This is a genomic window from Micromonospora marincola (assembly GCF_056150385.1).
The window spans coordinates 172,853-227,713 of the sequence record NZ_JAXCFT010000008.1 but is presented as its reverse complement, the minus strand read 5'-3'; the positions used below and the strand labels follow the sequence as shown (position 1 = coordinate 227,713).

At 71.5% G+C, this 54,861-nt stretch carries 51 protein-coding genes and 3 pseudogenes (1 of these 54 running past the window's edge); 11 read left to right on the top strand and 43 right to left on the bottom strand.

What is annotated here, in order from left to right; all coding sequences use genetic code 11:
- Positions 1-175: 175 nt before the first annotated feature.
- The 4 genes from SM450_RS19435 to SM450_RS19420 all read right to left on the bottom strand — a co-directional run bounded on the left by SM450_RS19435 (position 176) and on the right by SM450_RS19420 (position 5,563).
- The gene (locus tag SM450_RS19435; RefSeq protein ID WP_474621154.1) at positions 176-595 is read right to left on the bottom strand and encodes a hypothetical protein; all 420 of its coding nucleotides are present in this window, start codon (positions 593-595) and stop codon (positions 176-178) included.
- A gap of 190 nt (positions 596-785) precedes the next feature.
- Complete coding sequence (locus SM450_RS19430; RefSeq protein WP_474621153.1) at positions 786-1,094, bottom strand: hypothetical protein; 309 nt, start codon at positions 1,092-1,094, stop codon at positions 786-788.
- 45 nt (positions 1,095-1,139) lie between these two features.
- Positions 1,140-2,849 (bottom strand): Ig-like domain-containing protein, encoded by a 1,710-nt coding sequence (locus tag SM450_RS19425; protein ID WP_474621152.1) that lies wholly within the window; start codon positions 2,847-2,849, stop codon positions 1,140-1,142.
- A gap of 101 nt (positions 2,850-2,950) precedes the next feature.
- Positions 2,951-5,563: a CHAT domain-containing protein gene (locus SM450_RS19420; protein ID WP_474621151.1), complete on the bottom strand. Its 2,613-nt coding sequence runs from the start codon at positions 5,561-5,563 to the stop codon at positions 2,951-2,953.
- A gap of 178 nt (positions 5,564-5,741) precedes the next feature.
- On the opposite strand from SM450_RS19420, the gene SM450_RS19415 reads away from it, so the two are divergent.
- From SM450_RS19415 to SM450_RS19405, 3 genes are read left to right on the top strand one after another with little or no spacing between them, the layout of a single operon-like run.
- The gene (locus tag SM450_RS19415) at positions 5,742-7,052 is read left to right on the top strand and encodes a S8 family peptidase (RefSeq protein ID WP_474621150.1); all 1,311 of its coding nucleotides are present in this window, start codon (positions 5,742-5,744) and stop codon (positions 7,050-7,052) included.
- Positions 7,049-7,684, top strand: a complete 636-nt coding sequence (locus SM450_RS19410) for an RNA polymerase sigma factor (RefSeq protein WP_474621149.1) — start codon at positions 7,049-7,051, stop codon at positions 7,682-7,684. The genes SM450_RS19415 and SM450_RS19410 overlap by 4 nt, the downstream gene beginning before the upstream one ends.
- Positions 7,659-8,120 (top strand): hypothetical protein, encoded by a 462-nt coding sequence (locus tag SM450_RS19405; RefSeq protein ID WP_474621148.1) that lies wholly within the window; start codon positions 7,659-7,661, stop codon positions 8,118-8,120. The genes SM450_RS19410 and SM450_RS19405 overlap by 26 nt, the downstream gene beginning before the upstream one ends.
- A 111-nt stretch (positions 8,121-8,231) precedes the next feature.
- Here SM450_RS19405 and SM450_RS19400 read toward each other — a convergent pair whose 3' ends face one another.
- The 8 genes from SM450_RS19400 to SM450_RS19365 all read right to left on the bottom strand — a co-directional run bounded on the left by SM450_RS19400 (position 8,232) and on the right by SM450_RS19365 (position 16,319).
- Positions 8,232-9,260: a hypothetical protein gene (locus SM450_RS19400; RefSeq protein WP_474621147.1), complete on the bottom strand. Its 1,029-nt coding sequence runs from the start codon at positions 9,258-9,260 to the stop codon at positions 8,232-8,234.
- 197 nt (positions 9,261-9,457) lie between these two features.
- Complete coding sequence (locus SM450_RS19395; RefSeq protein ID WP_474621146.1) at positions 9,458-9,988, bottom strand: hypothetical protein; 531 nt, start codon at positions 9,986-9,988, stop codon at positions 9,458-9,460.
- 63 nt (positions 9,989-10,051) lie between these two features.
- On the bottom strand, positions 10,052-10,744 hold the full coding sequence (gene urtE, locus SM450_RS19390) for an urea ABC transporter ATP-binding subunit UrtE (protein ID WP_091427612.1): 693 nt from the start codon (positions 10,742-10,744) through the stop codon (positions 10,052-10,054).
- Complete coding sequence (gene urtD, locus SM450_RS19385) at positions 10,744-11,520, bottom strand: urea ABC transporter ATP-binding protein UrtD (RefSeq protein ID WP_474621145.1); 777 nt, start codon at positions 11,518-11,520, stop codon at positions 10,744-10,746. The genes urtE and urtD overlap by 1 nt, the downstream gene beginning before the upstream one ends.
- The gene (gene urtC, locus SM450_RS19380; RefSeq protein ID WP_474621144.1) at positions 11,517-12,647 is read right to left on the bottom strand and encodes an urea ABC transporter permease subunit UrtC; all 1,131 of its coding nucleotides are present in this window, start codon (positions 12,645-12,647) and stop codon (positions 11,517-11,519) included. Before urtC ends, urtD begins: the two co-directional genes overlap by 4 nt.
- Positions 12,644-13,627: an urea ABC transporter permease subunit UrtB gene (gene urtB / locus SM450_RS19375; protein ID WP_474621143.1), complete on the bottom strand. Its 984-nt coding sequence runs from the start codon at positions 13,625-13,627 to the stop codon at positions 12,644-12,646. The genes urtC and urtB overlap by 4 nt, the downstream gene beginning before the upstream one ends.
- Positions 13,606-14,850 (bottom strand): urea ABC transporter substrate-binding protein, encoded by a 1,245-nt coding sequence (gene urtA / locus SM450_RS19370; RefSeq protein WP_474621142.1) that lies wholly within the window; start codon positions 14,848-14,850, stop codon positions 13,606-13,608. The genes urtB and urtA overlap by 22 nt, the downstream gene beginning before the upstream one ends.
- A 386-nt stretch (positions 14,851-15,236) precedes the next feature.
- The gene (locus tag SM450_RS19365; RefSeq protein WP_474621141.1) at positions 15,237-16,319 is read right to left on the bottom strand and encodes a substrate-binding domain-containing protein; all 1,083 of its coding nucleotides are present in this window, start codon (positions 16,317-16,319) and stop codon (positions 15,237-15,239) included.
- Between the two features lie 96 nt (positions 16,320-16,415).
- On the opposite strand from SM450_RS19365, the gene SM450_RS19360 reads away from it, so the two are divergent.
- Positions 16,416-16,880, top strand: coding sequence for a MarR family winged helix-turn-helix transcriptional regulator (locus SM450_RS19360; RefSeq protein ID WP_474621140.1), 465 nt, complete (start codon positions 16,416-16,418; stop codon positions 16,878-16,880).
- Positions 16,881-16,888: 8 nt separating this feature from the next.
- Here the strand turns inward: SM450_RS19360 and SM450_RS19355 are convergent, their stop codons facing one another.
- The 7 genes from SM450_RS19355 to SM450_RS19325 form a co-directional block, all read right to left on the bottom strand.
- Positions 16,889-17,635, bottom strand: coding sequence for an urease accessory protein UreD (locus tag SM450_RS19355; RefSeq protein WP_474621139.1), 747 nt, complete (start codon positions 17,633-17,635; stop codon positions 16,889-16,891).
- Positions 17,635-18,405: an urease accessory protein UreG gene (ureG, locus tag SM450_RS19350; RefSeq protein WP_474621138.1), complete on the bottom strand. Its 771-nt coding sequence runs from the start codon at positions 18,403-18,405 to the stop codon at positions 17,635-17,637. Before ureG ends, SM450_RS19355 begins: the two co-directional genes overlap by 1 nt.
- Positions 18,395-19,087: an urease accessory protein UreF gene (locus tag SM450_RS19345; protein WP_474621137.1), complete on the bottom strand. Its 693-nt coding sequence runs from the start codon at positions 19,085-19,087 to the stop codon at positions 18,395-18,397. The genes ureG and SM450_RS19345 overlap by 11 nt, the downstream gene beginning before the upstream one ends.
- Entirely contained in the window at positions 19,087-20,790 is a 1,704-nt protein-coding gene (locus tag SM450_RS19340) for an urease subunit alpha (protein ID WP_474621136.1), read from the bottom strand. Before SM450_RS19340 ends, SM450_RS19345 begins: the two co-directional genes overlap by 1 nt.
- Entirely contained in the window at positions 20,787-21,167 is a 381-nt protein-coding gene (locus tag SM450_RS19335; protein WP_474621135.1) for an urease subunit beta, read from the bottom strand. The genes SM450_RS19340 and SM450_RS19335 overlap by 4 nt, the downstream gene beginning before the upstream one ends.
- A complete protein-coding gene (locus SM450_RS19330; protein WP_222957358.1) occupies positions 21,164-21,466 on the bottom strand; it encodes an urease subunit gamma in 303 nt (100 codons plus the stop codon). The genes SM450_RS19335 and SM450_RS19330 overlap by 4 nt, the downstream gene beginning before the upstream one ends.
- Positions 21,467-21,556: 90 nt before the next feature.
- Positions 21,557-21,694 (bottom strand): hypothetical protein, encoded by a 138-nt coding sequence (locus SM450_RS19325; RefSeq protein WP_474621134.1) that lies wholly within the window; start codon positions 21,692-21,694, stop codon positions 21,557-21,559.
- Between the two features lie 152 nt (positions 21,695-21,846).
- On the opposite strand from SM450_RS19325, the gene SM450_RS19320 reads away from it, so the two are divergent.
- A complete protein-coding gene (locus tag SM450_RS19320; protein WP_474621133.1) occupies positions 21,847-22,434 on the top strand; it encodes a hypothetical protein in 588 nt (195 codons plus the stop codon).
- A gap of 51 nt (positions 22,435-22,485) precedes the next feature.
- Here SM450_RS19320 and SM450_RS19315 read toward each other — a convergent pair whose 3' ends face one another.
- Positions 22,486-23,085 (bottom strand): TetR/AcrR family transcriptional regulator, encoded by a 600-nt coding sequence (locus SM450_RS19315; RefSeq protein ID WP_474621132.1) that lies wholly within the window; start codon positions 23,083-23,085, stop codon positions 22,486-22,488.
- 98 nt (positions 23,086-23,183) lie between these two features.
- On the opposite strand from SM450_RS19315, the gene SM450_RS19310 reads away from it, so the two are divergent.
- The gene (locus SM450_RS19310) at positions 23,184-24,278 is read left to right on the top strand and encodes a saccharopine dehydrogenase family protein (protein ID WP_474621131.1); all 1,095 of its coding nucleotides are present in this window, start codon (positions 23,184-23,186) and stop codon (positions 24,276-24,278) included.
- A gap of 263 nt (positions 24,279-24,541) precedes the next feature.
- Here the strand turns inward: SM450_RS19310 and SM450_RS19305 are convergent, their stop codons facing one another.
- The 6 genes from SM450_RS19305 to SM450_RS19280 form a co-directional block, all read right to left on the bottom strand.
- Complete coding sequence (locus SM450_RS19305; RefSeq protein WP_474621130.1) at positions 24,542-25,588, bottom strand: LacI family DNA-binding transcriptional regulator; 1,047 nt, start codon at positions 25,586-25,588, stop codon at positions 24,542-24,544.
- A gap of 117 nt (positions 25,589-25,705) precedes the next feature.
- Entirely contained in the window at positions 25,706-28,189 is a 2,484-nt protein-coding gene (locus tag SM450_RS19300) for an alpha/beta hydrolase-fold protein (RefSeq protein ID WP_474621129.1), read from the bottom strand.
- A 489-nt stretch (positions 28,190-28,678) separates the two neighbouring features.
- On the bottom strand, positions 28,679-30,445 hold the full coding sequence (locus SM450_RS19295) for a thiamine pyrophosphate-dependent enzyme (RefSeq protein ID WP_474621128.1): 1,767 nt from the start codon (positions 30,443-30,445) through the stop codon (positions 28,679-28,681).
- A gap of 143 nt (positions 30,446-30,588) precedes the next feature.
- Positions 30,589-30,768, bottom strand: a complete 180-nt coding sequence (locus SM450_RS19290; RefSeq protein ID WP_474621127.1) for a YetF domain-containing protein — start codon at positions 30,766-30,768, stop codon at positions 30,589-30,591.
- Between the two features lie 14 nt (positions 30,769-30,782).
- A complete protein-coding gene (locus tag SM450_RS19285) occupies positions 30,783-31,010 on the bottom strand; it encodes a hypothetical protein (protein ID WP_474621126.1) in 228 nt (75 codons plus the stop codon).
- Between the two features lie 15 nt (positions 31,011-31,025).
- Positions 31,026-31,208 carry a hypothetical protein gene (locus tag SM450_RS19280; protein ID WP_474621125.1) on the bottom strand — a complete coding sequence of 61 codons (183 nt, stop codon included), beginning with the start codon at positions 31,206-31,208 and terminating at the stop codon, positions 31,026-31,028.
- 257 nt (positions 31,209-31,465) lie between these two features.
- On the opposite strand from SM450_RS19280, the pseudogene SM450_RS19275 reads away from it, so the two are divergent.
- Positions 31,466-31,660 (top strand): annotated as a pseudogene (locus SM450_RS19275) (low temperature requirement protein A); the annotation flags it as partial.
- Positions 31,661-31,766: 106 nt separating this feature from the next.
- Positions 31,767-32,975, top strand: a complete 1,209-nt coding sequence (locus tag SM450_RS19270) for a DUF2254 domain-containing protein (protein WP_474621124.1) — start codon at positions 31,767-31,769, stop codon at positions 32,973-32,975.
- A 288-nt stretch (positions 32,976-33,263) separates the two neighbouring features.
- Here the strand turns inward: SM450_RS19270 and SM450_RS19265 are convergent, their stop codons facing one another.
- A complete protein-coding gene (locus tag SM450_RS19265; RefSeq protein ID WP_474621123.1) occupies positions 33,264-33,965 on the bottom strand; it encodes an SDR family NAD(P)-dependent oxidoreductase in 702 nt (233 codons plus the stop codon).
- Between the two features lie 95 nt (positions 33,966-34,060).
- Between SM450_RS19265 and SM450_RS19260 the strand changes: the two genes are divergently transcribed.
- Positions 34,061-34,915 carry a LysR family transcriptional regulator gene (locus SM450_RS19260; RefSeq protein ID WP_474621122.1) on the top strand — a complete coding sequence of 285 codons (855 nt, stop codon included), beginning with the start codon at positions 34,061-34,063 and terminating at the stop codon, positions 34,913-34,915.
- 220 nt (positions 34,916-35,135) lie between these two features.
- Here SM450_RS19260 and SM450_RS19255 read toward each other — a convergent pair whose 3' ends face one another.
- The 10 genes and pseudogenes from SM450_RS19255 to SM450_RS19210 all read right to left on the bottom strand — a co-directional run.
- Positions 35,136-35,594 (bottom strand): DUF4913 domain-containing protein, encoded by a 459-nt coding sequence (locus SM450_RS19255; RefSeq protein WP_474621121.1) that lies wholly within the window; start codon positions 35,592-35,594, stop codon positions 35,136-35,138.
- 42 nt (positions 35,595-35,636) lie between these two features.
- The gene (locus SM450_RS19250; RefSeq protein WP_474621120.1) at positions 35,637-36,035 is read right to left on the bottom strand and encodes a hypothetical protein; all 399 of its coding nucleotides are present in this window, start codon (positions 36,033-36,035) and stop codon (positions 35,637-35,639) included.
- 62 nt (positions 36,036-36,097) lie between these two features.
- Positions 36,098-37,507 (bottom strand): condensation domain-containing protein, encoded by a 1,410-nt coding sequence (locus SM450_RS19245; protein ID WP_474621119.1) that lies wholly within the window; start codon positions 37,505-37,507, stop codon positions 36,098-36,100.
- Positions 37,504-38,871, bottom strand: a complete 1,368-nt coding sequence (locus SM450_RS19240; protein ID WP_474621118.1) for an MATE family efflux transporter — start codon at positions 38,869-38,871, stop codon at positions 37,504-37,506. Before SM450_RS19240 ends, SM450_RS19245 begins: the two co-directional genes overlap by 4 nt.
- 24 nt (positions 38,872-38,895) lie before the next feature.
- The gene (locus tag SM450_RS19235; protein WP_474621117.1) at positions 38,896-42,492 is read right to left on the bottom strand and encodes an SDR family NAD(P)-dependent oxidoreductase; all 3,597 of its coding nucleotides are present in this window, start codon (positions 42,490-42,492) and stop codon (positions 38,896-38,898) included.
- Positions 42,493-42,506: 14 nt separating this feature from the next.
- Complete coding sequence (locus SM450_RS19230) at positions 42,507-43,343, bottom strand: ACP S-malonyltransferase (protein ID WP_474621116.1); 837 nt, start codon at positions 43,341-43,343, stop codon at positions 42,507-42,509.
- A complete protein-coding gene (locus tag SM450_RS19225) occupies positions 43,288-44,457 on the bottom strand; it encodes a hypothetical protein (RefSeq protein ID WP_474621115.1) in 1,170 nt (389 codons plus the stop codon). The genes SM450_RS19230 and SM450_RS19225 overlap by 56 nt, the downstream gene beginning before the upstream one ends.
- A 535-nt stretch (positions 44,458-44,992) precedes the next feature.
- Positions 44,993-45,292, bottom strand: a complete 300-nt coding sequence (locus SM450_RS19220; protein ID WP_474621114.1) for a hypothetical protein — start codon at positions 45,290-45,292, stop codon at positions 44,993-44,995.
- Positions 45,293-45,664: 372 nt separating this feature from the next.
- Positions 45,665-46,009 (bottom strand): hypothetical protein, encoded by a 345-nt coding sequence (locus SM450_RS19215; RefSeq protein ID WP_474621113.1) that lies wholly within the window; start codon positions 46,007-46,009, stop codon positions 45,665-45,667.
- Positions 46,010-46,097: 88 nt separating this feature from the next.
- A pseudogene (locus SM450_RS19210) lies at positions 46,098-46,303 on the bottom strand (5,6-dimethylbenzimidazole synthase); the annotation flags it as partial.
- A 197-nt stretch (positions 46,304-46,500) separates the two neighbouring features.
- Between SM450_RS19210 and SM450_RS19205 the strand changes: the two are divergent.
- A complete protein-coding gene (locus tag SM450_RS19205; RefSeq protein WP_474621112.1) occupies positions 46,501-47,298 on the top strand; it encodes a hypothetical protein in 798 nt (265 codons plus the stop codon).
- Between the two features lie 103 nt (positions 47,299-47,401).
- Positions 47,402-47,574: pseudogene (locus tag SM450_RS19200) on the top strand (short-chain dehydrogenase); the annotation flags it as partial.
- Positions 47,575-47,770: 196 nt separating this feature from the next.
- On the opposite strand, the gene SM450_RS19195 reads toward SM450_RS19200, so the two are convergent.
- The 6 genes in view from SM450_RS19195 to SM450_RS19170 are tightly spaced (at most 29 nt apart) and all read right to left on the bottom strand, a layout consistent with a single transcriptional unit that may run on beyond the window.
- Positions 47,771-48,949 carry an MFS transporter gene (locus tag SM450_RS19195; RefSeq protein ID WP_474621111.1) on the bottom strand — a complete coding sequence of 393 codons (1,179 nt, stop codon included), beginning with the start codon at positions 48,947-48,949 and terminating at the stop codon, positions 47,771-47,773.
- The gene (locus SM450_RS19190) at positions 48,946-49,776 is read right to left on the bottom strand and encodes a phosphosulfolactate synthase (protein WP_281587839.1); all 831 of its coding nucleotides are present in this window, start codon (positions 49,774-49,776) and stop codon (positions 48,946-48,948) included. The genes SM450_RS19195 and SM450_RS19190 overlap by 4 nt, the downstream gene beginning before the upstream one ends.
- A gap of 17 nt (positions 49,777-49,793) precedes the next feature.
- Positions 49,794-50,810, bottom strand: coding sequence for an aldo/keto reductase (locus SM450_RS19185; RefSeq protein ID WP_281587838.1), 1,017 nt, complete (start codon positions 50,808-50,810; stop codon positions 49,794-49,796).
- The gene (gene tcuA / locus SM450_RS19180; RefSeq protein ID WP_474621110.1) at positions 50,807-52,297 is read right to left on the bottom strand and encodes an FAD-dependent tricarballylate dehydrogenase TcuA; all 1,491 of its coding nucleotides are present in this window, start codon (positions 52,295-52,297) and stop codon (positions 50,807-50,809) included. The genes SM450_RS19185 and tcuA overlap by 4 nt, the downstream gene beginning before the upstream one ends.
- A 27-nt stretch (positions 52,298-52,324) precedes the next feature.
- Positions 52,325-53,500 carry an ABC transporter ATP-binding protein gene (locus tag SM450_RS19175; protein ID WP_474621109.1) on the bottom strand — a complete coding sequence of 392 codons (1,176 nt, stop codon included), beginning with the start codon at positions 53,498-53,500 and terminating at the stop codon, positions 52,325-52,327.
- Positions 53,501-53,529: 29 nt separating this feature from the next.
- Positions 53,530-54,861 carry the 3' portion of an ABC transporter permease gene (locus tag SM450_RS19170; protein ID WP_474621108.1) on the bottom strand. Its footprint extends 450 nt past the window's final position, so 1,332 of the gene's 1,782 nt are visible here — the last part of the coding sequence; the start codon falls outside the window, past its right edge; it ends in the stop codon at positions 53,530-53,532.

Sequence of the window (54,861 nt, the reverse complement as noted above, 5' to 3'; positions counted from 1 at the left end):
GGCCTGCCGCGACCCGCACCACACGCGTAATGACAGACTGAACCAACAGCGGGACTCCCGGCGGTAAGGCATGTCTTGGCGGACGTACCTCTCCTACCGAAGTCCCGCTGCCAGTCTCAGCACCAACACGCCCACTTGACGAACCACCGCCGCGCTTAACTACCCGGCATTGGGGCTAGCCGCGGGCCGGCTGGACGGCGACGTGGAAGTTGAAGACCGCGCCGTTGCGGGTGAGGACGAGGTTCCACTTTCCGCCGTTCTTGAGCACGACCGGGTTGGACGTCGGGTAGCGCTGGAGGAACCACGCCTCCAACCGGTGCGCCTCGGCGTCGGAGAGCACCCCGACCTCCCCCACCTCAGCCGCGTGGTGCGGCTCCGGGTTGCAGCCGGCGTTGAACCGGTAGCTGGAGTCCCGGTTCCACCGGCCGCAGCCGAGCATCGTGACCGTGACCGGCCCCGAGTGCTGAAAGGCCAACTGCGGGACCGGAGGATCGGCGACGACCACGCCGGGTGGCGTCTCCAGGGACGGGAACGGCACCGCGACCGTCTCGATGACGGCCTGCGACGCCCAGTTGAAGTCCACCTCGAACGACATGTCCAACCCCCTGCCCGGAGTGCCGCGCCCGCCGGCCGGTCGCGGCGGCACGTCGACGGGTCCCATCATCGAGCGGCCCGGACGCCGGAACGCGAACACTGTCCGTGCTCAGACAGTGACGGTCAGGTGACAGCGCCCGGCGTACCGCGCCCGGACCGGACGAGTGGTCCGGCGAGGTGTCGGAGCCTGGTCAGGACTTTCCCGGCATGGAGGCTGACAGCGGCGCGTTCCCGGGCTGGTCGAGGTCGGCGAGGTCGAGCACGAAGCGGTAGCGGACATCGCCGCGCTCGAGGCGCTCGAAAGCCTCATGGATCCGGGCGGAGGGCAGCAGTTCGATGTCGGCGACGATGCCGTGCTCGGCGCAGAAGGACAACAGTTCCGCCGTGTATCTGGTGCCGCCCGTGCCCGACGAGGTGAGCTTCTTGCGGCCGAAGGTCAGCTCCATCAGGTTCACCGGTGTCCGCATCGGGATACCGAGCACGCTCAGCGTGCCGCCCACGATCTCGCCGCCCCACCACGCCGGCTGACCCTGCCCCTCCCCCGGTCACCGGCGCAGGTAGCCGATGCCGTGCTGGTCGAGCCAGGTGACCGTCCGCGACACGAACGTCGGCGCCGCCGAACTGGCGCTGACATCGGTGGCGACCAGCGGCACCTGGGCGGCGACCGGGAGCAGGGTGGACTGCCAGCAGGCCGGCGTGGCGCAGGCCGAGCGGTCGTCGACGCGCCAGGCGGCGGCCACGCTGCGGCCGTCCGGGTCGGCCGGGCGGTATTCCAGCCACCGGCGCAGGTCGTTGCCGCCGTCGATCCCGGCGGCGAGGACCAGGTTGAACGCGCCTCGGACGCGAAGCAGGCGGATCTGCTCCTGCACGCCGAAATTCGGCAGGCCGGTGCCCAGGCACGCGGGACCGCCGTCGCGCCAGCAGGTCCAGGCCACCGCGGGATCGGCGCCGCCGGCCGCCGGGAAGTTGTAGGGCGAGATGTCGAGGACCACCGCGTTGTCGTCGCCGAACACCTCCGCCGCCGCGCCCCAGAACAAGCGGGTGGCGGATTCGTCGCTCTGGCGCAGCGACACGACGGGTGTGATGCCGGCCCGGACGAGCCGGTCGACGTACCGGGCCGCCTCGTCGAGGTAGCCGACGCGGTTCGGTCTGTCGGTGGGGCTTCCGGTGTAGACGTAGCAGGCGTCGCTCAGCACGACCCGCACCGCGTCGACGCCGCGGGCCCGCAGCGCGGCTACGGACGCGTCGTCGACCGGGCCGTCCCAGCGGATCGGTCCCCACGCGCACCCGCCGGGCGCGGCCGAGCGGATGATTCCGCGTGGCCGGTACGGCCTCGGGTCGACCGTGACCGTGCGGATGCGGTTGCCGGATGCCTTCAGCGCGGGCGCGGCGCCGGGTGCCTGCGGTGGGAGCACCCGGATGCCACGGACCTCGGCGGTGGCCTGGGCGCCACTGCTGTCGTAGGCGGTGGCGGTGATGCGGGTGCCGGTGTTCGGCGGCACGCCGCGCCAGTCGAACGCGTACGGCGCGGTGGTGTCCACGGCGAGCAACGTGCCGCGCTCCCGGAACTCGACCCGCTCGATCCGCCGGCCGGCCGTCGCCGCCGTGGCCTCGGCACGGATCGGGATGACGCCCGGCGCGGCGAAGAAGTCGTCGGGCAGGGGCGAGGTGAGCGCCACCGACGGCCCGCCCGGCAGCGGGCTGGGGCTGAGGCTGGGCTGCGGGCTCCCCGAGGCCGGCGGCGGCGACGAGGGGGGCGGCGACGAAGGCGGCGGCGACGAGGGCGGCGGCGACGAGGGCGGCGGCGACGAGGGGGGCGGGCTGGCGACGTCCCCGTCGCACGGCTGGCCGCTCAACACCCATTCGGTCGGCCTGGGGTCCGGGCCCCGGTAGTTGCCGCCGAACCGCACTGTCACCGAGGCGCCGGTCGCCAGCGTGGACCCCGCCGGTGGGCGGAGCGTGGTCAGCGGGTACAACTCGCCGCTGCCGAGCGTGTATCCGTCCGGCAGCCGGTCGTGACCCATGGTGATCGATTGACCGTTGGCCTGCCGGAACCGCAGCCACCAGTCGGTGACCGGAGAGCCCAGGTTGGTGACGGTGAGCTCGGCCCAGAAGCCGCCGGTCCACTCCCGGGTGAGTGTGTAGTCCACTGTGCACGCTGTCGCGGCGTAGGCCGGCGGTAGCACCATCGTCATGGCCCCGCCGACGACGACCGCGGCGGCCGTGGCCAGCGCGAAGATCCTGCGTCGCATCATGCCCCCGTAAGCATCGATAGATTTCGCTTCATACAGCGTCAACGGTCGGGGCACGGCCTGTCAATACCGCGGCATCCGCCGGGCCTCTTTGGACGGCACCGTCAGCCGGCCCCGAAGCAGACGAAGGCCGCCGCGGTGGCCCGGGCGGGACCGTCGCCCGCCGCAGCGAACGCCCGCTGCGCGGCGGCGAGGGCACCCGCCGGGCCGGCGCCCGCCCGCATCCGCGCGTGCAGGTCCAGCATCAGTGCCGTGGTGGGCTCGGCCGGCACGGGCAACACGCTCGCGATCAGGCACCGGGTGCCGAGCGCCAGGAGCACCGCGGTGAACCCCATGACCTCGTCGCCGGGGCGGAGCCCGGTCAGGCCGGAGTCACAGGCGGAGAGCACCACGCAGCCGGGCGGCCGGGTGACCGCCTCCCACTCGTGGGCGAACAGCGGACCGTCGGCCAGTTCCAGGGTGGAGAACTGGGGATTGTCCGCACGGAACGTGCCGTGGGCGGCGATGTGCACCAGCCCCGCCCCGTCAAGCGCGGCGGTCAACGCCGCGGCGGTGGCGTCCGGCCCGGTGAGTCGCCGGGCCCCGGGCAGAACCTGGGCGAGGCGGCACACCTCGGTGTGCCCGGCCGGCAGGCGCGGGCCGGCGGCCAGGACCGGAGGCCCGGCCGGCAACTCCCGCCGGTCCGCGCCGAGCCAGGCGGTGGCCGAGGGGGCGACGGTCACCGGACGCCCCGCGCAGGTGGGCAGCGCCGACCAGGGCACCGCGTGCAGCGCCCCGACCGGAACGATCACCAGGGCCCGGTCGGCCAGCCGCCGCAGCGGGGCGAACAGCAGCCGATCCAGGGCGGCTGCGGCGTGGACAGCCCCCGCCCGCGCGGCGGCCGTGTCGCCGGTGGTGACCAGTCGGCGTAGGGCGAACCGGTGCCGGCGGGCCAGGTCCGCCGCGGCGGCGAGCGGGCCCAGGTCGTGCAGGCTGGCCTGGCCGTCGCGGACCAGCACCGCCCGGATCCGGTCGCCGTGGGCCACCAGCTCGACCAGCACCCGGGAGCCGAGCCGCGCGGCCAGCGCGCCCACCCCGGGCGGGGCCAGCACGGCGCCCTCACCGGGCACCCGCCGGGCGAGGTCCCGGATACGCTGTTCCAGCCGGGCCTGCCGGCCGCGCAGGGCGGTTGCCGGGCGGCCGGCCAGCACCTCGTCTTCGAGCAGGCCGCTGACCAGTCGGAGCTCAGCGAGCGCCGTCACCAGTTCGGGGTCGGCCGCGGGCCGGGCCGGCCGGGTCCGCAGCGCGTTGGCCCGCCACCGCTCCGCCCACGCCAGGACCCGCGCCGGCGCGCCTGCCCGGACCGCGATGTCGAGGCCCTCGGCCGCCAGATCCTGACCGTACGCTCCACTGTGGGCACGTAGCTCCGTCGCGCCGAGCGACATGCGGTGCCGGTCGAGCACGGTTAGCCCGCGGCGCAGCGCCCGGGCGGCCCCGGGTTCGTCCCCGCCGAGACGGCGCGACAGGGCCAGGGCGTACCAGCCCTGCGCCCGTCGGTCGGCGGTGCCGCGACGGCGGGCCCGGGCGGCCACCGCCAGCAGGTTCCGGGCCCGGCCCGGCCGCCCCAGTGCGGCGGCCACCAAGCCGGCCTCGATCCGGGTGGTCAGCGCCGGACCCGGCCACCCGGTGGCGTCGAGCTGGTCGGCGGTACGGGCCATGACGGTGAGCAGGGACGCCGAGCGGGTGCCCCGGCGGTACTCGGCGCGCAACTCGACGTGCCGGGCGAAGACCGCCCAGGTGCGCCGGCCCTGGCGACGGAACCGGGCCCGGGCCGCGGCGGCGGCCTCGGTCGCGGTGTCCAGGTCCGCGGCGAGCAGCGCCGCGCGGGCCCGGGCCAGCAGCGCCTCGGCGAAGTCGGAGGCCATGCCCCGGCGCCCCAGTTCCCGGACCGCCGCCGTCGCCACCACCACCGCCTCGTCGACAAGCGGCACCGACAGCAGCAGCTCGACGCGGTCCAGCAGCAGCGCCGGCCGGGGCACGGCGAGCCGCCGGTACTCCTCGTCGGCGGTGGCGAAGCAGCGCAGCGCCCCGGCGATGTCGCCGCGCTGGCCGGCCGCGATGCCGCAGTTCCACCGGGCGTCGGCCGCCGCGAGGTCGAGGCCCAGCCGTTGGAAGGTGGCTGCCGCGCGGGACAGGTCGTCGTGGGTGCCGCCGGCGGCGCCCCGGTGGGCGTTGAGCAGCCCCCGGTTGTTGCGCGCCCGCGCCTCCAGCAACAGATCTCCCTCGCGCAGGGCGATGTCGACGGCCAGGCCGTAGTCGCGGACCGCCTCGTCGTAGCGACCCCGGTAGTGCAGCACCACGCCCCGCTGCATCCGGGCCCGCCCCGCGTCGGCGCCGACGAGCTGGGGCAGCGCGGCGGTCACCGCGCGCAGCGCGGCGGCGGTGTGGCCGGCGTTGGCAAGCACGTAGCCCTGGCTCATCCGGGCCAGCGCCCGGGTCCGGGGCGTGCCGGCGGCCCGGACCGCGCGGCGCAGGTGGCGCAGCGCGCCGGGCAGGTCGTTGAGCTCCCGCAGGGCCAGGCCGACGGCCCGCTCGGCGGTGGAGCGCTCGTCGGCCCCGGCCGCGGACCCGGCGGCCAGCACCCGCTGGGCGATCGCGATCGCCTCGTGCGGGTAGCGCTGCACGGCGTCGAGCGCCGCCTGGGCCGTGCCGGCACCGGAACCGGTGCTGTCGGGCATGCCCCACAGAGTCCCCGAACCGGTGCCCAGCCGTCAATGTCTTCGGGGCCTGTCGGGAATCCGCACCAACCCTTAACGTCATTGACATACGACTATGCTTTGGAAGAATCGGCGACACCCGGGGAAACAGGGCCACGCCGGCCAGTGGCGGGCGCTTCTGCCGACGCATGGAGGACCCGTGTCGCCTGACCGTCCCGCCGAGCCGCGCCCGGCCGGCCACCTGTCCCGACGGCGACTGCTCGCCACGGCCGCGCTGGCCGCCGCAGCGTCGTTCGCCACCGCATCCCGTGCGGCCCCGGCCCGCGCCGAGGGTGCGGACGACGTCGCCTACCAGCGCGCCTTCGACGAGGCGCTGGCTGCCGACAAGAACGTCCGCCGGCACACCACGCCGGGCCGGGAGTTCCTCTACCGGCCACGGCAGTTGCTCGCCGCCGACGCGGACGCCCAGCGGGTCACCGCCTGGCTGCGTGCCCGCGGCCAGGTGGTGGCCGGTGGCGGCGGCTTCGCCGGGGTCACCCGGCTGCTCTTCGACCGGGAGACCGACGTTCCCGCAATCGTCACCAAGCTGCGCGACCCCCAGCAGTGGCCGGGGCAGCCAGTGCCGAAGGTGCAGCCGCACCACGTGCTGCTGGGCTTCGGCAACATCATGGGCAACCCGGGCAGCCCGCCCGCGGCGGTCGCCGCGCTGCCGCCGCCGGACCTGGCCCGGCTGGGCGAGGGCGCCGGGGTGACCGTCGGGATCTGCGACACCGGCATCTGGCGGCAGGCCGGCGGCTACCACCCGCAGTGGCTCGGTGGGGCGTACCTGCCGGAGGTCGACGACGAGGACCCGCTCTACGTGCACATCGACGTGCTCGCCCCGCAGGGCGGGCACGGCACCTTCGTCGCCGGGGTGGTGCGGCAGGCCGCGCCGGGGGTCCGGGTCGACCCGGAGCAGGCGCTGACCGCCACCGGCCTCGGCGACGAGGCGTCGGTGGTGGCCGCGATGGCCCGACTCGCGCCGGCGGTGTCCGTGGTCAACCTGTCCCTGGGCGGGTTCACCCAGGACGATCAGCCGTCGCTGCCCCTGGCCAACGCCGTGGCCGCGCTACCCGCGACGAGCGCCGTGGTCGCGGCGGCGGGCAACGCCGGCACCAGCCGGCCGACCTGGCCCGCCGCCCTGGGCCGGGTCGTCGCGGTGGCGGCGGTCAGCCAGGGCTCCGGCGGCGTGGCGCCGGCCACCTACAGCGGCTACGGGCCATGGATCGACGTCTGTGCCGTCGGCGAGCGCCAGAGCACGTACGTCGAGGGGCAGTTGCCGCTGCCGGGCCAGCCGACCCGGGTGTTCCACGGCTTCGCCGCCTGGGCGGGCACCTCGTTCGCCACGGCGCACGTCTCCGGTCGGCTCGCCGCCCTGATGACCGCCGGCGGCCTGACCGCCGACGCGGCCCGGCTGGCGCTGCTCGCGGCGCCGCGCTGGCACCCCGACTACGGCGTGCTCGTCGGATGAGCGAGCGGGCCGCGACCGACCTGGTGACCGCCGCGGCGGACGGGGACGAGTCGGCGTGGGTGGAGCTGGTCCGCCGGTACACCCCGCTCGTCTACTCGGTGATCCGGTCGTACGACCTGAGCCGCGCCGACGCCGCCGACGCCAACCAGACCGTCTGGTTGCGTCTCGTCGAACATCTGGGCCGGGTACGTGACCCGCAGGCCCTCGCCTCCTGGCTGGCGACCACCGCCCGGCGCGAGTGCTACCGGCTGTCCCGCCTCGGCCGCCGCACCCAGCTCTTCGACCCGTACGACGACGCGCTGGACGCCTACCATGGCTTCTCCCGCTCGGCGGAGGTCGCGGCCCCCGACGAGGAACTGCTACGCGCGGAGCGGCGGCAGGCGCTGCGGGAGGGCTTCGCGCAGTTGCCGCCGCGCTGCCAGCAGTTGCTGGCCCTGTTGACCGCCGATCCGCCGGCCAGCTACCGGGAGATCGCCGAACGGTTGAGCATGCCGATCGGCAGCATCGGGCCGACCCAGGCCAGATGCCTGCGCCGGCTACGGGACTGCCCGGCGCTCGCCCCGTTCCTCGGGACGGCCGCGTCCCGGACGAACGGAGGTGAACGTGATGGAGCCGTTGCCGCCGGCCGATGAGGTGGCCCTGGCCGCCGAGCTGGGTGCGGCGCTGCGGGAGGTCGGGGCGGTCCCGGAGGAGTTCCTGACCGCCGCACTGGCGGCGTTCGCCTGGCGGGGCGTCGACGCGGAGGTGGCCCTCGCCGAGCTGACGTTCGACTCGGCGTGCGACGCGGTGCCGGCGCTGACCCGGTCGGCCGGGTCGACGCGGACGCTGTCGTTCCGCAGTGCGGCGGTGGTGCTGGAGATCGAGGTGACCGACGCCGGCATCGTCGGTCAACTCTCCCCGCCCGCAGGTGGGCGGGTGTCCGCGCAGACCGCCTCGGGCACGTACGCGGAGGCGCCGGTCGACGCGGTGGGCTTCTTCTCGCTCGGCGCTCCCCCGCCCGGCCCGGTCCGGCTGCGCGCCCACACCGACGGCTACGCGGTGGCCACCACCTGGGTCTCGCTGCGTTGACCCACCGTCCACCGGGACGGCGGTGCTCGCGGGACGCCCGGACCGTCCCGCGAGCGCCCGGCGACGGGGGGCCGCGGGCTGCCCGGGCCCACGACCCCGCTGCTGGCCGGGCTACTGCCGCCCGACGCTGATCAGATACTCCACCCCACCGAGGTCGGTCCGCTCCGCACCGCTCGTGTCCGGGCCGAACTGGGTCACGTCGAGCGCGAACTCCTTGTCCGAGGCGGCCTCGGCCGCGAAAGTGAGGGAGAACTCGACCCGCTCACCCGGTTTCAGCACCAGGTTGCCGAGGCTGGCCTTCGCCGGCTCGACGACCTCCAACTGGTTCCTGCCGACCTCGCGTACGCCGGTGCCGACCTTGCCGCCGGCCTGCCACCGCTCGAACAGGCTCGGCCCGAGGTCGACGACGACCCGGCCGCCGACACGCTGGATCGGCTCGCCCGGCTGCGTGAAGACCAGGTCGTTCTTGGTCTCCACCTTGAGCGAGTTGCCGATGGCGAACGGCCGCACGATCGCCGGCCCGCCCGCGACGAGCCGCACCGAGTCGACGTTGCGCCAGGCGATGTTGTTGTTGTTGCGGGTGTTGGTGCCGATGTCCGGACCCTCGAAGGTCATCGGATCGGTGGCCGACACCCACCTGGCCAGCAGGCAGAAGTGGCCCGGCCCGGGCACCCCGGTCCACGGGATCGTCACGGTCGTGGTGCCGGCGAAGGCGGTCACGTTCATCGCGCCGATCTGGGTCCAGTGCGTCGGCCATACGGCACCGCCACCCGGCGTCGTCCGGTAGACCTGCAGAACGCCGCCGCCGGTGCCGGTGCCGTACGGGCCGGGGTTACGCAGCTTGACGTAGATGTAGTTGGTGAGGCCGACGATCGGGTTCTGGCTGACGGCACACTCGACGGCGGTGGGGCAGACCTTGATGTCGGGGCTGGCCCACAGCGGGTTGAGCGAGTGGGGCTGGGCGCCGACATCGGCGGCGACGTCCCGGATGTAGACGTCGGTGCGGGCCGCCGTGGCCTTGTCCGGCCGCGCCACGACCGGCGCGGCGGCGGCCGTGGTGACCGCCAGCAGGGCGGCCAGCGCCGTGCCGGTGAGCACGGCGAGCGCCGAGCGGCGGACCCGTCTTCCTACGTTGCCCATGACAGGCTTCTCCCATCGTCGAGAAACCGCCGACCGGCGTTGTCGCCTACCCGGCCGACGCGATGACGTTGTTCAGGAGCGCGGCGCGGCGGGGCTGATACGTCCGGCGGGAGCGGTGACGGTCAGATGGAGCGAGGAACGACGAATTAGACGAGCATCGATCCTGTTGCGATCTGCTCGCGATCCGCGGCGGACGCCTAGGTGAGCGCGTGCACAAGCGCGGTCGCCGCTCCGGCCAGGAGGGCCACGCCCGTGCCGGCACCGACGACGGCGCTCGGGGTGAGGTCGAGCCGCCGGGCGACGGGGACGCTGACGAGCGCGACCAGGGTGACGAGCGCGGCCCAGATCGCGAGGGCCGGATACCCCAGCAATGGCGCCAGGGGGACGAAGTGCAGGCCGACAATCAGGGCGATCCAGGCCGGAACCAGGGACGTGCGGCCGATCCGCCGGAGCCAGATCGCCCCGGCGGCACAGAGGACCACCTCGACCAGGACGATCACCCCGAAGACCGGCCCCGTCCGCTCGTCCACGGCGTTGCCCTCGTCCCAGGTGCGTGCGGTGACGACGCCGCCGATGATCGCTGCGACCAGGGACAGCACCGAGCCGATGCCGAGCCACGGACGCCACGCCCTGGGCGGCGCCTCCTGCGCCCAGCCGAACCAGACGATCCCGAACACTCCGAAGATCGCGGCGGTGGCGGCAGCGTTGGCGGCGAATTCAGCATCCATCGGCGCAGTCTAGGGGCGGATGGACGGCGCCCGCGCCGGCGGACGACGCGATGCCGCCTTTGGTCAGACCGCGAGGGCCGCGCGCACCTCCCGCTCCGCCGTGACTCCCCCGTCGCCGTGCGAGGTGACCCGGCCGGATTCGAGGACGTGGTAGCGGTTCGCCACCCGCAGCGCGAACCCGAGGTGCTGCTCGACGAGCAGCACGCTGAAGCCGGACTGCCGGGTCAGCTCGACGATCCGCTCCTGGATCTCGGCGACCACCGACGGCTGGATGCCCTCGGTCGGCTCGTCGAGCATGAGCAGCCGCGGCCGGGTGATCAACGCGCGGGCGATGGCGAGTTGCTGACGCTGACCACCGGAGAGCAGCCCGGCCCGCCGCCGCAGCAACGGACGCAGCGCCGGGAACAGGTCCAGCACCTCCGCCGTCGCCACCGCGCCGTCGCGCCGGCCGTCGGCGACGAGGCGCAGGTTCTCCGCCGCCGTCAGGTGCGGGAAGCACTGCTGGCCCTGCGGAACGTACGCCATGCCGCGCGCCACCCGCTCGTGCGGCGCGAGCCGGGTGACGTCCTCGCCGTCCAGCTCGACGGTGCCGGCGGTCGGGCGCAGCAGGCCCGCCGCGACCCGCAGCAGGGTGCTCTTACCGGCGCCGTTGTGCCCGAGCACCGCGGCCACCCCGTCGGGCGGGACGGCTAGGTCCACGCCGTGCAGCACCCGGGAACGCCCGTATCCGGCGTGCACCCCACGCAGGGTCAGCATCATGCCTCCAGACCGCTGGGGACCGACCCGGCGTCGACCGGGTGGCCAAGGTAGACCTCCTGCACGCGCGGGTCCGCCTGAACCTGCGCCACCGTGCCCTCGCTGAGCACCTTCCCCGCGTGCAGCACGGTGACGCTGCGCGCGAAGCGACGCAGGAAGTCCATGTCGTGCTCGATCACCACCACCGTGCGATCCCGGCTCACCGTCTCCAGCAGGGCGCCCGTGGCGTCGCGCTCCTCGTGGCTCATCCCGGCGACCGGCTCGTCGAGCAGCAGCAGCCGCGCGTCCTGCACCAGCAGCATGCCGATCTCCAACCACTGCTTCTGGCCGTGCGCGAGCGTGCCGGCGAGTTGGTCGGCCCGGCCGGTCAGCCCGATGGTCTCCAGCGCGGCGGCCACCTCGTCGGGGATCTCCCGCCGACGCCGGGCCAGGGTGGCCCAGCTCCGGCGGGCGCCCGCCGCGATGTCGAGGTTCTGCACGACCGACAACTCCTCGAAGATCGTCGACGTCTGGAACGTCCGCCCGATGCCCAGCCGGCTGATCCGGTGCACCGGGCGACCCAGCAGCTCCTGGTCGCCGAAGCACACCGAGCCGGTGGCCCGCACCAGACCGGTGATCGCGTCGACCAGGGTGGTCTTGCCGGCGCCGTTCGGCCCGATCAGGAACCGGATGTCACCGGCGGGCACTTCGAGCGAGACGCCGTCGACGGCGGTGAAGCCGTCGAAGCTGACCCGCACGTCACGGACGGACAGCCCGTCCAGTCGGTCGTCGCTCATTGCTGCACCTCCGCCCGCTCGGCGCGGCGACGGGCCAACGCCCACAGCGACGCCAGGCCGCCGGGAAGGAACGCCACCACCACCACGAAGAGCAGACCCTGCAGGTACGTCCAGGTGCCCGGGAAACGTTCGGAGAGGGCGGTACGCGCCCAGGCGACCGCCACCGCGCCGACCACCGGCCCGAGCAGCGTGGCCCGGCCGCCCACCGCCACCCCGATGACGAACTCGATCGACGGGACGATGCCGATGAGGGCGGGCGAGATGATGCCCACCGCCGGCACGAACAGCGCGCCGGCGAGGCCCGCCATCCCCGCCGCCACCACATAGGCGACGAGCTTGACCGACGCCGGGTCGTAGCCGAGGAAACGGACCCGTTCCTCGCTGTCCCGCACCGCCACCAGCAGTTCCCCGTAGCGGCTGTGGATGAGCTGACGGGCCAGCGCGAGCAGCGCGAGCAGGACGCCGGCGATGATGAAGTAGACCATCCGCTGGTTGACCGGGTCGTCCAGGTCGTAACCGAAGAAGCCCTGGATGTCGGTGAGCCCGTTGGTGCCGCCCGTGGTCCCCTGCTGGCCGATCAACAGGATCACCATGGCGGCGGCGAGAGCCTGACTGAGGATGGCGAAGTACGCGCCCCGCACCCGGCGGCGGAACACGAGTGAGCCGAGCCCGAAGGCGACGGCCATCGGCAGCAGCACCGTGGCCGGCAGCGCGAACCACGGGCTGGCGAACGGCCGCCACCAGACTGGCAGTTCGTCGAGCTGCCCGTACAGCTGCATGAAGTCGGGCATCCCACCGGGACCCGCGTCGGCGAGCTTGAGGTGCATGGCCATCGCGTAGCCGCCGAGGCCGAAGAAGACGCCCTGGCCGAGGGTGAGCATGCCGCCGCGTCCCCAGGCGATGCCGATGCCGACTGCGACCATGGCGACGCAGAGGTACTTGGCGAGCAGGGCCAGCCGGAAGTCCGAAAGCGCCAGCGGCGCGACGGCGAACAGCAGCGCCGCGCCGAACGCGAACCCCGCCGCCGCGCGCAGCCGGGACCGGCCACCGGACCGGCTCGGCGGCGGGGTGTCGGCCGGGGCCGGTGGGCCGGCGGTGCTCGGCGGCGCGGGTGTCACGGCGGTCATGCGAGGCTCCTGGTCCGCAGGGTGAACAGGCCCTGTGGCCGCCACTGGAGGAACGCGACGATCGCCACGAAGACGATCACCTTGGCGACGCTGAGGGTCGTGAGGTATTCCCCGGTGGCCTGGAGGACCCCGAGGGCGAAGGCGACGATCACGCTGCCCTTGAGCTGACCGATCCCGCCGACCACGACGACCAGGAAGGCGTCGATGATCAGGTTGGTGCCCATGGTCGGGCCGATCGGGCCGAGCAGGGTGAGCGCCACCCCGGCGACCCCGGCCAGGCCCGAGCCGAGAAAGAAGGTCGTCCGGTCGACCCGGGCGGTGGGGATGCCGGACACCGCGGCGAGGTCACGGTTCTGCACGACCGCGCGGATCCGCCGTCCCAACGGGGTGAGCCGCAGCGCCAGGGTGAGGGCGGCGACGGCGGCCAGGGCCAGGGCCAGGATGAACAGCCGGTTGTTGGCGACCGTCAGCCCGCCGGGCACCGCCACGTTGCCGGTGAGCAGGTCCGGCGCGCGGGTCTGCACGTTCGGACTGCCGAAGATGTCCCGGGCGAGCTGTTGCAGCATCAGGGACACGCCCCAGGTGACAAGCAGGGTGTCCAGGGGGCGGGCGTAGAGCCGGCGGATCAGCAGGATCTCCAGCAGCACCCCCATCGTGCCGGCGACCACGAACGCCGCCGGCAGCGCGACGAGCAGCGACAGGCCGGCGCCGGTGATGCTCTGTTGCAGCACGTACGTGGTGTAGGCGCCGGCCATGATGAACTCGCCGTGCGCCATGTTGATGACGTTCATCTGGCCGAAGGTCAGCGCCAGCCCGAGCGCGATGAGCAGCAGCACCGCGCCGATGCTGATGCCGGTGAAGAGTTGACCGAAGAGGACTGTCACGGTGGGTACTCCGTACTGCTGGTCGGGGGCCCGGGCGGGGCGCGTCGTCGCGGCGTCCGCCCGGGCCGGCGTCGTCAGCTCAGGCCGCTCGCCCACGGATAGGTCTTGAGGTACGGGTCCGGCGCGACCGGTTTGCCGGAGTTCCACACCTCGGTGATCAGGCCGTCCGCGCCGATCTTGCCGATGCGGGCGGTCTTGGCGATGTGCTGGGTCTTGCCGTCGACCGTGACCAGGCCCTCCGGCGCGTCGAAGGTGATTCCGTCGGAGGCGCCGCGGACCTTCTCGACGTCGAACGCGCCGGCCTTCTCGACCATCGCCTTCCACAGGTAGACGCTGACGTAGGCGGCCTCCATCGGGTCGCTCGTCGGCTTGTCCGCGCCGTACTTCGCCTTGTACGCGGCCACGAACTTGCCGTTCGCCGCGCCGGGCGTGGTCTGGTAGTAGTTCCAGGCGGTCAGTTGACCCTCCAGGTACTGGGTGCCGATGCCCTTGACCTCCTCCTCGGCGATGGACACCGACACCACAGGCATCGCGGCGGCGATCAGCCCGGCCGACTTGTACTCCTTGAAGAACGCCACGTTGCTGTCGCCGTTGAGGGTGTTGAAGACCGCCTTCGCGCCGGACGACTTGACCTTGTTGACGATCGTGCCGAATTCGGTGGACCCGAGCGGCGCGTAATCCTCGCCGACCACTGTCATCCCGTTCGCCGCCGCGTACGCCTTGATGATTTTGTTGGCCGTCCGGGGGAAGACGTAGTCGCTGCCGACCAGGTAGACCGATTTCGTTCCCTGGGCCTTGAGGTAGTCGAGGCCGGGGACGATCTGCTGGTTGGTCGTCGCGCCCGTGTAGAAGATGTAGGGCGACTGTTCCAGACCCTCGTACTGCACCGGGTAGAACAGCAGCGCCTTGTTCTTCTCGAACACCGGCTTGACCGCCTTGCGGCTGGCCGACGTCCAGCAGCCGAAAACGGCTGCGACCCGGTCCTCGGAGATGAGCTTCTCGGCCTTCTCCGCGAAGGTGGGCCAGTCCGAGGCGCCGTCCTCCCCGACCGGCTGGATCTTCTTGCCGAGGACGCCGCCGGCCGCGTTGATCTCCTCGACGGCGAGCATGATGGAGTCGCGGACGGTGACCTCGCTGATCGCCATGGTGCCGGAGAGCGAGTTGAGCAGGCCCACCTTGACGGTGTCGCCGGAGACGTCGGCGGTGACGCCGGCCGCGCCGCCCTCGTCACTGGTCTTGCTGCCGCACGCGGTCATGGCCGCCGCGGCGACGAGGGTCATGGCGCCCGCCAGGATGCGGCGGCCCCAGATATGTGACATCTAATCTCCCTGCGGTGCACTCAGGTTACGAAAAGGACGGTCGGTGCGGTCCGGTGGAGCTGACGTTGGCGATGCCGAGGTCGACGGGTGGACGTCGCCTGCGGTCATCGCATCGACTACGGGCACGCAAAGCGTCGACCGGCATGATTGCGTGAGTGTTTCCCAGTCCTTAATTGACTGTTTCCCACGCACGGGGAGAGAGCGCACACCACAGTGGCCCACGGCCATGAATGATTCGCTGGGGAATTGCCACCACAATGGGCGGCGGACAGATTTCCGCCGTCGGTGGACACACATTTGCGGTATCCGGTCCGGGACCCGATACTTCACGCAGGAAGTATCTTAGGGTCGGGCCGGGCCGACCTGTCAAGGGTCCGGACGGGCGGTCAGAGCTGGGCGAGCACGGTGAAGTCGAGACCGTCGGCCTCGGCGAGGTAGATCCGCTGGCGCACGTGCCGACGACGCAGCCGCAGCCGACCGCGCGGCCCGTGGTACGCCACCGCGTCGGCAGCCGTCTCGATCGCCCGCACGTCGAGCGTGCGGGCCTGCCCGATCAGGGCGGCGAGCAGCATCACGCCCTCATAGCAGGACTCACCCAGGCTGCCGAGCGGCGGCGCCTCCACCCCGAACCGGCGGGCGAACTCGCCGTGGAAGTCGAGGTTCTCCTGCGTCACGAGGCCGGCGAAGAAGCCCGCCGTGCTGTAGAGCCGCCGCGTCGCGCCCGCCCCGCTGGCAAGCAGCATGTTCTCGTCCATCAGGGTGCTCAGCCGCAGGCAACGCTGGTCCATCGCGGCACGCGCGAACGCCCGGTTGAACCGCACCGCGTCCGCGCCGACGAGCAGCATCACCACGGCGTCGGCCTCGCTGCGCTCGATCTGGCGCAACACGTGACCGAAGTCGTGCGTCTCAAGCGGCAGGAACGCCTGCCCCACCACGCGACCACCGCCGCGCAGCGCGTACCGCTGGGCCGCCCGCGCGGTGCGCCGGGGCCACACGTAGTCGTTGCCGACCACGAACCAGCGGCGCACGCCCTGCTCCCCCGCGAGCAGCCGCATCGCGGGCCACAACTGGGCATCCGGCGTCTCGCTCGTCAGATAGACCCCCTCGGTACGCTCGCCGCCCTCGTACAGGGCGGTGTAGACGTACGGCACGCGGTGCGCGACCCGGGGCGCGAGCGCCTGCCGCACCGAGGAGATGTGCCAGCCGGTCACGCCCTGCACGGCACCCACCGACACCAGCGCCTCCACCTGGGCGGCCACCTCGGCCGGCGGGGCGCCACCGTCGACCGGCACCAGCCGCACCTCGCGGCCCAGCACCCCGCCACCGGCGTTGATCTCCTCGACCGCGAGCTGGGCGCAGAGTTCGCAGGTCGGGCCGAACATTCCCGCCGGCCCGCGCATCGGGTACACGAGCGCGATGCTGACCACGGCCCGATCGACGGTGAGCCACGGCGGTGCCGGCGCGGACATGAGCCCATGATTGCCCGGCCGACGTAAGAAAACCACAGCTCACCACGGACCGGGACGAGTCGCTACGATGGCAGGGCCACCGGCCCAGGGAGTTTCATGTCAGACGTGCCCGGGGCGCCAGCCGATCTGCTGCGCTCGCTCACCCGCGCCGAACGGCTGCTCTCCCGCCGGTTGGCCGCCGTGCTTGCCGACGACGACCTGACCACCGAGGCGTGGCGGGTGCTCTGCCTGCTCGCCGACGGTCAGGGCCATCCGATGAGCGAGGTGTCCGCCGAGGCGTCGCTGCCGCCGGGCACCCTCACCAAGCTGGTCGACCAGCTCGTCGACCGCAATCTGGTGTTCCGGCGGATCGACCCGCTGGACCGCCGACGGATCCGGGCCTACCTGACCGCCCGGGGCCGCCGCGAGCACGCCCGCCTCGACGAGCGGGTCCGGACCAGCCTCGCCGAGGCGGGCGTACCGGCCGACACCGCACTGCTCGACCACCTCGCCGACCTGATCGCCCGACTCGACCCGGCGGGTCGCCGCGACCACGCCGAAGTGGCCGGCGTTCGCCGCTGATCGCCGCCTCACCCCACCTCGGCGCGCAGCGGCGCGACCGCCACGTCGAGGTGGGCGCGCAGCGTGTGCGCGTCGGGAGCGGTGGCGGTCCACAGTGTCGCCGGACCACCGGCCAGGGGCAGCCGGGCGAGGGTGCCCTCGACCCTCGCGGCCTCGTGGGGCAGCGACGCGTCCAACACAAGCAGCGACCCGGTGGCCGGCGCGCCGCCGAGCACCGCGGGGCCGGCCCAGCCGGACGCGCCCGGTCCCACGGCCAGCGACTGGCGCAGCAGCGGCCGGCCGTCGTGGTCGACCCGGGTGTGCACTACCGCGTCGCCCGGCGCCTCGCCGTACCGGCCGCAGATCACCTCGTCGCGCCAGGTCAGCCTCGCCCCGGCGGCCAGCTCGACCCGGGACTCGGCGAGGTGGGCGCAGCCGGCCGCCGCGACCAGTTGCTCGGGCAGCCAGTGCAGCGCGCCGCCGTCGTGCACCACGGCGTCGACCGCCATCCGCGACACCGCGCCGGGCCGGCCGGGCAGGGCGACCGAGGCGGCGACGGTGTGTACCCGCACCGCCGCCCCCGGTCCCACCTCGATGTCCAGCCGCAGGTCGTCGCCGGCGAGCGGGCCGGCCGCCCCGCCGACGACGTACACGGTCACGCCCCGACCGCTGCCCGGCGTCTGTCGCAGCAGCAGCGGCGTCTCACCGCGCAACTCGGCCAGGACCGTGCCGCCCCGCCCGTCGGCCCGAGCGACCAGCCGGGCGTACGCGCGCATCAGGCCGGGCCGACCCGCGCGACGATCGGGTGCCGGGCCGCGTGGTGCGCCAGTTCGTGGCGGACCCAGTCGGCGACCCGCCCCGCCGTCGGGTCGCCGACGATCGACAGGAACACGGTCGGCAGGTCGCCACGCCGGGCCCGCGCGTCCCGGTCCATGACGGCCAGGTCCGCGCCGACCATCGGGGCCAGGTCGGTCTTGTTGATCACGAGCAAGTCGGCGGACGTCACCCCGGGTCCGCCCTTGCGCGGCACCTTGTCCCCGCCGGCCACGTCAACCACGAATATCTGCCGGTCCACCAGGCCCCGACTGAACGTGGCGGTCAGGTTGTCCCCGCCGCTCTCGACAAGCACCAGGTCCAGCGGGCCCACCGCCTCGGCCAACTCGTCCACGGCGTCGAGGTTGGCCCCGATGTCGTCCCGGATGGCGGTGTGCGGGCAACAACCGGTCTCCACGGCGCGGATCCGGGCCGGGTCCAGCACGCCCGCCCGCTTGAGGAAGTCGGCGTCCTCGGTCGTGTAGATGTCGTTGGTGACCACGCCGAGTCGCAGCTCGCCGGCGAACGCCCGGCACAGGGCCGCCACCAGGGCGGTCTTGCCAGACCCGACCGGCCCGCCGATGCCGACGCGCAGCGCCCGGCCGGCAGGTGCCAGCGGCGGATGCGGGTCCACCCCCGGATCGGGGTGGGTGTGCGGAACGGTCTCGTCGTGCGGGGCGGGATTCTTCTCGGCAGTGGGCGCAGCGGTCGGCACAACGGTGTCAGGACGCAAAGAGACGCACCTCCCAGGTGGCATGAGCTTCGGCATGGATGTCGGCAAGGGGCGCGGCTGCCGCGGGCAGCCGCTCGGGTGGGTCGTCGGCGGCCCGGGCCGCCTCCGCGGCGGTGCCGTCGCACCGGAGGGCGAGACCGACAAGCAGGGCCTGGACCTGGTACGGGTCGAGGCCGAGCAGGCGTACGCCAGCGCTTGCCGCACCGGTCACCGTCCCGTGGGCGGCGACCGTGGCGGTCTCGGCGCGGCTCAGGCCGGCGGCGGCGCAGAGCAGCCCGAGCACCAACGGCTGGTGCGCACCGCCGGGTGTGGAGGGCAGGTCGTCGAAGGACGCCGCCGGCCAGATGGCCCGACCCGCGCGCAGCAGAGCCCGTCCCTGGCGACGGGACACCGCGCGCAGCGCCGGTGCCGTCGTCCGGGCGTCCAGCTCCGCGTCGAGCAACGCAAGCGTGGACCCGCGTACGGCGGAACCGGCCGAGGTCACCGCCCGGTGCGCCGCCGCCGCGAACGCCGCGCCGACCAGCCCGGCGGTGGCCAGCCGGCCGGCCAGGAACGCCTCCAACGAGGCCAGGTCGGTGACCCGGCCGGCGGCGACGGCCGCCTCCAGGCCGCCGGAGTGGGCGTGCGCGCCGGCCGGGAAACGACCGTCGGCAAGCAGCAGGAGCAGACTCGACGTCGCCATCAGAACAGGAAGTACCGCTGGGCCATCGGCAGGCGTGGCACCGGTTCCGGCTCCACCACCTGGCCGTCGATCCGCACGGTGAAGGTGTCCGGGTCCACCTCGATCCGGGGCATCGCGTCGTTCTCCGGCAGGTCGGCCTTGCCCCGCGAGCGCACGTCCGCGACGGGCACCACCCGTCTCCGCACGTCGAGGCGCAGCCCGGCGTCGAGCGCGGCCGGCGCGACGAACGTCAGGCTGGTGGCCGACGCCGCGGCGCCGTACGCCCCGAACATCGGGCGCGGCAGCATCGGCTGCGGCGTGGGGATGGACGCGTTGGCGTCACCCATCTGGGCGTACGCGATCATGCCGCCCTTGAGCACCAGGTGCGGTCGTACGCCGAAGAACGCCGGATCCCACAGCACCAGGTCGGCCAGCTTGCCCGGCTCGACCGAGCCGATCTCGGCGTCCAGCCCGTTCGCCATCGCCGCGCAGATGGTGTACTTCGCCACGTACCGGCGGGCCCGGTGGTTGTCTGCCGCGCCGTCGCCTGGCAGCGCGCCGACCCGCTCCTTCATGACGTGCGCGCTCTGCCAGGTACGCAGGATCACCTCGCCCACCCGGCCCATCGCCTGCGCGTCGGAGCCGATGATCGAGATCGCGCCGAGGTCGTGCAACAGGTCCTCGGCGGCCATCGTGGACGGCCGGATGCGGCTCTCGGCGAACGCCAGATCCTCCGGCACGGACGGGTTGAGATGGTGGCAGACCATCAGCATGTCCAGGTGCTCGGCGAGGGTGTTGGCGGTGTACGGCCGGGTCGGGTTGGTCGACGACGGCAACACGTTGGGCTCGCCGGCCACCGTGATGATGTCCGGCGCGTGCCCGCCTCCCGCACCCTCGGTGTGGTACGAGTGGATGGCCCGGCCGGCGATCGCCCGCAGCGTGTCGGCCACGAAACCGGCCTCGTTGAGGGTGTCGGTGTGGATGGACACCTGCACCCCGGAGGCGTCCGCCACCCGCAGGCAGGCGTCGATCGCCGCAGGTGTGGTGCCCCAGTCCTCGTGCAGCTTGAAACCGCCCGCGCCGGCGCGCAACTGCTCCCACAGCGCCTTCGGCGAGACGGTGTTGCCCTTGCCGAGCAGCAGCACGTTGACCGGCAGCGTGTCGAGCGCCTCGTGCATGCGGGCCAGGTGCCAGGCGTTCGGGGTGACAGTCGTGGCCCGGGTGCCCTCGGCGGGGCCGGTGCCGCCGCCGACGAGCGTGGTGATGCCGCTGGCGAGCGCCTCGGTGACGATCTGCGGGCAGATGAAGTGCACGTGGGTGTCGACGGCGCCGGCCGTGAGGATCCGGCCGTTCCCGGCGATGACCTCGGTGGCCGGGCCGATGACCAGCTCGGGGTGGACGCCGGGCATGGTGTCCGGGTTGCCGGCCCGGCCGAGGGCGACGATCCGTCCGTCGCGCAGACCCACGTCGGCCTTGACCACGCCCCAGTGGTCGAGCACCACCGCGCCGGTGATGACGGTGTCGAGGGCGCCCTCGGCGCGGGTCGCCCGCGACTGGCCCATCGACTCGCGGATCACCTTCCCGCCGCCGAAGACCGCCTCGTCGCCGCCCACGCAGTGGTCGGTCTCCACCTCGATCAGCAGGCTCGTGTCGGCCAGCCGGACGCGGTCGCCGGTGGTCGGCCCGTACAGGTCGATGTAGCGGTCCCGCCGCACCGCGCTCACCGCGCCGGCCCGTCGGTCGTCGGCGCCCCGCTCGTCGCCGGGCCTGTTCCCGGCGCGGTCGCTGACGCTTCGTCGAGCGGCCCGGCGCACTCGCCCCGGAGACCGGGCACGACGCGGGCCCCGCCGAGCGGGACCAGCTCGACGGTGCGGCTCACGCCCGGCTCGAACCGGACCGAGGTGCCCGCCGGAACGGCGAGACGCTGACCCCAGGCGGCGGCCCGGTCGAACATCAGGGCCGGGTTGGCCTCGGCGAAGTGGTAGTGCGAGCCGACCTGCACCGGACGGTCGGCGGTGTTGACCACGACCACTGTGGTCACCGGCCGACCCACGTTGATCTCGACCGGGTCGGCCGCCGGCAGGATCTCCCCGGGGATCACGGGATCGGGTGGTGCACCGTCACGAGCTTGGTACCGTCCGGGAACGTCGCCTCCACCTGCACCTCCCTCAGCAGCTCGGGGATGCCGTCCTGGACGTCATCGCGGCCGAGCACCGTCCGTCCGGCCGACATGAGGTCGACCACCGACCGTCCGTCGCGGGCCCCTTCGAGCAGGAAGGCGGTGATGATCGCGACGGCTTCGGGATAGTTGAGTCGCAGGCCGCGCTCGCGGCGGCGGCGGGCGACGTCTGCCGCGACGTGGACGAGCAGGCGGTCCTGCTCGTGCGGGCTGAGGAACACGGGATTCTCCGGTGGGGATCGGCGTGGCCCGCTCGCCGCCGGCTCCGGCGGAGCCGCGCCGGGCAGCACCACCCGGAGAACGAGCTGGAGTCACACGACCGCCGCGACGACCGCCGACGGGTTGGCCCGGGACTCCACCATCCCGGCCCGCACGACGGGCACCCGGCGGTGTCGGTCGGATGCGGACCGCACCGCCCACCGCTTCAGCAGACCGTAGAGGATCGTCACCGGCGGGGGCAACAGTGTGCTCGGGACGAGGGATCGAGCCGCGCCGGCGTCGAGGTCGGGGTGAGGTGGCGGCGGGTGCCGGATCTGGGCCGCGACGGTGGTCGAGTTTCTCGCTGAGGGAGGGCGTTCCGGGTCGCCGCTATCTTGTGGCCATGGGAGTGGATACCGCTTCGGCGTACGAGGTTCGACAGAGTCGGCTCAGGACCGCGGGCATTGTGGTGTTGTGCAGCCTGTTGCCGGTCACGGCCATGGTGATCGGCCTACAGGACCTGTCCGTCCGTTACATGTTCTTCATCATCGGGCTGGGATTCGAGGCCACCATCCTCGCCCTGTTTCGTCGTCGCGTGGGTAGCGCGGTGCGGCGGGATCTGCTCTTCGCCCTTGACGAGCAGGGCGTCTACCTGGGCCCGGACAAGTACGGCCGGCCGGCGACGCGTGAGTCGTGGTCCAACATCGACTCGATCGTGCACTTCAAGGGCACTGTCTGGACGACCAGCACCAGGCCAAATCCCGACCGCCATGTAGGCATCGTCCAGGGCGGCAGAATCATCACGTCGCGGGCGATCGAAGGCTGGTGGTTCAGCGTCCGGCGCGCCGCCGCAGCCGCCGACCACTTCGGCGGAGGAACGCCGGTGCTCAGGGCGCCATACTTCGATCAGGTGCCGCGTGAGTGGTTTCACACCATCCGCCTGCCGCGAGAGTGGCTTGCCGCCAATTCCGGATCCCGCGCGGACGGATGATGGCGCGCGGGGGCGGGCTCGCTGTCGCGCGGGCCCGCGCCGCCCCCTCGATCAACAGGATCCGCCGGCCACCCCGGCGCCTGGCACCTCCAGCGCCGTCCGCAGCGACGCCAACGCCTCGGTCAGGAAATGCCCCAGTGGCAGGTCGTCGCCGTCCTGGTCAAGCCACTGCTGAAGCGATACCGACAACAGCGTCACACCGGTCTCGGCGAGCAGCGCCGCCGTCATCGGTGAGACGCCCCGCTCCCGGAAGCCCGCGCTGATCGCCTCGCAGACACCTTCGCGCTTGCGGAGTTCCCGCTCACCGAGACCCGGATCGGACCGCACGATCTCCCGCCGCCGCCGCAACTCGGCGCGTCGACCCTCGAACCGGGCGTCCACAACCGTCCGCAGGGCGCCGAAGATCAGCGCCAGCGGGTCGACCTCCGCCGGCGCCTCGATGATCATGCGGCGGGCCATGGCGGGCAACTCGCTCTCCCCGGCGAAGAGCACCTCGCGCTTGTCCGCATAGTGCCGGAAGAAGGTGCGAGTGGTGAGGCCGGCCCGTTCCGCGATCTGCGGAACCGTCGTCGCGGCGAAGCCCTGCTCGGCGAAGAGTTCGAGAGCGGCCTGTTCGAGCCGTTCCCGCGCGTCCGGACGCCATCTGCTCACCGGGCCGACTCTACCGCGATGACATGCCATGACATCACGGTGTACGGTGATGACATGGCGTGTCATCAGGATGCGCGGACAGGAAACGGAGACCGTTCATGGGCGCAGAGGTCTGGATTCTTGGCGGGACCGGCCGCAGCGGCCGGGCCATCGCGGCCGAGCTGGCCCGTCGCGGGCTGCCAGCGGTCCTGGTCGGTCGGGACGCGAGCCGCCTGGCCGCCGCCGCGCAGGCGACCGACGCCGGGACGCTGGTGGCCGAGTCACTCGCCGCCACCGCCGAACAGATCCGCCGGCAGCGCCCGGCCGTGGTCATCAACACGATCGGGCCGTTCACGACGACCGCCGGACCGCTCATCGACGCCTGCCTGGCCGGCAGCCACTACGTCGACCTGGCCAACGACGTCGCGGCGGTGTCCGCCACACTCGATCTCCACTCCGCCGCGACGGCCGCCGACCGCACGCTCGTCACCGGTGCCGGGTTCGGCGTCACCGCCACCGAGAGCGTTGTCGTGAAACTGTGCGACGGCCGTCCCACACCGCTGCGGGTTCGGGTCGACATGGTGCCCTCGCTGGCCATCGAGGAAGGACCGGTCGGTGCGGCCCTGGCCGCCACCATCCTGGACGGCCTGCCCGGCCTGCCGGGCGGAGGCCGCTATCAGGGCCGCCAGATCGCGGACGGTCGACTGGTGCCGGCCCGGCTCGCCGGCGACGCCCGACGGCTCACCCTGCCGGACGGCTCCCAGGTGACCACGGCGAGCATGCCGCTCGGCGAACTACTCGCGGCGCACCGGGCCAGTGGCGCCCGATTCGTTGTCTCGGCGTCCAGCGAAGCGCCCTCCGCGCCGCTGATCCGGACGGTGCTGCCCGCCGCGACCGCACTGCTGCGGTGGGCCCCACTGCGGGAGTTCGCCAAGCGTCGGCTCGCCCGCGTGCGAATGAAGGCGGCCGACCGACCCCGCCAGCACTCCTGGGGGCACGCGGTCGTGACCTGGGCAGACGGTGAAACCCGGGAAGGCTGGCTCAGGCTCGGCGAGGCTCAGGCGTACACCGGAGCCGTACCCGCCGAGATCACCCGCCGGCTGCTGGCCGGCGACGGCCAGCCAGGCGCCTACACCCCGGCCGCCCTCTTCGGCGCCGCTCTGGCCGAATCCTGCGGTGGCGAGTACCTACTGCCGCAGCCGAGCCGGCGATGATCCACCACGGCCTCCGTGGCCAGTTCGACCACGGCCGGCCGATTCGCGGCGGTCGCGGTAACCAGAACCGGTCGGCGCGCCGGCCCCGCCGTCCGGTCTCCGGTGGGGTCGGCCCGGGAGAAGGCCGGTCGTCGGGAGATTCCGAGCGCGGTGGTGTTGGACGCCCGGTCAGGCTCTCCGGCCTGCTTCGGGTCGCGGCGGCCGATCCTGCCGCTGTTGTCCTAGGGCTAGGGGCCGGACGTGTCCGCTGTGACAGGACGGCCTCAGCGCAGTGTCGACTGCCTCTGGATCAGTTCGAAGTCGACGACTGTCCTCCGGGCCGCCGGCTGTTCCTCTCGCGGCACCCCGTCGAACTGGAGCTGGATCCGCTCTTCCAACAGGGCGACCGCCTGGTGTGCGATCACGTCGCGTCCGGGGTCGATGGTGCTCAGCGGAGGTCGGGAGTAGTTCGCTTCGTCGATGTTGTCGAAGCCGATCAGCAGGACGTCCTCGGGAACCCGGAGGCCGCGGTCCTGAAAGGCGGCGAGCGCACCCAGCGCGAGTGTGTCGGCGAACGCCACAACCGCGTCGGGTTTGACGCCGCTGTCAAGGATGCGAGCGATCGTCGTGGCGCCGGTGGAGTGAAAATAGTCGGGCACACCGATGATCGCGCGTGGGTCGATGTCGAACCCTCGCGACTGGAGGGCGTCCCGGAAGCCCTGGAACCGCAGCGTTCCGCTGCTCGGCGACGGGTCGTCCTTGACTCCCAGGGGAACCACCGTGGTCGCACCCCGGCCCAGGACGTGCTCGGTCGCCGCACGTGCTCCCTCGACGTTGCTCATCGTGACGTGGTCGAGGCCACCATCGAACACCCGCTCGCCCAGGAGCACGAGGGGGAAGTCGACGTCGAACAGCGGGAGGTCCTTCTTGCCCAGCGCGAGCGGGGAGTACAGCACGCCGTCGAAGCGTGACCGGTAGCTGCCGTCAAGTACGCGCAACTCGCGGTCGCGCTCAGCGTTGGTCTGCTCGATGAAGACGGTCAGGCCTCGCCTGGATGCCTCTCGCATGACGGCGTCCGCAAGTTCGGCGAAGTACACAACGCGCAGCGACGGCAGCACCAAAGCGATCGCCCCGGTCCGGCCCCGGCTCAGGTTCCGCGCCGACACATTCACGTGGTAGCCCAGCTCACGGATCGCGTCGTCCACCCGCTCGCGGGTTTCCGGACGCACGTACTGATAGCCGTTGAGGATGTTGGACACCGTCTTGAACGACACCCCGGCGAGTCGGGCGACGTCGCGCATCGTCGCCGACCTGTTGGTCTTGCGTGCCACAGCCCCTCCCGCCGCTCGTCGATTCGTCGGCAAGCGTATAAGACTGCACCATTCACAATCCCAGGACGCAGCGGCCGGCCCGCCCGATCCGGGGCGCGCCGGCCGCATGACGCGAGGTCAGTTGATGGTCAGGGCGATGGCGTGAACGGAGCCGCGGACCGGGTCGATCTGCAACTCGTAGGCACCCGGGGCGAGCCCGGTGGTGTCCCAGTGGAAGATGTACTGGTTTCTTGCGGCGCTGTAGCGTGCGGTGTTGTCCGCCCTCTTCGTGACAGGTGTGGCCGGAACGCGGTTGCCGGCCACACCGTCGGTCTTCTTCACGAGGTAGAGACGCGGTCGCGCGTCGGTGACCGTCTCGCCGTCTGCGTCGGTCACGGTGAACTTGACCGGCACGGGGTGTCCGGCTTTGACGATGTCGGAGCCGTCGCCGGCCAGCGGTGGCCGCACCCCGCCGAACCGGTACTCGGGCACGAAGATCCGCGGCACGAAATCGATCAGATCCGCCATCCAGGTGTCGAAGCCATGCGGTCCGACCCAGGTGCCGGCGTACTCGTATTCGAGGCCCTGGGAGGTCAGCCACTGCATCGCGTTCTGGGTTAACGTGTACGTGAAGTCGACGTCACCGGAGTACAGCCTTGCCAGCTTGGTGCTTTCGTTGACCGCCTGGACGTCGACGGTGGGGTAGGAGAGCAGGCCCCCCGAGAAGGCACCGATGTAGGCGAACTCGCCCGGGTGGCTGAGCCAGGCGCCGAGGGTGTTCATGGCTCCCCACGACAGACCGGCGAGCGCCTGCTCATTCGGATCAGTCGAGATGTTGTACTTTTCCACCGCGGTTCGCATCACGTGCTGGCTGAGGTCGGTCCAGAAGTCGACGCCGTTCTGGTCGGGCATGACCACAACCATCGGCACCATTGTCCCGTTGAGGTAGCTGTTGTCGAGAATCTGCTTGGCACGCCCGGTTTCGAGCCAGCTGCCGTAGTTCTGGCCCCCGCCGTGGTACAGGTACAGCACGGGGTAGGCAGCTTCGCGGTCCGCATCGTAGCCTGGCGGCGTCCAGACGTACGCGTAGCGCTCTGCGCCCTGGCCTCCGTCGTAGGTCATCAGCGAGACCGTGCCGCCCCTGCCTTCGGGGACATCGGCCAGCATCGCATCGGACTTACCCGGCACGAAAAGCTGCGACTCCATCACGTGTGTGTTGACGGTGTCGGCCGGGTCCTTCATGTCGACGCCGTCGACCACGTACCGGTAGTAGTAGTAGCCGTCGAGCGGTCCAATCGTCGTTCGCCAGCGGCCGTCGGGCTGCTTGTTCATCGGGATCCGGAACCATTGGCCATTCGGAGCCCAGTTGCCCCAGATCGTGACGTCCTTGGCGCCAGCCCACTGGGTGCCGGTCTCGAAAGTGACGATGCCGTGCGGGTCGATGTGCGGGGTCGTGATCGACCCGGCCCCCGGGGGCTCGTACGGCCGGGTCAGCGCGCGGTGTCCCTTGCTGGCGCCGTGGCGGACGACCTTCTGTCCGAAGAGCCGAGCGGCGAAGTCCCGCAGGTTCTCCCGCCACGCGTCCCAGGTGGCGCCGTCGTCGGGGTTGACGCCGTCGAACTCGAACTTCACGCCGGACTTTTTCAGGTCCGCCAGCAGGTCGTAGTTGTCGTTGTAGGACGGATCGAGCGTGTTGCCGACGTATGCCCGGAGCAGTTTGGTGCCCTTGTTGATGGCCTTGGCCTCCGCCTTGGTGATCGGGCCGTCGACAGAGCCGGAGAAGGAGCCGACGTAGGCGAATGCGCCGGGATCGCTGCGGAGGATGCTCATCGCCTGCTCGGCACCCGTGGCGACACCGGCCAGCGCCTGACTCTTGGGCCGAGACGAGATGTGGTAGCCGGCCCGTGCTGCGGGGACGATGGCGTTGAGCAGCTCGGCGCGGGGGTCGGCGGAATTGGCGTCAGCCATGACGACCACCATCGGCTTGGCGTCCCCGCCTGCGACCAGGTTGTCGAGGATCTGCTTCGCCCGGCCCAGTTCCAGCCACTCACGAGCGGTCTGACCCTCGCTGCTCAGCAGGTACAGGACCGGGTACGCCTCGGCCCGGGCGGAGTCGTAGCCGGGCGGCGTCCACACCAAGGCGGTGCGGCCCTCCGCCGCCGCTGCGCTCGGGTAGGACAGTTCCTCCACCGTCCCGCCCGCAGCGATGTCGTCCATCCACGCGACCGACTCACCCGGCACGAAGAAGGTGTTCCAGTTTGGCTTCGACGTCACCGCCACCGGGCTGCCAGGCTGGCGGAAGGACACCTTCGACCTGTCCTGCATGGTCGCGGTGTACTGGTAGTAGTACAGCCCAGGATCGAGCGGACCGACGTTCGCGGCGTAGTCCGAGCCGCTCGGGTCGAGCGCGAGCGCCGACCAGGTGCCGCTCGGGCCGATGTTCGCCTCCAGTTCGAGCGTTGCCGGCGTTCCGCCGACGATGCTGCTGGCCTGCGACTGCGGCACCTTGAAGTAGTGATAGACGTCGTCGTTCGAATGCCACGTGTCGGTCGCGGCAGCCGCCGGGGCGGCCGCGATGACTGACACCACCACCAAAGCCGCGGCTGTGACAAGGCTGGTCATTCGGGCGCCAATGGTGTGTGACATCGCGTCGCTGCTCCTCTCAGAGCGTCAAGGCATTCCCGCATCGAAGGCACGCGCCTCACCATCGAGATCGGCCACCGAAACCCTCCCGACAGCCGCGACAGCTTACATTCACGCCCGTCACTACATTTCCTACACCGGTGTAGAGCGAACGGCAAGTGACCTCTTCATGCCCCCGACTCCGTGGTGGATCCTGCACTCGACGCCGACCGGACTTCGAAAGCCAACATAACGGGCAGCCGCTTCACGGCGATTCACGCCTGCTGACCTGCATTTTCATGCCGTTCAACGCAGCTGGCGCGCCCTTCCTTGGAGCGCCTGCGTGAATACGGCCCACACCAAGCCCACCGAAATGCGGGAACGGCACTCCAGCAGGTCAGCGATTTATCCATTGATGGCGGAGCGCGGTCAGGTCGATGTCGCGGGCCGGCTCGGGTGGACGCAGGACCGGGTCGGGGAGCACCGCGGTCATGAGCGCAGCTCGTTGATCTTGTCGCGGGCGACGGACGCGACGGTGGCGACCTTGTGCGGCTGCCCGCGTAGGAACGCCTCGGTGAAGTGTTTCGCCTGGTCATATTTGATCTTGCCGGGCATCGGCGGCTCGTTCGGGTTGACGTCGCAGTCGACGAGCGCCGGACCGGGGTGCGCGAGGGCCTCCCGGATCGCGCCCGGCAGCACCTTCGCGTCGGTCACCTTCACCCCGAACGCGCCGCAGCCGCGCGCCCAGGTGGAGAAGTCGGCCTCCGGCTGGCGGTGCCGCACCGCGTACTCGGGATAACCGAGGATGATCTGCTCCCACAGGATCTGCCCGTACGAGTTGTTGTTGTTGACCACCACCTTGATCGGCAGGTCGTGCCGGACCGCGGTGAGGAACTCGGCCATCAGCATGGCGAAGCCGCCGTCGCCGACGAACGCGATCACCTGCCGGCCCGGATAGGCGTGCTGCATGGCGATGGCATAGGGCAGGCCGGGCGCCATGGTGGCCAGGTTGCCTGACAGGTAGAACTCCCGTTGCCCGCGGATCGTCCAGTGCCGCGCCGACCAGGTGGCGATGGTCCCCGAGTCGCAGGTCAGGATCGCGTCGTCCGCGGCGGCGTCGTCGACGCAGCCCATCAGGTACTGCGGCGCGATCGGTGACCGCTCCGGGTCCACCAGGCTGGTCATCTCCGACCGCCAGTCGCCCATCTTGCGCTGGTACTTCTCCAGGAACGACCGGTCCGGGGCATGGTCGAGCATCGGCAGCAGATCCCGCAGCGCCAGGCGGGCGTCCGCGCAGACCGGGGCGTCGACCGGCAGCCGCATCCCGATCAGGCTCGGGTCCACGTCGATCTGCACCACCTTCGCCTGCCCCGGGCCGGGCAGATACTTCCCGTACGGGAAGGACGTGCCCACCATCAGCAGCGCGTCGCACTCCTCCATCAGCTCCTCGCTCGGCGCGGTGCCGAGCAGGCCGAGCCCACCGGTGGTCAACGGGTGGTCGTCGGGCACCACCAGCTTCCCCGGCAACGTCTTGACGATCGGGCTGGCCAGGGCCTCGGCCACCGCCAGCACCTCCTCGCGGGCGCCGCGCGCGCCGACGCCGACAAGCATGGCCACCTTGCGGCCGGCCCTGAGCACCTCGGCCGCCTTCGCCAGCTCCCGCGGGTCGGCCGGCAACTGCGGGTACGACACCGTGGTGGCGCTCATCGGCGGCTTGCCCGGGCTCACGTGCCGGTACGGGTCGTCGGAGGCCGGCGCCACCTGCACGTCGTTGGGGAAGGTCAGGTGCGCCACGGTCCGCTTGCTCATCGCGTCACGGATCGCCAGGTCCACCACCGCCGGCATCTGCTGCGGGTTGGTGACCATCAGGTTGTAGGAGGCAACGTCCTGGTAGAGCTGGGTGGTGTGCACCTCCTGCTGGTAGTGCGCGCCAAGCACCGACGTCTCCTGCATGCCGGTGATCGCCAACACCGGCACGTGGTCGAGCTTGGCGTCGTAGAGCCCGTTGAGCAGGTGGATCGCCCCCGGCCCGGACGTGGCGCAGCAGACCCCCAGCCGGCCGGTGGCCTTGGCGTAGCCGGTGGCCATGAACGCCGCCGCCTCCTCGTGGTGCACAAGCACGAACCGCAGCTTCTCCCGCTGCCGGCGGAATCCCTCCATCAGGCCGTTGATGCCGTCGCCGGGTAGGCCGAACACGGTGTCGACCCCCCACTCCACCAGGCGTCGGGCCAGGCTCTCGCCCACGATCTCCTGCACGTCGTCCTCCTCTTCCGGGGTTCACCCGTCCTCGTCCGCGTCAGCGGGGTTTCACCGGACACCGCGGAGCAGGGCGGACGGGGCGGCGGCTACCCGGCCTCCCCCGCCACAAACCCACCAGGGTCGCCGGTTTCGGGCCGCCGTCACCCACGCCCGGTGTCCCCGGGCAGCACGGACAGCCGTCCCCGCCCCTCCAGCACGGCGATGTGCACGGCGTCGACCTCGCCCACCCCGCGCTCGCGCAGCAGGACGTCCAGGTCGGCCCGGGTCAGACCGGCGCGGTGCAGGTTGCCGGTGAGCACCCGGCCCCCGGCGACCACCACCGGCCCCTTCTCGATCAGCCCACCGCGCCGGACAGGTAGCTGGCGTCCGGGGCGCTGGGCAGCCGCCCGACGACCGCGCCCACCGCGACGGCCGCCACGAAGTCGTACGCGGACAGTTCCGCGAGGGTCCGGCGGCCACCGAGGCGCATCGCGAACACGGCGGTCAGGTAGAGCAGGAACGCCTTCACCGCCACCCAGACCAGCCAGCCCGGGTGACCGATGAGAGCGGTGACGGCATCCATCCCCGACGGCCGGGCTCAGGACCGCCGCATCGACCGTGCCGCGAGAAAACCGAGCAGCGCACCGACGGTCAGCGTCACCAACCCGCGCGCGGTGAGCGCGGAGCGCAACCGGCCCAGGCCCGCCTTCGGGTCCACCACGCTGCCGGCCACGTCGCCCGCGGCCCCCACCACCACGTCACCGAGCTTGCCGCGGTCCATGGCCCACCCCCTTGCCGAGAGCCGCCGGCTACCCGGTGGGACGCCCACCAAACGCTCACTCATCGCACCTTCCACTGCGTGCCCGCGGCGTACCCGTGGGGGCGCGTCGCACACCGCGATGCCGCAGCTCTCAGTCGGTGGCGGCGACGGCAAAGCCGGGATCCACCCGCGCCGGATGCCCGAGACTGGCCGGGTGAGCAGCCCACCGCGTCTCCGCCGGTCCCGGTGGTTGATCCCGGTGGCGCCGGGCAAGCCGGGTGACCCGGCTGGAGCCGTTCTACGACCTGATCTTCGTCTTCGCCTTCCTCAACGTCACCGGCCTCGTCGCCCGCGAGCCGGCCGCGTCGCAGGTGGTCGTCGTGGCGCTGCTCTGGTGGTGGTGGTGGTGGACCGGCTTCGCCGCCCTCGGCAACGTGGTCCGCGCCGATCATGGTGTGCTTCCGGTGCTCGGCTTCGGGATCATGGCAGCGGTGTTCGTGCTGGCGATCTCGATCCCGCAGGCCTTCGTCGATCAACTCGCCAGGTATGCAAATGGGCGCGACCGGGGACTACGGGGGGATGAGCGGCACTCCGCGCACCCTCCGGTCCCGCCTGGCGGCGGCCTGGTCCGGCTTCTGGCTGGTGCCGGCGGCGTTCGCCGCCGGGGCCGTGCTGCTGGCCCTCGGCCTGTCGGTGGCCGAGCTGCGGCTGGGCCTGCCGACCGGCGGGTTCCTGCCCAGCAGCGTCGCCGGCGCCCGGTCGCTGCTGTCGTCGATCATCACCGCGATGATCTCGTTCACCGCACTGGTCTTCTCGATCACCGTGGTGGCCGTCCAACTCGCCAGCAGCCAGTACTCCCCCCGGGTGCTGCGGACCTTTCTGCGGGACCGGATCACGCAAGCCGCTCTGGGCACCTTCCTGGCAACCGCGCTGTTCGCCATGGTGGTGCTGGCGGCGTTGCCGGCCGGCTCCGACGCCCGGCTGCCGGAGCTGTCGCTCGCCGTGACGATGGTCCTCGTGCTCGCCAGCAGCGGGCTGTTCGTCTACTACCTGCACCACGTCACCACCGTCATGCGGGTCTCACACATCATCGCGGCGGTCGGCGCCCAAACCCGCCGGGTCATCGAGGAGCAGTATCCGGTCGGACCGGCCGCCGCGCCCGCCGCGCCCCTGACCCCGCCGGTGCAGGTGATCAACTCGGTGCAGCCCGGCATGATCCAGCACGTCGACCTCGGCCGGCTCGCCGCGCTCGCCCGCGAACACGACTGCGCCCTGTCGGTCCTGCCCGCGCCGGGCGACTTCGTGGTGGCCGGGCAACCGCTTATCGCGGCCCACCCACAGCCCGGCGGCCCGTCCCCCACGCCCGTGCCGGACGCCCGTGCGTGCATCGCGGTGAACCTCGGCGTGGAGCGGACCCCCGGACAGGACGTCGGGTTCGGGTTCCGGCAGCTGACCGACATCGCCGAACGGGCCCTGTCCCCCGGGATCAACGACACCACCACCGCGGTGCGCAGCGTCCAGGAGATGCACGACCTGCTACGCCGCCTGGCCGGCCGCCAGGGTCACCGCCTGCTCGTCGACGACCCCGACGGCACACCGCGCGTACGGGCGCGGGCGCAGGACTTCGACGGCTTCCTCGCGGTCGCGGTCGACGACGTCCGGCGGGCGGGACGCGACCAGCCGCGGATCACCCGCCTCCTGGACGACGTGCTGGCCGATCTGCGTTCCGTGGCGCTGCCGGAACACCTGCCCGACATCGCCCGCAGGACCGAGAACCGGCAGGCATGAGTCGGCGGGCAGCAGCAGGTCGACGACCGGCGTGACCGGCTCGACCGTTAGCGGCCAGTTCCACACGGTCACGAGGACGGTCACGGTCACCAGTTCCGGCGGTTCCGCGCCGGCCGGATGGACGGACAGCACGAGGAGTGTCCCGTCGGTGAAGCGTCGGCTGCGGGTCCGCCGGCCGGCAGTGCGGGCGGGCGTCGCTGGGTACGGCCCGGAGCATCACGCTTGATCTCGTCCCAGTACACGATGAACGCCAGAGCCCCGTCGCGGACGGGGCGTGGGCTCTTCGGCTCACCACGGGACGGGCCCGTCGTCCTGGAGGAATGCGCCGGTCGGGCTGTCCGGCACGGTTGCCAGGTGTACGGCGATCGCGGCGCCCTGCTCAGCGGTACGCTCCAGCGACAGGCCCAGTGTGGCGGCGAAGTCCGTGGCACATGCGCCCGGCGCCACCGCGTTGACCGCGATCCCGTCGGCGGCCAGGGCCTTGGCGTACAGCACGGTGAGCATGTTCAGCGCCGCCTTCGACGTCGGGTAGGCGAGCGCGATCTGCGACGAGGCGAATGCGCGGCCCGGGTCGGACTGCCAGGCCATCGACCCGGTGCCGCTGGAGACATTGATGACGCGGGCGCCGACCGTCTTGCGCAGCAGCGGTAGGAACGCCTCGGTGAGCCGCACCACGCCGAACAGGTTCGTCTCGAACACCGCCCGCATGATCGCCAAGTCCACCTGGCCGGCGAGCTGACCCGCGGGACCGCCCGAGATGCCGGCGTTGTTGACGAGCACGTCGACCCGTCCGTACCACTGCTCCACGAGAGCGACAGCGTCGCGCACCGAGCCGTCATCGGTCACGTCGAGCGGCACCGCACGGCCGCCGAGACGTTGCGCGGTCTGCTCGCCGGAGGCGGCGTCGCGCGCCCCGACGACCACGGTCATGCCGCGCTCGCTGAGCCCTTGCGCGATCGCCGCGCCGATACCCCGGTTGGCCCCGGTCACCAGGGCGATCCTTGTTGTCGACATACCCCTATCCGACCAGCGCGGCGACACCGCCGTCCAAGACCGATCGGGTGGGTGCCCGATACCGTTGCGGTATGGACGACGTCGAGACCCGCGAGCTGCGGTACTTCGTGGCAGTCGCCGAGGAACTGCACTTCGGCCGGGCCGCGGCCCGCCTCGGCATCGCGCAGCCGCCGCTGTCACGCGCGATCCGGCGGCTGGAACACCGCATGGGTGTCGCGCTGCTGGAGCGCACGAGCCGCGGCAACCAACTCACCGCGGCGGGTGAGGTGCTGCTCGACGAGGCCCGCGTGGCGCTGGATGCGATATCGGCGGCGGTACACCGATCGCGTCGGGCCGGCGCTGCCCAGCGTTCACTGGTACTCGCGATGAAGCCCGGCGGCGACGGGGGCCTGCTGCCGCGGATCCTGACTGCGTACGAGTCGGAACCGGACGCGCTGCCGGTGCAGTTCGCGTTCTCGCTGGGCGAGCGGGCCGCGATGCTGCACAGCGGGCGAGCCGACGTGGGCCTGTTGCACCATCCGCAGAACGACCTACAGGGGTTGGCACGCGAGGCGCTCAGCGTGGAGCGGCGGGTAGTCGCCCTGGCCGAGGGGCATCGGCTTGTGGCCTGTGACAGCGTGTGCCTGGCGGACCTGGCCGGCGAGACGATGCCGCAGTGGCCGGAGGCAGTCGACGGCGGCCCCGGACCGGTGGTGCGCGACGTCGGCGAGCTGATGCAGCTCGTCGCGCTGGGTCGGGCGGTGGCAATGGTCGACGAGTCGGCGCTGGACCGGCCCCACCGCGGCGTGACGTACCGTGCGGTGCGAGACGCCCCACCAGCGACGCTCGTCGTGGCATGGCCGGAGAACAGCCGGTCACGACACGTCGCGGCCTTCGTGCGAGCCGCCCGCGCCGCCGCGGCCGACCACGCCCACGCCCACGCCTGACGGCGCGTCGATTCGACTCGCTCAGGCTCGGCGAGGCTCAGGCGTACACCGGAGCCGTACCCGCCGAGATCACCCGCCGGCTGCTGGCCGGCCACGGCCACGCCTGTGACCAGTTCGACCACGGCCGGCCGATTCGCGGCGGTCGCGGTAACCAGAACCGGTCGGCGTGCCGGCCCGCCGTCCGGTCTCCGGTGGGCCGGCGCACTCCGGTGTCAGCTCATCATCGCCCGGAGCCCTGACGTTCGACAGGTGGGCGTTCCTTGGCCCGGTGCGCCCCGGGTTTACACCCTGCGAAGGGACCCGAAGGGCTGCGGAGCACGGTCATGGTGGGACCGAGGTGGTCCCGGTGCCATTCGGACGGGCCGGTCAGACTGGCCTTTGGGCCGGTCTTGTCCTGCCAGGCCAGCCAGAGACCGTGGAAATAGGCGATGGCCTCGGTGTGCTCGTGCCAGCGCGGGCACCACGGCGCCCCGGACGTCACCTCCTCGCCGTACACCGGGATCAGAAGCCTCTCCACCCACATCGACAACCGACGCAGCTCTTCCACGTAGTCCGGGCCACTGTGGTAAAGAATGAAGAACGGCTTAGCCGTCGTCTCGGCAGCGGGCGCCTCCCGCCTCGGCTCTGCCCCGGCACCGTCATCCCCGGCCGGCTCGGACCGCTGATTCTCACCCGCCACGGATACCGCCCTCACATCCTGCGACAACAGCCGGACCGAACATCAGGATCCGGGCGCCGCGGCCCTGCCCTTGCCCTTGCCCTTGCGCCGGTCGCGAACCGCGACTTCTTCCTGCCCCCGCTCCCGGCCCTCCGCACCCCTGGATTCCAGGCCGGCGGCACCGTGATGCTGATTGGCCCGAGCCTCTTTCTCCATCTGGGCGCGCGCCCGCTTGTCGAACACGAAGGACGCGAAGGCCCCTGCCGCGCTGATACCCGCGGGGAGAGCCGCCCAACGCATCGCGTTCCGGTCGAACACCACCTGATTGGAGTCCCCAGCATCCGGTTGGTACGCGCGGTACACCTGAGCGGGGATGCCGGCGGTCGCCCCGTACGCGATGGCCTTCGAGAGGCCACTCAACGCCCTGTCCCAGTTCGGTTTCTCTCCTCTCTGCAACTTCATGAGTTCACCTGATCGCCTGCTGGGGGCTGACCTACCCGGGCAGACCCGGTGGCGGTTGCAGATCAGCGGTCGATCTCGGCGTACCTGGCGCAGCTCTCGGCGAACCAGTCGGCAATCAGCTCAAGCGCGGGATCCTCGTACGCGAGGGTCACGGCGACCCGCTCGAACGTGTCGAGGAACGCCCTGATGTCGCCGGGCGGCAGCAGGGCCGTGTCGGCGAACAGCGAGAGGTGGATCCGCTCGGCGGTGCCCCGGATCCCCATGAAGAGATCCTTGTTCTTCATGGGCACCCGCTCGGGCCAGGAGAAGGTGGTGGACCGGGTCGTCGCGGCCAGTTCGTCGAGGGTGGCGGGCGGTCTCGTGGGCCGGCCGGGCAGCGCCGACCAGATGTCGTTGAACTGGCATCCCCGTCGTGCCCCCGCCGAACTGATCATGTCCAGGGTGCTGCGCTGGCGGTGCCGGCCGTACCGTCTCGCCTCCGCCAGCACAGCCGAGCAGTGACGGACCAGAGCGGCGAAGGAATCCGCGGTCAGCTCGATCACGGTCAGGATCCCCTGGCTGAGGTTGCTGACCGTGCCGGCCAGCTCCGGTGTCGTGCGGTTGCCCTGCATGATGTCGATGGGGTAGTTGGGCCCCGGGCAGACGCACCGGATCAGCGCCGAGGTGATGGAAAGCAGGATCGTGGAGGGGGTCGTCCGGTGGCGGCGGGCCGCCGGGCCGATCGCGACGGCCACTGCGTCGGACTCCAGTTGCCCACGGAAGAACCGTGGCGTGACCGGAGTGGCCCGTGCCGGCAGCATCTCCGGGCGGGTTCGTTCGAGCTGGCGCCGGATGAACTGCGCAGCCTGGATGTTCAGTAGCTGTCCCTGCGGCCCGTTCTCCATCCGCGCGAGGTCCGCCGGCTGTGACACGGGCTGGGCGGGTGGCGGTGGCGCGCCGGCCGCGCGGGCTCCCAGCAGGGCGGTGAGTTCGGTGACCAGCAGTTCAGCGCTGGTGAAGTCGGCGGACAGATGCGACACGGCCAGCGTGAGCAGGATCGGGATGCCGTCCTGAAGGATCACCGAGAAGCGGACCGGAAGTTCCTTGTCATGGTCGAAGCCGAGTTCCGCGGCGCGCTCCAGGCAGTCGGTGACGATGCTGGCGTAGTCCTTCGGATCGTCGACCGAGCGGTCGACCAGCTCGACCGGGAGCGACCCCGAGCCGAGGACCTCCTGGATCGCGTCGCCCCTGGCGGTGGGGTGGTACATGGTGCGGAGCGCCTCGTGGCGCCGGATCAGCTCAGCCAGGCTCTCCAGCACGTCGCCGACGCTCAACAGCAGCGGCATGGGCAGCCACTTGATGAGCACGGCGTACGATCGGGTGTCCTCCCAGTCGCGGATCAGGTCCCAGATGACCTCCTGACCCCAGGCCAGCGGGGCCGTTCGGGAACGTCCACCATGGAACTCCAGGTCGGCCGAGCGGATAGTGATCATGGGGAGCTTGGCACCTCCACGACGGTGGACACATTGCCGGGTGCCGGGTTCGCCGGCGATCTGAGTACCTGTCGCAGGCAGAAGGTCGAGTACGACAGACCGACGGTCCAACTCGCGACCACGGCCCACATGATGGCGTGGATGCCGAACGGGCGGCTGAGTAGGTACGCGAACGGGATCTGAACCATGACGAAGGCGACGATGGTGCAGATCAGTGGTGCCGTGGTGCGGCGGGCACCGTTGAGGTAGCCGTGCAGGACCACCATCAGGGTGTAGAGCGGCAGGAAGGGAAAGATGATCGTCAGGTACTCGCCGGTGACCCGCCGGGTGGTCGGGTCGTCGGTGAACAGCGCGGCGATCGGGGCGCGTGCCAGCAGGACCACGGCGGAGAACACCAGCGTCAGCGCGAAGGTCAACCCCAGGGTCCGCAACAGGGCGTGCCTGGCCCGTTCGTGGTGGCCGGCGCCGAGGTTCTGCGCCGCGAACGTGGTGACCGCCCCGGAGAAGGACAGGAACAGGATGGCACTGAACGCCTCGACCCGTGCGACGACGGTGAAGGCCGCCATCACCACCTCGCCGTACGGCTCGATGATCCAGACCAGCACCATGATCCCGACGGCGAGGATGATGTGCTGCGTGGCCAGCGGCAGACCGAGCCGGGTGGCGTCGACGAGTTCGCCGCGTACGGCCTCGCGGGCGGGCCGGCCGGGTGGCAGGGGATAGATCCGGGCCGACGCGACGACTCCGATGACCGCGGCGGCGCTGCTGGCCACCGCCGTGGCCAACGCGGCACCGGCGATTCCGAAGCCCAGTCCACCGACGAAGAGCAGGGCCAGCCCGATGTTCAGCAGGTTCCCGGCGGCCTGCACCCACATCGCCGCCCGCGAGTTGCCGAGGCCGCGTAGGTAGGCGCTGACCGCGGCGGACCCGAAGATGCCTGGGAAACCGAGGGAGAGCACCTGGATGAAGCGGGCGCACTGCTCGGCCAACTCGCCCGTGATTCCCATCAGCGCAAGCACCGGCTCGGCCAGCACGGTGACCAGCAGCACGCAGCCCACGATCCAGACGACCGTGACCAGGGCCAGGGAAACCACGACGTCGCGCCGCTGCCGGTCCTGCCCGGCGCCGCGCAGGTGCGCCAGGCGGATGGTGAACGCGGTACCGAGCCCGATGAACATCGCGTTCAGCAGATAGAACAGCGGCCCGCTCGCCCCGACCGCGGCCAGCCCCTCGACGCCGACGTAGCGCCCGACGACGATGCCATCGACGAGGAGGTACACCTGCTGGAACAGACTGGCCGCGGTCAGCGGCAGGGCGAAGCCGACGATCTGCCGGAGCGGCGGCCCCTTTGTCATGTCGGTCATGACGTCCCCGATCCCGGTCGTCGCTCAGTTGCCGCTCGCGCCGAACTCCCGCAGTTCGTCGACGTGGTACGCGATCTCGGCGACGGTGCGGTCGGCGAGCAGGTCCGCGACGTCGTACGACACACCGTGGTAGACCGCGATGTTGTTGGCCACCGTGGTCGCCATGATGGAGTCGCCGCCCAGGTCGAAGAAGTCGGCCTCCACGTCGAGCCGGTCGTAGCCGAAGGCGAGTGACAGACACTGCGCGACCGACCGTTCGGTGTCGGAGTAGTCGCCACCGGCGCGGCCGTCGAGTTCGACAGGCACCGCCGCGACCGTCGACTGGATCCTGTCGGTGGCCTTCGCCAGCCGGGCCTCCAGCGCGTGCATGTGCCGTTCCACAGTCGCCTCGATGTCGGCGGAGAGCCCGACGTCGTAGGAACGCAGCAGGTGGATGAGTTCGCCACCGTAGTTGAGTTCGCCGGCGAAGAGCCGCGAGCGGCGGGAGCGCAGGCCGGCGTCGAGGACGGCCAGGCCCACCGCGGTCGGGATGGCCTTGAACATGGTGTCGCCGTTGGTGCCGAAGTCGACCGCCATGCCGATCTCCTTCCAGGCCACCCAGTCCAGCGCGATGACGTGGCACCGCCCGCCGGCCCGGGACCTGGCCAGGTTGTCCAGGTAGTAGTTGGCGGCGGCGTAGTCGGCCTGACCCGGGGCCGGAAAGACCGAGGCGACCGAGGAGAAGTACGCGACGAAGTCCGGCGGGTCGTCCCGGGTCGCCTCGTCGAGCACGAAGGCGGCGTGCAGTTTCGCTCGTACGACGGCGTCGAAGTCGTCGAGGTGGCGGAACATGACAGTGCTTCCGCCGGGGAGGCCGGCGGCGTGCACGATGCCGTCGATCCGGCCGTGTCGAAGGCGGATCTGGGCGACCGCCTCGGCCAGTGCCTTGCTGTCGCCCGCGTCGGCCGCCACCGCGCCCACCGTGGCGCCCAGTGCCTCCATCTCCTGCACCGCCCGGATCCGGTTCGCCTGCGGACCGTCCGAAGCGGGCCCGGTCAACTCGTCCCACCGGTCGCGGGGCGGCAGTCCGGATCGGCTGAGCAGGATCACCGTGATGTCGTGCTGGGCGACGGCGAAGTCGCGGGCGACGGCGAGGCCGAGCGCGCCGGTGCCGCCGGTGATCAGGTAGGTGCCACCCGGCTTGAGAGACGGCCGCGGCCCCTCGGCCCCGACGCTGAGGTCGATCTCGGGGACCTCGACGAAGACCTCGCGCAGCCGCTGCTCGCCCCGGAGGACCGACAGGCCGTGCTCGTCGGCGAGGATCTCCGCGCGTAGCGCGGCCGGGGACACGGCCAGGTCGACGTCGATGTGCCTGACCTTGACGTACGGGTACTCCCGCACGATCACCTTGCCGAAGCCGACAAGCGCGGCGTTCTCGGTGACCGCCGTCGTCTCGCCCTGGTGGGCGCTGACCGCGGTCCGGGTCAGCACCACCAGGTCGAGCTTCGCGCCGGCAGCCATCAGCGCCTTGGTCAGGTGGAAGAGGCCGTACAGGTTCTTGGTGGATCGACGTTCGACCTCCTCGATGTCGGTCGCCGCACGGTCCTCGAACGCCAGGGCGTAGACGAGGTGGGTGACGTCGTGTTCGTCGACGAGCCGCACGATGCGTTCGATCGACGCCACGCTGTCGGCCGCGAACACCTCTTCGCCGGGGCCGACCGGCTCACCGAGGCGGACGATCCGACTCGCCGCGGGCAGGGCGGCGGCCAGCAACCCGCCGGCCTCGGTCGCCGGGTCGACAAGCGCCAGTACGGTGCCCGCCGGGGTCGTCTCCGGTGCCGCTGCCGGCATGGGCCGGAGTTCGACGTCGTGCGTCACCGGATGGTGCTCGGTGGCGCGCTCCAGCGACAACGTCTGCCGCCAGTCGTCCGGGAAGCTCAGCCAGGCGGTGCTCTCGTCGAAGACGTAGCGGGGCAGCCGGACGACCCGACGCGCCTGGCCGGCGGCGAGTGCCCGCCAGTCGACCGGAGCGCCCCGCAGGTATTCCTCCGCCGCCTCGGCGAGCCGGCCGACGACGGGTTGCGGGATGTCGGCGAGGACCCCTTCCAGCGCTCGGCGGAGATCGTCGGGGCCGGTGACAAGCAGGGCGATCCGATAGCGGTGTGCCGAACGCGAGACCTGGGTGGTGTAGCAGACGTCGGCGATGTCGAGGTCGTCCAGCCCGCCGCCGTCGATGAACGCCAGATAGCTGCGGACCAGCCCGGTCAGTGAACGGGGCGTGGCCGCGCTCAGCGTGAACAGGTGTTCACCGGCGGGGGCGAGCGGGCGGGGCGCCGCGACGTACTCCTCGACCACGACGTGGGCGTTCGTGCCGCCCAGGCCGAACGCGCTCACCCCGCAGCGACGCGGGCCCGTCGGCGACTCCCACGGACGCAGTTCGGTGGGGACGAAGAGCGGTCCGGTGGCGAAGTCGAGTTTGGGGTTGGGCGTGACGAAGTTGGCCTGTGGCGGGAGCATCCGATGCCGCAGCACCGCCACCGCCTTGAGTAGGCCGATCACCCCGGAGCCCTCGAACAGATGGCCCACGTTCGCCTTGACCGTGCCCACCGCGCAGAAGTTCCGCTCCGCCGTGTGCTGGGCGAAGGCCAGCTTCATGCCCTCGTGCTCGATCGGGTCGCCCACCCGGGTGGCCGTGCCGTGGGCCTCGAAGTAGCCGAGCGTGCGCGGGTCGATGCCGGCGTTCTGCCACGCCGCGAGCAGCAGGTCGGCCTGCGCCTGGGAGTTGGGGCTGGTGATGCCGTCGGTGTGGCCGTCGTGGTTGACCGCGCTGCCCTTCAGGATCGCGTAGATCTGGTCACCGTCGGCGATGGCCTGCTCGGTCCGTTTGAGCACGACGGCGCCGGAGCCCTCACCGAAGCCGGTGCCGTCGGCGGCCTCGTCGAACGTCCGGGTGACACCGTCGGACGACTCGATGCCGATCGCCGAGTGGGGATGCTTGACCGGCGCGAAGACGATCCGGGCGCCGCCCACCACCGCCAGCTCGCAGTCCCCCGCCAGCAGGGCGTTCTTGGCCTGGTGCACCGCGACCAGGGTGGCCGAGCAGGCGGTGTCGACGACAATGCTCGGCCCCCGCAGGTCGAGCAGGTGGGAGAGGCGGTTGGCCAGCATGGCCGGGATGTTGCCGGTGATCGCCTGCTGGCTGGCCGAGGGCTCGATCCGGGAGAGGTAGTCCATGTAGGTCGCGCCCGGGTTGGTCGCGAAGCCGACGAAGACCCCGGTCCGGCTGCCACGGAGCCGGTCGGCGGAGTATCCGGCGTCCTCCAGGGCGAGGAACATGGCGCGCAGCACCATGCGGTGGTGCGGATCGGTGAGCGTGGCCTGCCGGGGGGTCATCCCGAACACGGCGTAGTCGAACGTGTCGACGGTGTCGAGGAAGCAGCCGTTGTGGAAGTCCAGGTCGTCATCCTCCACCGGCTCGACGGTGGTGGCCCGCAGATAGTGGATGTACTCGGCCAGGGTGTCCCGGCGGTGCGGCGGGAACGGCCGGGTGAGGCTGGCGCCCGTACTGATGACCCGCCAGAGGTCTTCCAGGCCGTCCACCCCGGGCAGTTCCACCGAGGTGCCGACGATCGCGATGCTCATGCTCCGTTGTCCCTTCAGTGGATCCGGCTCACCAGCGCGGTCAGGGTGCTTCCGTGGACCTCGTCGAACCGGGTCACTCCCGCCGCCCGCAACGTGGTGACCGCGCGCACCCACTGCACCGGCGTGGACACCTGGCGGGCCAGCAGTTCGGCGCCCTCGTCGGGGCGGAAGACCGCACCGGTCACGCTGGACACCACGGTGCCGTGGCCGTCGGCGAACGCGCAGGCTTGCAGCAGTTCGCGCAGTGCGGGCTCGACCGGCGCCATCAGGGGGCTGTGGAACGGCCCGCTGACGTTGAGCGGGACGACTCGGGCACCGGGCAGGGCGCCGATCGCCTTGGCCGCGACGGCGACCTCGACCCGATCGCCGGCTATCGCGGTCTGCGTGTCGGCGTTCAGGTTCGCCACGTGGACGCTGGACAGCCCGGTCTCCCGCAGGACGCGCTGGACGAAGGCGGCCGGCACCCCCTGCACCGCCGACATGGCTCCGCCGGTGACACCGGCCATCAGCTCCCCTCGGCGTCGTACCAGCCGCAGCGCGGTACCGAAATCGAGCACGCCGGCCGCGACCAGCGCGTTGTACTCGCCCAGACTGTGTCCGGCGAAGAACCGGTAGGCGTCCGGCTGCTCGTTGGCCCGCTGCATTCCCAGCAATGCGTTGACCACAAAAACGGCGGGCTGGGCGAATTGGGTGTCCCGCAGCCTTCTGTGCGGATCCCGGGTGCACAGCTCCTCGATGGAGTAACCCAGAATCCCGTCCGCCAGCGCGGTCGTCTCCGGAAACTGGGCGAAGAGATCAGCGCCCATTCCTTTGCGCTGCACGCCCTGGCCGGGAAAGAGCAGACACTGCATGCTGGCCTCCTGTCGCCTGGGCAGCGGAAAACTGTTGGATCGGCTCAAAAACCAGACGTTGCGCGCTGCCCCGCAGGCACTCCCTGGTAAACCGTCGTGCGGCCGGCCCCGGCCCGCAGTCCACGATGTGGTCGACGGCCGCGTCGTCGATTGCGTGTCGCGTCACGAGTTCCCATTCGATGGGGCGGAGAAGTACCTGGGTGAGGAACTCATCCACCAGATCCGACGACCCCTGGAGATTGCGTGGGCCGTCGGTGGCGTACACCGGCAGCCGCAGTCTGTCGCCGCCCGGCAGGTCGCCGATGAAGTGCAGGTCGCCGCCGACCCGCTCCGCCGCCGGCGCGAGGTGCGCGCTGTGGAACGGGATGGTGGTGGTCAGGAACGCCCAGCTCACGCCGGTCCGCTCGAACAGCGCCTCGTGGTCGACGTAGAGGTCGAGCAACTCCCCCGCCGGGCCGCTGAGCACGTAGGTGTCCGGCGAGTTGACCAGGCTCACCGAAAGTGACCCCCCGCCGGTGTTGAACGCCTCGACGATGCCTCGCAGGTCGTCCCGGGGCAGGCCGGCAAGGGAGGCCATCGGCCCAGGTGGGGCACCCCGGCGGGCCTTGGCCAGATAGCGGTCGACGGCGTCGGCGTCGGGCGTGGCGGCGGTGGTGAGCTGATGTCCCCGGACCAGGGTTAGCGCTAACAACCGCAGGCACACGGAGGCCACGTCCAGGAACTCGTCCATCCGCCGCAGCCGCATCCCGGCGATCATGGCGGCCAGCAGACCGATGCTGTGGCCCAGCGACCCGACGACGCCCTCCGCGCGGCGCCGAGCCGGTTGCAGGTGGCAGACCTGGAGGATGTGCACGCAGAGCCCGGCGGAAACCGAGTTGCGCAGGACCTCGTCGGAGGCGCCGGTCGCCGGACCCAGCCATTGCCGCAGCGGAAGATCCGCCGGCCCGCTCCGTGCCGGTGTCGGCGGGTCGAGATAGGCCGCCACCTGGTCGAGGGTTTCCCTCACAGCCTGGCAGTAAGCCGCATTCTCGGGAGTGGCGAAAAGGCTGCGGAGCGCCGGTAGGAGATTGTCGTTGGTGCCGCCAAGGCCATCGAAGAGCAGCAGCGTACGCACAGCCGACCTCCACTTTCGGGCCACTGAGTGATCGATATGGGGTCGGGGTGACCTGCGGCTGAATAAAGCCTGCCCGCATGGCTTGTGGCTTTTCGTATCGGGGACACTAGCAAATGATATGCCTCAATGTAAACAAGCTCGTTGGCGGGCAGTGGCGGATCGTCGATCCGCCGGTTGGGACGGATCCTGCGCTTCGTCACGGGCGGTGACGGAGCCCGCCGCTAACTTCACACGAATGTCAATTGTGGTTAACAGAAATGACATGGCCAATGCGAGGTCAGCCGACTTTCCGGTCCAATAGCGCGTCGGGCCGGAGGCTTGTTTCCGGACTTGGCTGCCCGGTGACCCATTGCGCGGCGAGCGCACCGGCAGTCGGCCGGCGAGCTTCCGATGGGCCCGCCGGCCGCCGCACCCCCATACGCTTACGTGGGAGCGTCGCCGTTCAGTCGTCGCTGGGTGTGCTCACCACGGCAGGCTGCGCTTGGCAGCAGCCCTGGCACGATCGACACTTCGACCCGGTCACCCGGGGGAGCTTTCACGCGGCGCAGATGATCTGGGCCTGCGCCGAGTAGAAGTTGGGCATCGACTGAGTCACCCAGGACGCCCCGTTGGCGCACTGGATGAACGGCTCCGGATAACCTGCGGCATAGGCCAGGTTACGGGCCTGGTTCTGGGCGTTGATCAATGCGATCTGCGGGATCGAGCTGATGCCGTAGCCGGTGAAGACCTGCACCCCCGGCGGGGCAGCCGAAGCCGGAGAGGCGGCGGTGAGGCTCGATGCCAGCATCGCCGTGGCGAGCGCCGCAGCGGCGGTGAGTCGTCGGACTGTGGACATAAGCTAGCTCCTCGGATAGGTGGTGGTCGGTTGCCAAAGGGTCCCCGGCAGTCCCGGAACATGGCTGGGGGTCGAACGATCTCAGGCGGCATCGGCCGGGACGCTGAACTGTTCGTACGGCTGGGGCTCGGCCCGGGGCGTGCCGCTTCGCCTCAGGCGGTCGAGCTGGTGGCGAACGACAGCACGGCGCGCGGTTGAGGTGCGCGCCGGCCGGCCATCCCATTGCTGCGCCGGCACCACCGCCCATGGGGACCCGGCCCTGCCACAGATCTCGAATGACCAGGTTCGTCCGACGTCGCCTGCGTGACGACCTGGGGTTGAGGCAGGTCGATGGAAAGAGCACGCGGGTGACCCGTACGCCGGCGGACGGCTCTACTGCCAGGGGCCGCTGCGGCAGATGAACTGGGTGGTGCCGCTGTACTGGGTCGTGCTGCCGTCGAAGTAGCTGTAGCTGGCCCGCACGGGGTGACCGAGGTTGCTGGCCGGGCAGGCGGCGAAGAGGGTCGACCCGGCGGTCGTGAAGGTGCCGACGCTGCCGGAGTACCAGGTGACGCTCCAGGTCGTCGTGCCGGTGCTGCTGCCGTCGCAGTAGAACTGCGAGGCGCCGGACTCGCAGAAGGGCGCTGCGGCGGCGGCGAGGGCCGGGGTGGCACCGGCGGCGGCGAGGCCCAGAGCGGCAAGCGCGGACGCGGCAAGGACCTTGACGGTGGTACGCATGGAACTCCCCCAACGTAGCCAAGCGATGACTCAATGCAACGCCAGCGTAACCATCACATAGACGTACCTGGATTGGCCGTTCGGTCGATCAATCACCCCGGCGCGGCCAGCGGTCGCGGTGCACCGCCTCGGCGATGTCCCAGGCCGCCGCCACCCGTGCCGTTCCAGGTCAGGCACGACCTCCGGGCGCGTGACCGGCCGACGCAGAACCGGGCCACCGGCCGGCACGCCCAGCAGTTCGGCAAGGAACGCCTTCCGACAGAAGGAGACCCAACCCACGCCAAGCCCTTCGGCGACGATGACGTGCCACCCGAGCCCGGCCGCGCTGAGGGTCGTACGTGACGACGATCGACAGCGTCGACTCCACAACCCCGGCGAAAAAAATCAGCGTCGAGGCTAAGCCGTGGCAGCTCCGAGCTTCGTGCGGCTGGACGTGCACGTGGCGGACTGCGGTTATCATCACCTCACGGTATTAGAAATTTCGGTGGGGAATGGTTGCCTACGACGAGGATCGACATGTCACCGGTCAGCCTCGGCTGAAGGCAGCATTGGCCGGAAAGATTCGCCAAGAGGTGTCGGGCTACGACATGTCCTGGCAGTGGGGGCCAGGGGCCCGGATCGCGAGTGACTATTGCCTTGGCTTCAGCTGTCCACACAGCGAGCAGCTCCAGGATGAGCCTCGCAAGCTCCAATCCGAGGATGCGGATCAGTTCGACGACGGGGCAGTTGCCCTCGCGGCGCATCTCGCCGGATGCGACGAGGTCGTCTCTCGGGGTTTCCTGCGGCGGATGCTCCTCGCCTATGGCGCGCTGCTGCGCGAACCTGTGGACTGCGGACCCGCCGAGGCGTGGATCGCATTTGATCGTCGCCGTCCCTCCGACCTCGCTGCGAACCCACCGCTTTCCGCGCCCAGCCACGACATCGTCGTGGAGGTCGCGAAGTTCCTGGGCGCCGCCGCGGCCGGCGGGGTGGTCGGCAACCGGATCGACGCGGGTGTCGTGGCCACCGCGAGGCGGATGTTTCGGCTGGTAACAGAGCGATGGCGCCGCCGCGCTCCGTCGGCTGACGCACCGCTCACTGTCGAGGAGGCTGTCGAAGCGGCGAGAGCTGCCGTCATCGCGGCCGGCTACCACCCATCGCGGACGCTCTCCGCGGAGCGCGCCACCAAGGGCTCGTGGGTTGTGTACCTTCACACACGCGAGAAGGACACATCGGTCCGACTGCGGGTTTGGGTGCCCCCGGGCCCACCCGACTGCGCAACGATCCTCATCGTGCCGCTGCACCTGTAGGCCAGCCGTCGCGCCGATCGGCGCGTGGTGCCGCTACGCGCCCCTGTCCGCCCGCCGCAACGTGCCTGGTGCTTTGAACCTGTCGGCGATGGAGGGCACCGGCGCCGAGGAAATGCTGACCGACGAATTCTCATGACCAGCGTCGTCAACGGTTGGATCACCGACGAGCAACCCCACCCGACGAAGATACGGCTGGCGGACGCCGGCTTCCACGCCCCGCTCGACCTGGTCGACGGCGCGGCCCGGGTCTACGACCCGATCGTCCGCCCGCGGTAACCGGGCGAGATGTCATGAGCGCTGAACGGCTTCCCAGCGAGATGCCCCCCATGCGCCGTCCGATCTTGCCTCATCTTTGGCGAGATCGGACGGAAGCGAGTTCATACCGCTGCCACCCGCTGCTGGTTGTCATCAACCTTCGCAGCGTCTGTCGCCCTTCGTCACCACCGAAAGTGAGACAGGGCCGATGTTGTTTCTACACCGGTGGAGCGGGCGGCCGGGTTCGGTCCGGAGGCATCCGGAGCAGGGCGCCCGCCGAGAGGGCGAGCAGCGCGCCGACCGCCCAGAACACGCCGGCCGCGCCGGCGGAGAAGGCTCCCACCGCGACCGGCAGCGCGGTCTGGGCGAGGCGGTTCGCGGTCAGCCGCAGGCCCATCGCGGCGCCCCGGGTGCCGGGGCGGGCGGCGTCGGCCACCCAGGACATTGCCAGCGGTTGCGCCACGCCCAGCCCGATCCCGAGGAGCAGCATGATAACGGCGGCGCCGGGGAGCTGGACCAGCGGCAGCACCAGCAGGCCGAGCCCGGCGACGGCGATCGAGGCCACCATGGTCAGCCGGCGGCCGGCGCGGGCCACCACCCGGTCGACGACCAGCCGGGCGAGCAGGGTGACCGCGGCCCGCAGCGCGAGCAGCCCGCCCACCGCCGCGACCGGGACACCGCGTTCGTCGGCCCAGGCCGGCAGGAAGACCGAGAGCAGGTCGAGCGCCGCCAGCACCACGCCGCCGGCGACCAGAGTCGCGGCCATCCCGGGTACGCCGACCATGCCGGCCGCCACCCGCCAGGACGACCGGGGGGCCGGGGCGCGGGACCGGGGCGCGGCCCGCAGCAATGGTCTCAGGCAAAGCGCCGAGGCGGCGCAGATCGCCGTGCCGACGGCCAACCCGACGGCCGCCGGTGACGGGCCGACGCCCGGGACGCTCGCCGCCCCGGCAGCCAGCAGCGGGCCGACCGCCTGCCCGACCGCCCCGGCCGCGGTGAGCAGGCCGAAACCACGGTCGAGGTTCGCGGTGCCGCTCACCGCGACGGTGGCCTGCTGGCCGACAACGCTGACGAGTTGGCCGAGACCGAGCAGCGCGCTGGCCACCAGCAGCACCGGCAGGCTGCCGGCCAGCATGGCGAGCACTCCCGCCCCGGTGAACAGCACGACGCCGACCACCATCAGCCGGGCCGGGCCGAACCGGTCGGCCTGCCGGCCCACCGGGTACGCGAGCAGCAACGGCAGTACCGAGAAGCTGGCCGCGAGCAGCCCGATGCCGGTGTTGCCGGCCTGCAACTCGATGGCCCGGTACCCGGTCATCGGGCGGACGGCCGCGTACCCGCCCAGCACCAGGCCGGCCTGGACGAGCAGCGGCCACCCGACGGCCCGGCGGGTCACCCCTTGTAGCTGACGACCCGGCCCCAGAGGCCCTTGGTGCCCCAGATCCCGGAGCGGAGGCATTCGAGCTGGTAGACCTGGCTGTGGTCGATGAAGACGTTGACCTCGGGGCCGTAGTTCTTCACGTACCACTCGAAGACCGGCGGGTCGGCGGCCTCGAACATCACCGACTCCAGGCCGAACTCGGCGATGAACAGCGCCGGCACGTCGGTGCGCCAGGCGCGGACCTGCTCGGTGATCCCCTCGGACTCCAGCATGACCAGGTTCGCGCCGGCGTCGAACGCGCGGCGGGCGCGTTGCACCGCGTAGCTCGGGTCGCCGGTGCCCTCGGCGGCGAGTTCCTCCACCGACGAGGTGCCGCCGGCCCCGAACTGGATGCCGACCTCGGCCTTCACCTTGAGTCCGGCTTTGCGTCCGCGTTCGATCAGCCGCAGGTAGTCGGAGGCGGCGATGGCCAGCATGCCGACGGAGATCTCCACGATGTCGAACTCGTACCGGGCGATGGCCTGGAAGTACTGTTCCACCGCGTCGGGGCCCCGGGTCAGCACGAACTCGATGAGCCCGCCGGTGGAGACCTCGACGTTGTGGTCGTGGCAGACGTCGATGAACTTCTTCAGGGTCGCCTCAGACATCAGCGGCATCGACGCGCCGGGGAACTTGAACGAGTCCACGTGCGGGCCGACGGACTCCAGCAGGTCACGCAGGTGGTCAGGACCGAACGAGGTGTAGTAGGGACCGCGGATCTCGGTAAGCCCGACGGTGCGCGGCTTGTCCGGCCGCTCGTTGAGGCGCAGGAACGGGAAGGACCGCTCGGGGGTGGTGCTCATCAGGATGGATCTCCTCGTCAGCTCGACTCGAACTCGATGTCTTCGACCTGGTGGCGGTGTCCGGCGGTGAGCCGGTCCACCTCGGTCCACACGTCGTCGGGCAGCTCCAGCTCCAGCGCGTCGGTGACCGCGTCGAGCTGGTCGACCCGGCTCACCCCGACGATCGGCGCGGTCACGTCCGGGTGGCGCAGCCCCCAGGCGGTGGCCAGCACGGCGAGCGTGCTCCCGGCCCGCGCGGCCACCGTCGACAGGGCGTCGACGGTGGCGAACGTGGCGTCGGTCCAGTACCGCTCGGTGTAGCGGCGGCCGGCCGCGCCCACCGCGAACCGGCTGCCCGCCGGTGGTGGCCGGTTGCGGTCGTACCGGCCGGTCAGAACGCCGCCGGCGAGCAGGTTGAACGCGAGCACGGCGACCCGCTGCTCCCGGCACAGCCGGAACGCCTCGATCTCCGCGCCGCGTCGCACCAGGCTGTACCGCAGTTGCGCGGTGCGCAGTCGGGGCAGCCCGGCCAGCTCGCCGAGGGTGAGCGCCCGGGCGAGCTGGTACGCCAGGAAGTTGCAGCAGCCCACGTACCGGACCTTGCCGGCGCGGACCAGCGTGTCCAGCGCGGCCAGGGTCTCCTCGATCGGCGTCGATCGGTCGTACCGGTGCAGTTGCAGCAGGTCGATGTGGTCGGTGCCGAGTCGGGCCAGCGACCCGTCGACGGCGGCCAGCAGGTGTTTGCGGGACAGGCCGAGCTGCCAGGGGGCGGGCCCGGTCCGGTTGTAGACCTTGGTGGCGAGGAAGACCTGGTCGCGCCGGCCGGGCAGCCACCGGCCGAGCAGCTCCTCGGTGCCGCCGACGGCGTCCGCGCCGCTGCCCAGCGGGTAGCTGGTCGCGGTGTCCAGCCAGGACATGCCCCGCTCCAGCGCCCGGTCCAGGATGTCCCGGGAGGTCGCCTCGTCGCACTGCGCGCCGAAGGTGGCGGTGCCCAGGACGACCCGGGGCGCCCGTACCCCGGTGTCGCCGAGCAGGACGGTGGCTGGTCCGGTCATCCCCGGTCCCGGCTGTGCCGGGCGGCGGTCCGGCCGGCCCGGCGGCCGAAGACCGCGCCGGACATCAGCCCGCTGCCGCCGGGGTAGTTGTCGTAGAAGAGGCCGCCGACCACCTCGCCGGCCGCGTGCAGGCCGGGGATCGGCTGGTCGGCCTGGTTGAGCACCCGGGCGTCCTCGTCGACGCGGACTCCACCGTAGGTGAAGGTGATCGCGCAGCCGACCGGGAACGCGACGTACGGGGGCCGGTCGATCGGTTGGGCCCAGTTGCTCTTGGGTGGTTCGAGGCCGCTGGTGGCCAGCCCGTCCAGCACGGTCGGGTCGAACGGTCGGTCGACGACCGACGCGTTGTACCCGCTGATCGTCCGCTCCAGCCGGTCCGGGTTCAGGTCGAGCTTCTCGGCCAGCTCGCGGATCGAGTCGGCGACGACCTGGCTGGCCCCGTCGTGGCCGTAGTCGGTGCGAAGCAGGCCGACGCCGCGCTGGTCGAAGATCTGGTGCGCGAGGCCGCCGGTCTGCCGCAGGATCGCCGACCCGATCTTGGCGTACGTGTAGTTGCGGAAGTCCGCCCCCTCGTCGACGAACCGGTCGCCCTCCACGTTGACGGTGATCCCGAACGGGTACGAGTGTCGTTGCAGCTTGTTGGTGAGCACCCGGTTGCCGTACGGGCCGGCGTTGATGTCCCAGGCCACCGCGTGCGCGCCGGACCAGTTGCCGTACGCCTGCGCGCCGATGCCGAGCGCGCTCATCAGGCCCTCGCCGGTGTTGTGCCGGCTGCCGCGCACCTTGGCGGTGTCCCAGCCGGGGCCGAGGTGCACCGCCCGCAGCCGGGCGTCGGCCTCGAAGCCGCCGGAGGCGAGCACCACCGCGCGGGCCCGGATCTGCCGTTCGCCCTGTGGGGTGCGGCACACCACGCCCTCCACGGCCCCGGTCGGGCCGACCAGGAAGCCGGTCATCTGGTGTTCGGCGCGCACGTCGATGCCGGTGGCCTTGGCGGCGGCGAGGTGCTGCTCGATGAGCCCGATGCCGCCGCCGACGGTGGCGATGGTGCCACCGCCCCAGAACTTCTTCCGGCCGTTGACCTCGAAGACCTGGTTGTCGGACTGGAGCTTGAACTTGACCCCGTGCCCGTGCAGCCACCGGAGGGTGGGGAAGGAATCCTCGACGAGGATCCGCATCAGGGTCGGGTCGGTCCGGCCCCGGGTGAGCCGGAGCATGTCGGCGGCGAAGCTCTCCACCGGGTACGGGTCCAGGTCGTACCGGTCGGCCTCGCGCTCGTCGAGCTCGCTGAGGATCGGGCGCAGGTCGTCGAGGCCGTGGTAGGTGGCCCGGAAGGATCCGAGCGTGAAGTAGGAGTTTCCGCCGAGTTCCGCCGTGGTCGCCTTCTCCAGCATGCCGACCCGGGAAACCTGCTCCCGGGCGGCGTGCGCGGCCGAGAAGGCGGCGTTGCCGGCCCCGACGACGAGGACGTCGTAGTCGTAGTCGCTCATGGTTCTCCCTGGTTCGTGGGGCGGGGTTCACGGCTGGAGGATGCGGACGTCGGCCGCGTCGACGGTGACCTCGACGGTGGCGCCCTCCGGCAGCTCGGTGCGGATGTTGCTCCAGACCCGCAGCACGTGCTCACCGCAGGTCACGGTGTACTCGGTGTGCGGGCCGAGGAACAGCGCCGCCTTGAGCGTCCCGGTGAAGGTGGCCGCGCCGTCGTTCTCGGTGGAAGCGCCTGTGGCGGGGGCGATGTGGGCCCGTTCGGGACGGAACAGCGCGATCGCCTGGTCGCCGGCGCGGAGCTGGTCGGAGGCCAGCCGGCCGCGTACCGGGCCGAGGGCGGTGCGGACGGCGGCCAGCCCGGCGCCGTCCGGCCCGGTGACGGGGCCCGGCAGCTCGTTGCTGGTGCCGACAAAGTTGGCCACGTACCGGGACGTCGCGTCGTGGTAGATGTCGCGGGGGCCGCCGAGCTGGGCGAACCGTCCCTCCCCCATCACCGCGATGCGGTGCGCCAGCCCCATCGCCTCGTGCTGGTCGTGGGTGACGTAGACGGCCGCGAAGCCCAGCTCCCGTTGCATGGAGACGAGTTCGGCGCGCAGCTGCTCCCGGACCTTGGCGTCGACGTTGGACAGCGGCTCGTCGAAGAGAATGAGGTCGTTGCCGGCCACCAGAGCCCGGGCCAGCGCCACCCGCTGCTGCTGGCCGCCGCTCATCTGGCCGGGGTACTGCCGGCCCAACTCGCCGATGTGCACCTGGTCGAGGCTGGCCTGGACCCGGGCGGCGATCTCCGGGCGGGGCAGTTTCCGCGCCCGGTTCTCCAGCGGATACGCGACGTTCTGCGCCACCGTCATGTGCGGCCACAGCGCGTACGACTGGAAGATCATGCTGATCCGCCGTTTCTCAGGCGGGACGACCAGACGTCGGCTGTGGTCGTACACCGGTTGGCCGTCGATCTCGACGGTGCCGGCGTCCGGCGTCTCCAGTCCGGCGATCATGCGCAGCAGGGTGGTCTTGCCGCAGCCGCTCGGGCCGAGCAGGACCAGGAACTCGCCGCGCGCCACATCGAACGAGACGCCGTCGACGGCTTTCGTCTCGGCGCCGTCGGCGCGGCGGAACCGCTTGGACAGGTCCCGGACCCGCACGATGGGGCCCGCCGGTGGCGTAACCGTGCTGGCGGTGGTGCTCTCGACCTGGGCGGGTGCGACCATGCCCCTGTCACCTCCGGTGTCGTGGGTTGTCATCGGTTGCCCTTGGTCCGCCCGCCGGTGCCCTGCCAACGGCCCTGCCAGCGGGAGTAGGCGAGGCAGAGACCGACGACCAGCGCGGTGACGGCGGTCAGGACGACGGACAGCGAGGCGAGTTCCGCGTAGGAGCCGTTCTCGAAGATCTGCAGGATGCGGAAACCGACCACCATGTTCGTGGTGCCGGCGAGCACCGCCGTGGCGGTGAGGTCGCCGACCATCCGGGCGAACAGGAAGGCCCAGCCGGCGACCAGGCCGGGCACCATCAGCGGCAGGTACACCCGGCGGAAGGTCTTTCCGCCGCCGGCACCGCTGATCTGGGAGGCTTCCGCGAGGTCACCCCCGACCTGGCTGGCCGCCGAGTCGGCGGCGACCGAGCCCTGCGGCAGGTAGATGCTGATGTACGCGAGCAGCAGGATCATCGTGGTGCCGCCGAGGAAGAACGGCGGGCCGCCGAACGCGAGGATCATCCCGACCGCGATCACCAGGTGCGAGAAGACCGAGGGCAGTTTGATCGCGCCGTCCAGCGCCCGTACCGCCCGCCGCTTGGACCGGACCACGAGCAGGGCGACCAGCGCGGCGGCGACCATGCCGATGGTCGCTCCGGCGATGCCGAGCCAGAGGCTGTTCTGCACGGCGGTCAGCGTCTGTCCGTCCTCGAAGACCGACTCGCGGACCGAGTCGAGACTCAGCCCGGTCCAGTTGATCTTCGGGGTCCAGAAGCCGTTCAGCGAGACCAGCAGCAGTCCGATCGCCGGCAGCACCACGGCGAGCGCGCCGTAGCCGAGGATGAGCAGTCGGGCCGGCCACTTCCAGCCGCCCAGCTCCTGCCGGGTGAAACGCTGCCCCTTACCGCCGAGGGTGGCGTGCCGGCCGCTGCGCAGCATCCGCGACTGGAGGTACCACATCACGCCGACGAACAGCAGCACGATGAAGCTCAGCCCGACGGCGGTCGCGGTCTCCGGCGGGTACGTGAACGACAGCAGGTCCACGATCCGTACCGAGATCACGTCGATGCCCGCGCCCGAGCCGATGATCACCGGCACCGAGTAGAGCGAGAAGCCCTGCCAGCACATCAGCAGGATCGCCCCGCCGATGCTGGGCCGGATCGCGGGAAGGGTGACCCTCCACAGCGTCTTCAGTCGACCGGCCCCGCTGATCCGGGACTGCTCGTCGAGACTCGCGTCGGCGTTGCGCAGCCCGGTGGTGACCAGCATGAACACGTACGGGACCTGGTAGAGCGTGTAGACGAAGATCAGGCCGGGCCAGGAGAAGATGTCGAACGGGCCCTCGGTCAGCTGGATGCCGACCCCGCCGAGCACCCAGCG

What these genes read in the sequence shown, in the direction of transcription:
- SM450_RS19185 (WP_281587838.1), bottom strand. Translation starts at nt 50,810, where the DNA reads ATGACCGGACCAGCCACCGTCCTGCTCGGCGACACCGGGGTACGGGCG.
- SM450_RS19235 (WP_474621117.1), bottom strand. Translation starts at nt 42,492, where the DNA reads ATGAGCATCGCGATCGTCGGCACCTCGGTGGAACTGCCCGGGGTGGAC.
- SM450_RS19175 (WP_474621109.1), bottom strand. Translation starts at nt 53,500, where the DNA reads ATGGTCGCACCCGCCCAGGTCGAGAGCACCACCGCCAGCACGGTTACG.
- SM450_RS19395 (WP_474621146.1), bottom strand. Translation starts at nt 9,988, where the DNA reads ATGGATGCTGAATTCGCCGCCAACGCTGCCGCCACCGCCGCGATCTTC.
- urtC (WP_474621144.1), bottom strand. Translation starts at nt 12,647, where the DNA reads ATGACCGCCGTGACACCCGCGCCGCCGAGCACCGCCGGCCCACCGGCC.
- SM450_RS19435 (WP_474621154.1), bottom strand. Translation starts at nt 595, where the DNA reads ATGTCGTTCGAGGTGGACTTCAACTGGGCGTCGCAGGCCGTCATCGAG.
- SM450_RS19410 (WP_474621149.1), top strand. Translation starts at nt 7,049, where the DNA reads ATGAGCGAGCGGGCCGCGACCGACCTGGTGACCGCCGCGGCGGACGGG.
- SM450_RS19400 (WP_474621147.1), bottom strand. Translation starts at nt 9,260, where the DNA reads ATGGGCAACGTAGGAAGACGGGTCCGCCGCTCGGCGCTCGCCGTGCTC.
- urtE (WP_091427612.1), bottom strand. Translation starts at nt 10,744, where the DNA reads ATGCTGACCCTGCGTGGGGTGCACGCCGGATACGGGCGTTCCCGGGTG.
- SM450_RS19310 (WP_474621131.1), top strand. Translation starts at nt 23,184, where the DNA reads ATGGGCGCAGAGGTCTGGATTCTTGGCGGGACCGGCCGCAGCGGCCGG.
- SM450_RS19215 (WP_474621113.1), bottom strand. Translation starts at nt 46,009, where the DNA reads ATGCGTACCACCGTCAAGGTCCTTGCCGCGTCCGCGCTTGCCGCTCTG.
- SM450_RS19345 (WP_474621137.1), bottom strand. Translation starts at nt 19,087, where the DNA reads ATGGCGACGTCGAGTCTGCTCCTGCTGCTTGCCGACGGTCGTTTCCCG.
- SM450_RS19355 (WP_474621139.1), bottom strand. Translation starts at nt 17,635, where the DNA reads ATGCGCGCGTACGCCCGGCTGGTCGCTCGGGCCGACGGGCGGGGCGGC.
- urtA (WP_474621142.1), bottom strand. Translation starts at nt 14,850, where the DNA reads ATGTCACATATCTGGGGCCGCCGCATCCTGGCGGGCGCCATGACCCTC.
- SM450_RS19420 (WP_474621151.1), bottom strand. Translation starts at nt 5,563, where the DNA reads ATGCCCGACAGCACCGGTTCCGGTGCCGGCACGGCCCAGGCGGCGCTC.
- SM450_RS19360 (WP_474621140.1), top strand. Translation starts at nt 16,416, where the DNA reads ATGTCAGACGTGCCCGGGGCGCCAGCCGATCTGCTGCGCTCGCTCACC.
- SM450_RS19220 (WP_474621114.1), bottom strand. Translation starts at nt 45,292, where the DNA reads ATGTCCACAGTCCGACGACTCACCGCCGCTGCGGCGCTCGCCACGGCG.
- tcuA (WP_474621110.1), bottom strand. Translation starts at nt 52,297, where the DNA reads ATGAGCGACTACGACTACGACGTCCTCGTCGTCGGGGCCGGCAACGCC.
- SM450_RS19250 (WP_474621120.1), bottom strand. Translation starts at nt 36,035, where the DNA reads ATGAAGTTGCAGAGAGGAGAGAAACCGAACTGGGACAGGGCGTTGAGT.
- SM450_RS19405 (WP_474621148.1), top strand. Translation starts at nt 7,659, where the DNA reads ATGGAGCCGTTGCCGCCGGCCGATGAGGTGGCCCTGGCCGCCGAGCTG.
- SM450_RS19270 (WP_474621124.1), top strand. Translation starts at nt 31,767, where the DNA reads ATGAGCGGCACTCCGCGCACCCTCCGGTCCCGCCTGGCGGCGGCCTGG.
- SM450_RS19365 (WP_474621141.1), bottom strand. Translation starts at nt 16,319, where the DNA reads ATGTCCGCGCCGGCACCGCCGTGGCTCACCGTCGATCGGGCCGTGGTC.
- SM450_RS19260 (WP_474621122.1), top strand. Translation starts at nt 34,061, where the DNA reads ATGGACGACGTCGAGACCCGCGAGCTGCGGTACTTCGTGGCAGTCGCC.
- SM450_RS19245 (WP_474621119.1), bottom strand. Translation starts at nt 37,507, where the DNA reads ATGATCACTATCCGCTCGGCCGACCTGGAGTTCCATGGTGGACGTTCC.
- SM450_RS19230 (WP_474621116.1), bottom strand. Translation starts at nt 43,343, where the DNA reads ATGCAGTGTCTGCTCTTTCCCGGCCAGGGCGTGCAGCGCAAAGGAATG.
- SM450_RS19425 (WP_474621152.1), bottom strand. Translation starts at nt 2,849, where the DNA reads ATGATGCGACGCAGGATCTTCGCGCTGGCCACGGCCGCCGCGGTCGTC.
- SM450_RS19240 (WP_474621118.1), bottom strand. Translation starts at nt 38,871, where the DNA reads ATGACCGACATGACAAAGGGGCCGCCGCTCCGGCAGATCGTCGGCTTC.
- SM450_RS19320 (WP_474621133.1), top strand. Translation starts at nt 21,847, where the DNA reads ATGGGAGTGGATACCGCTTCGGCGTACGAGGTTCGACAGAGTCGGCTC.
- SM450_RS19280 (WP_474621125.1), bottom strand. Translation starts at nt 31,208, where the DNA reads ATGGACCGCGGCAAGCTCGGTGACGTGGTGGTGGGGGCCGCGGGCGAC.
- urtD (WP_474621145.1), bottom strand. Translation starts at nt 11,520, where the DNA reads ATGAGCGACGACCGACTGGACGGGCTGTCCGTCCGTGACGTGCGGGTC.
- SM450_RS19205 (WP_474621112.1), top strand. Translation starts at nt 46,501, where the DNA reads ATGGTTGCCTACGACGAGGATCGACATGTCACCGGTCAGCCTCGGCTG.
- SM450_RS19300 (WP_474621129.1), bottom strand. Translation starts at nt 28,189, where the DNA reads ATGACCAGCCTTGTCACAGCCGCGGCTTTGGTGGTGGTGTCAGTCATC.
- SM450_RS19285 (WP_474621126.1), bottom strand. Translation starts at nt 31,010, where the DNA reads ATGGATGCCGTCACCGCTCTCATCGGTCACCCGGGCTGGCTGGTCTGG.
- SM450_RS19190 (WP_281587839.1), bottom strand. Translation starts at nt 49,776, where the DNA reads ATGAGCACCACCCCCGAGCGGTCCTTCCCGTTCCTGCGCCTCAACGAG.